At 65.3% G+C, this 56,267-nt stretch carries 62 protein-coding genes and 1 riboswitch (2 of these 63 cut by a window edge); of the genes, 40 read left to right on the forward strand and 22 right to left on the reverse strand.

All coding sequences use genetic code 11. The annotated features are described in order from the left end of the window. From cysC to fgd, 9 genes are all read left to right on the forward strand, one after another. Positions 1-1,030: the 3' portion of an adenylyl-sulfate kinase gene (cysC, locus tag CH289_RS13695; protein ID WP_094728059.1), read on the forward strand. Its footprint begins 824 nt before the window's first position; only the last 1,030 of its 1,854 coding nucleotides appear in the window; the start codon falls outside the window, past its left edge; it ends in the stop codon at positions 1,028-1,030. Continuing rightward, positions 1,027-1,557: a P-loop nucleotide/nucleoside kinase family protein gene (locus tag CH289_RS13700; RefSeq protein ID WP_019663260.1), complete on the forward strand. Its 531-nt coding sequence runs from the start codon at positions 1,027-1,029 to the stop codon at positions 1,555-1,557. The genes cysC and CH289_RS13700 overlap by 4 nt, the downstream gene beginning before the upstream one ends. Next, positions 1,554-2,267, forward strand: a complete 714-nt coding sequence (locus CH289_RS13705) for a GNAT family N-acetyltransferase (RefSeq protein ID WP_019663261.1) — start codon at positions 1,554-1,556, stop codon at positions 2,265-2,267. The genes CH289_RS13700 and CH289_RS13705 overlap by 4 nt, the downstream gene beginning before the upstream one ends. A 110-nt stretch (positions 2,268-2,377) precedes the next feature. Further along, the gene (locus tag CH289_RS13710) at positions 2,378-2,698 is read left to right on the forward strand and encodes a rhodanese-like domain-containing protein (RefSeq protein ID WP_019663262.1); all 321 of its coding nucleotides are present in this window, start codon (positions 2,378-2,380) and stop codon (positions 2,696-2,698) included. Between the two features lie 29 nt (positions 2,699-2,727). Then, complete coding sequence (locus CH289_RS13715) at positions 2,728-3,624, forward strand: LLM class flavin-dependent oxidoreductase (RefSeq protein WP_019663263.1); 897 nt, start codon at positions 2,728-2,730, stop codon at positions 3,622-3,624. An 8-nt stretch (positions 3,625-3,632) separates the two neighbouring features. Then, positions 3,633-4,979 (forward strand): LLM class flavin-dependent oxidoreductase, encoded by a 1,347-nt coding sequence (locus CH289_RS13720; RefSeq protein WP_019663264.1) that lies wholly within the window; start codon positions 3,633-3,635, stop codon positions 4,977-4,979. Beyond that, on the forward strand, positions 4,976-5,995 hold the full coding sequence (locus tag CH289_RS13725) for an aldo/keto reductase (protein ID WP_019663265.1): 1,020 nt from the start codon (positions 4,976-4,978) through the stop codon (positions 5,993-5,995). Before CH289_RS13720 ends, CH289_RS13725 begins: the two co-directional genes overlap by 4 nt. A 22-nt stretch (positions 5,996-6,017) precedes the next feature. After that, complete coding sequence (locus CH289_RS13730) at positions 6,018-6,386, forward strand: YidH family protein (RefSeq protein ID WP_019663266.1); 369 nt, start codon at positions 6,018-6,020, stop codon at positions 6,384-6,386. Positions 6,387-6,449: 63 nt separating this feature from the next. Next, a complete protein-coding gene (fgd, locus tag CH289_RS13735; RefSeq protein WP_019663267.1) occupies positions 6,450-7,463 on the forward strand; it encodes a glucose-6-phosphate dehydrogenase (coenzyme-F420) in 1,014 nt (337 codons plus the stop codon). 69 nt (positions 7,464-7,532) lie between these two features. Here the strand turns inward: fgd and CH289_RS13740 are convergent, their stop codons facing one another. Further along, on the reverse strand, positions 7,533-8,048 hold the full coding sequence (locus tag CH289_RS13740) for a nitroreductase/quinone reductase family protein (protein ID WP_019663268.1): 516 nt from the start codon (positions 8,046-8,048) through the stop codon (positions 7,533-7,535). 60 nt (positions 8,049-8,108) lie between these two features. Between CH289_RS13740 and pta the strand changes: the two genes are divergently transcribed. Both pta and CH289_RS13750 read left to right on the forward strand, forming a co-directional pair. Continuing rightward, positions 8,109-10,184, forward strand: coding sequence for a phosphate acetyltransferase (gene pta / locus CH289_RS13745; protein ID WP_019663269.1), 2,076 nt, complete (start codon positions 8,109-8,111; stop codon positions 10,182-10,184). Beyond that, a complete protein-coding gene (locus tag CH289_RS13750) occupies positions 10,181-11,377 on the forward strand; it encodes an acetate kinase (RefSeq protein ID WP_094709939.1) in 1,197 nt (398 codons plus the stop codon). The genes pta and CH289_RS13750 overlap by 4 nt, the downstream gene beginning before the upstream one ends. Here CH289_RS13750 and CH289_RS13755 read toward each other — a convergent pair. Genes CH289_RS13755 through CH289_RS13765 form a run of 3 tightly spaced genes read right to left on the reverse strand, consistent with a single transcriptional unit; the run spans position 11,366 to position 16,039 of the window. Next, positions 11,366-13,744, reverse strand: coding sequence for a serine/threonine-protein kinase (locus tag CH289_RS13755; RefSeq protein WP_256977204.1), 2,379 nt, complete (start codon positions 13,742-13,744; stop codon positions 11,366-11,368). The genes CH289_RS13750 and CH289_RS13755 overlap by 12 nt on opposite strands. Before the next feature lies 1 nt (position 13,745). Further along, on the reverse strand, positions 13,746-14,744 hold the full coding sequence (locus CH289_RS13760; RefSeq protein WP_094728060.1) for a transporter substrate-binding domain-containing protein: 999 nt from the start codon (positions 14,742-14,744) through the stop codon (positions 13,746-13,748). Next, complete coding sequence (locus CH289_RS13765) at positions 14,741-16,039, reverse strand: hypothetical protein (protein WP_256977205.1); 1,299 nt, start codon at positions 16,037-16,039, stop codon at positions 14,741-14,743. The genes CH289_RS13760 and CH289_RS13765 overlap by 4 nt, the downstream gene beginning before the upstream one ends. A 90-nt stretch (positions 16,040-16,129) precedes the next feature. Between CH289_RS13765 and CH289_RS13770 the strand changes: the two genes are divergently transcribed. Continuing rightward, positions 16,130-16,969, forward strand: a complete 840-nt coding sequence (locus CH289_RS13770) for an NUDIX hydrolase (protein WP_019663275.1) — start codon at positions 16,130-16,132, stop codon at positions 16,967-16,969. Here the strand turns inward: CH289_RS13770 and thiE are convergent. Further along, positions 16,966-17,646: a thiamine phosphate synthase gene (gene thiE / locus CH289_RS13775; protein ID WP_019663276.1), complete on the reverse strand. Its 681-nt coding sequence runs from the start codon at positions 17,644-17,646 to the stop codon at positions 16,966-16,968. The two genes, CH289_RS13770 and thiE, sit on opposite strands and share 4 nt — an antisense overlap. 29 nt (positions 17,647-17,675) lie before the next feature. After that, a riboswitch (TPP riboswitch) is annotated at positions 17,676-17,788 on the forward strand. Between thiE and thiO the strand changes: the two genes are divergently transcribed. From thiO to CH289_RS13820, 9 genes are all read left to right on the forward strand, one after another. After that, positions 17,788-18,888, forward strand: coding sequence for a glycine oxidase ThiO (gene thiO, locus CH289_RS13780; RefSeq protein WP_037143572.1), 1,101 nt, complete (start codon positions 17,788-17,790; stop codon positions 18,886-18,888). Its footprint overlaps the riboswitch before it by 1 nt. Further along, positions 18,885-19,082 (forward strand): sulfur carrier protein ThiS, encoded by a 198-nt coding sequence (gene thiS / locus CH289_RS13785; RefSeq protein WP_019663278.1) that lies wholly within the window; start codon positions 18,885-18,887, stop codon positions 19,080-19,082. Before thiO ends, thiS begins: the two co-directional genes overlap by 4 nt. Beyond that, positions 19,075-19,827: a thiazole synthase gene (gene thiG / locus CH289_RS13790; protein ID WP_019663279.1), complete on the forward strand. Its 753-nt coding sequence runs from the start codon at positions 19,075-19,077 to the stop codon at positions 19,825-19,827. The genes thiS and thiG overlap by 8 nt, the downstream gene beginning before the upstream one ends. A gap of 124 nt (positions 19,828-19,951) precedes the next feature. Next, complete coding sequence (locus tag CH289_RS13795) at positions 19,952-20,926, forward strand: ABC transporter ATP-binding protein (protein ID WP_033188694.1); 975 nt, start codon at positions 19,952-19,954, stop codon at positions 20,924-20,926. Then, complete coding sequence (locus tag CH289_RS13800) at positions 20,926-21,723, forward strand: ABC transporter permease (RefSeq protein WP_019668066.1); 798 nt, start codon at positions 20,926-20,928, stop codon at positions 21,721-21,723. Before CH289_RS13795 ends, CH289_RS13800 begins: the two co-directional genes overlap by 1 nt. Before the next feature lie 170 nt (positions 21,724-21,893). Beyond that, positions 21,894-22,868, forward strand: coding sequence for an ABC transporter ATP-binding protein (locus CH289_RS13805; protein ID WP_037162284.1), 975 nt, complete (start codon positions 21,894-21,896; stop codon positions 22,866-22,868). Then, positions 22,868-23,665, forward strand: a complete 798-nt coding sequence (locus CH289_RS13810) for an ABC transporter permease (RefSeq protein WP_020112594.1) — start codon at positions 22,868-22,870, stop codon at positions 23,663-23,665. The genes CH289_RS13805 and CH289_RS13810 overlap by 1 nt, the downstream gene beginning before the upstream one ends. A 25-nt stretch (positions 23,666-23,690) precedes the next feature. After that, a complete protein-coding gene (locus CH289_RS13815; protein ID WP_037143578.1) occupies positions 23,691-25,181 on the forward strand; it encodes a M28 family peptidase in 1,491 nt (496 codons plus the stop codon). A 76-nt stretch (positions 25,182-25,257) separates the two neighbouring features. Next, complete coding sequence (locus CH289_RS13820; protein WP_230594355.1) at positions 25,258-26,037, forward strand: adenylate/guanylate cyclase domain-containing protein; 780 nt, start codon at positions 25,258-25,260, stop codon at positions 26,035-26,037. A 17-nt stretch (positions 26,038-26,054) separates the two neighbouring features. On the opposite strand, the gene thiD is transcribed toward CH289_RS13820, so the two are convergent. Continuing rightward, positions 26,055-26,906: a bifunctional hydroxymethylpyrimidine kinase/phosphomethylpyrimidine kinase gene (thiD, locus tag CH289_RS13825; RefSeq protein ID WP_019666651.1), complete on the reverse strand. Its 852-nt coding sequence runs from the start codon at positions 26,904-26,906 to the stop codon at positions 26,055-26,057. 278 nt (positions 26,907-27,184) lie between these two features. Here thiD and CH289_RS13830 point away from each other — a divergent pair, with 278 nt between their 5' ends. From CH289_RS13830 to CH289_RS13840, 3 genes are all read left to right on the forward strand, one after another. Then, a complete protein-coding gene (locus tag CH289_RS13830; RefSeq protein WP_037163886.1) occupies positions 27,185-27,511 on the forward strand; it encodes a GNAT family N-acetyltransferase in 327 nt (108 codons plus the stop codon). Between the two features lie 97 nt (positions 27,512-27,608). Next, a complete protein-coding gene (locus CH289_RS13835) occupies positions 27,609-27,926 on the forward strand; it encodes a GNAT family N-acetyltransferase (protein ID WP_037163882.1) in 318 nt (105 codons plus the stop codon). An 87-nt stretch (positions 27,927-28,013) separates the two neighbouring features. Continuing rightward, a complete protein-coding gene (locus CH289_RS13840) occupies positions 28,014-28,613 on the forward strand; it encodes a hypothetical protein (RefSeq protein ID WP_037163880.1) in 600 nt (199 codons plus the stop codon). On the opposite strand, the gene CH289_RS13845 is transcribed toward CH289_RS13840, so the two are convergent. The 3 genes from CH289_RS13845 to CH289_RS13855 are packed head-to-tail and all read right to left on the reverse strand — an operon-like array spanning position 28,583 to position 30,914. After that, entirely contained in the window at positions 28,583-29,383 is an 801-nt protein-coding gene (locus CH289_RS13845) for an exodeoxyribonuclease III (protein WP_026348066.1), read from the reverse strand. The genes CH289_RS13840 and CH289_RS13845 overlap by 31 nt on opposite strands. 21 nt (positions 29,384-29,404) lie before the next feature. After that, positions 29,405-30,319 (reverse strand): N-acetylglutamate synthase, CG3035 family, encoded by a 915-nt coding sequence (locus CH289_RS13850; RefSeq protein ID WP_019666646.1) that lies wholly within the window; start codon positions 30,317-30,319, stop codon positions 29,405-29,407. 4 nt (positions 30,320-30,323) lie between these two features. Further along, positions 30,324-30,914, reverse strand: a complete 591-nt coding sequence (locus CH289_RS13855; protein WP_019666645.1) for a peptide deformylase — start codon at positions 30,912-30,914, stop codon at positions 30,324-30,326. A 279-nt stretch (positions 30,915-31,193) separates the two neighbouring features. Between CH289_RS13855 and CH289_RS13860 the strand changes: the two genes are divergently transcribed. The 5 genes from CH289_RS13860 (at position 31,194) to CH289_RS13880 (ending at position 35,397) form a co-directional block, all read left to right on the forward strand. Then, a complete protein-coding gene (locus CH289_RS13860; protein WP_019666644.1) occupies positions 31,194-31,523 on the forward strand; it encodes a DUF3263 domain-containing protein in 330 nt (109 codons plus the stop codon). 73 nt (positions 31,524-31,596) lie between these two features. Continuing rightward, positions 31,597-32,052 carry a LytR C-terminal domain-containing protein gene (locus CH289_RS13865; RefSeq protein ID WP_019666643.1) on the forward strand — a complete coding sequence of 152 codons (456 nt, stop codon included), beginning with the start codon at positions 31,597-31,599 and terminating at the stop codon, positions 32,050-32,052. A gap of 106 nt (positions 32,053-32,158) precedes the next feature. Next, complete coding sequence (gene sodC / locus CH289_RS13870; RefSeq protein ID WP_027498950.1) at positions 32,159-32,854, forward strand: superoxide dismutase[Cu-Zn]; 696 nt, start codon at positions 32,159-32,161, stop codon at positions 32,852-32,854. A 13-nt stretch (positions 32,855-32,867) separates the two neighbouring features. After that, positions 32,868-34,022 (forward strand): glutamate--cysteine ligase, encoded by a 1,155-nt coding sequence (locus CH289_RS13875; protein ID WP_179276801.1) that lies wholly within the window; start codon positions 32,868-32,870, stop codon positions 34,020-34,022. A 55-nt stretch (positions 34,023-34,077) separates the two neighbouring features. Further along, positions 34,078-35,397, forward strand: coding sequence for a phosphatase PAP2 family protein (locus CH289_RS13880; protein ID WP_020112588.1), 1,320 nt, complete (start codon positions 34,078-34,080; stop codon positions 35,395-35,397). Here the strand turns inward: CH289_RS13880 and mnhG are convergent. From mnhG to CH289_RS13910, 6 genes are read right to left on the reverse strand one after another with little or no spacing between them, the layout of a single operon-like run. Then, on the reverse strand, positions 35,360-35,704 hold the full coding sequence (gene mnhG, locus CH289_RS13885) for a monovalent cation/H(+) antiporter subunit G (protein WP_019666639.1): 345 nt from the start codon (positions 35,702-35,704) through the stop codon (positions 35,360-35,362). The genes CH289_RS13880 and mnhG overlap by 38 nt on opposite strands. After that, positions 35,701-35,958: a monovalent cation/H+ antiporter complex subunit F gene (locus CH289_RS13890; RefSeq protein WP_019666638.1), complete on the reverse strand. Its 258-nt coding sequence runs from the start codon at positions 35,956-35,958 to the stop codon at positions 35,701-35,703. Before CH289_RS13890 ends, mnhG begins: the two co-directional genes overlap by 4 nt. Next, complete coding sequence (locus CH289_RS13895) at positions 35,955-36,602, reverse strand: Na+/H+ antiporter subunit E (protein WP_230594354.1); 648 nt, start codon at positions 36,600-36,602, stop codon at positions 35,955-35,957. Before CH289_RS13895 ends, CH289_RS13890 begins: the two co-directional genes overlap by 4 nt. 5 nt (positions 36,603-36,607) lie before the next feature. Continuing rightward, entirely contained in the window at positions 36,608-38,248 is a 1,641-nt protein-coding gene (locus CH289_RS13900; RefSeq protein ID WP_037163876.1) for a Na+/H+ antiporter subunit D, read from the reverse strand. Then, positions 38,245-38,877 (reverse strand): Na(+)/H(+) antiporter subunit C, encoded by a 633-nt coding sequence (locus CH289_RS13905; protein WP_019666635.1) that lies wholly within the window; start codon positions 38,875-38,877, stop codon positions 38,245-38,247. The genes CH289_RS13900 and CH289_RS13905 overlap by 4 nt, the downstream gene beginning before the upstream one ends. After that, complete coding sequence (locus tag CH289_RS13910) at positions 38,874-41,717, reverse strand: Na+/H+ antiporter subunit A (RefSeq protein WP_037163874.1); 2,844 nt, start codon at positions 41,715-41,717, stop codon at positions 38,874-38,876. The genes CH289_RS13905 and CH289_RS13910 overlap by 4 nt, the downstream gene beginning before the upstream one ends. A gap of 255 nt (positions 41,718-41,972) precedes the next feature. Here CH289_RS13910 and CH289_RS13915 point away from each other — a divergent pair, with 255 nt between their 5' ends. The 5 genes from CH289_RS13915 to CH289_RS13935 all read left to right on the forward strand — a co-directional run bounded on the left by CH289_RS13915 (position 41,973) and on the right by CH289_RS13935 (position 44,469). Continuing rightward, positions 41,973-42,302, forward strand: coding sequence for an ArsR/SmtB family transcription factor (locus CH289_RS13915; RefSeq protein WP_019666633.1), 330 nt, complete (start codon positions 41,973-41,975; stop codon positions 42,300-42,302). 68 nt (positions 42,303-42,370) lie between these two features. Continuing rightward, complete coding sequence (locus CH289_RS13920; protein WP_020112586.1) at positions 42,371-42,847, forward strand: SRPBCC family protein; 477 nt, start codon at positions 42,371-42,373, stop codon at positions 42,845-42,847. 5 nt (positions 42,848-42,852) lie between these two features. Then, positions 42,853-43,263: a VOC family protein gene (locus CH289_RS13925; protein ID WP_094728061.1), complete on the forward strand. Its 411-nt coding sequence runs from the start codon at positions 42,853-42,855 to the stop codon at positions 43,261-43,263. 38 nt (positions 43,264-43,301) lie between these two features. Continuing rightward, a complete protein-coding gene (locus tag CH289_RS13930; protein ID WP_033188689.1) occupies positions 43,302-43,655 on the forward strand; it encodes an NUDIX hydrolase in 354 nt (117 codons plus the stop codon). A gap of 61 nt (positions 43,656-43,716) precedes the next feature. Continuing rightward, on the forward strand, positions 43,717-44,469 hold the full coding sequence (locus CH289_RS13935; RefSeq protein WP_019666629.1) for an isocitrate lyase/PEP mutase family protein: 753 nt from the start codon (positions 43,717-43,719) through the stop codon (positions 44,467-44,469). Between the two features lie 4 nt (positions 44,470-44,473). Here CH289_RS13935 and CH289_RS13940 read toward each other — a convergent pair whose 3' ends face one another. The 6 genes from CH289_RS13940 to CH289_RS13965 all read right to left on the reverse strand — a co-directional run bounded on the left by CH289_RS13940 (position 44,474) and on the right by CH289_RS13965 (position 49,670). Then, a complete protein-coding gene (locus CH289_RS13940; RefSeq protein ID WP_019666628.1) occupies positions 44,474-46,645 on the reverse strand; it encodes an AAA family ATPase in 2,172 nt (723 codons plus the stop codon). A gap of 13 nt (positions 46,646-46,658) precedes the next feature. Then, positions 46,659-47,519 carry a CDP-diacylglycerol--serine O-phosphatidyltransferase gene (gene pssA, locus CH289_RS13945; RefSeq protein WP_019666627.1) on the reverse strand — a complete coding sequence of 287 codons (861 nt, stop codon included), beginning with the start codon at positions 47,517-47,519 and terminating at the stop codon, positions 46,659-46,661. Positions 47,520-47,525: 6 nt separating this feature from the next. Further along, the gene (locus CH289_RS13950) at positions 47,526-48,242 is read right to left on the reverse strand and encodes a phosphatidylserine decarboxylase (protein WP_179276802.1); all 717 of its coding nucleotides are present in this window, start codon (positions 48,240-48,242) and stop codon (positions 47,526-47,528) included. Positions 48,243-48,345: 103 nt separating this feature from the next. Then, entirely contained in the window at positions 48,346-48,618 is a 273-nt protein-coding gene (locus CH289_RS13955) for a GlsB/YeaQ/YmgE family stress response membrane protein (RefSeq protein ID WP_019666625.1), read from the reverse strand. 69 nt (positions 48,619-48,687) lie between these two features. After that, the gene (locus tag CH289_RS13960) at positions 48,688-49,146 is read right to left on the reverse strand and encodes an SRPBCC family protein (RefSeq protein ID WP_020112583.1); all 459 of its coding nucleotides are present in this window, start codon (positions 49,144-49,146) and stop codon (positions 48,688-48,690) included. Between the two features lie 119 nt (positions 49,147-49,265). Then, positions 49,266-49,670: a VOC family protein gene (locus CH289_RS13965; RefSeq protein ID WP_020112582.1), complete on the reverse strand. Its 405-nt coding sequence runs from the start codon at positions 49,668-49,670 to the stop codon at positions 49,266-49,268. Between the two features lie 88 nt (positions 49,671-49,758). Here CH289_RS13965 and CH289_RS13970 point away from each other — a divergent pair, with 88 nt between their 5' ends. Further along, positions 49,759-50,700, forward strand: coding sequence for a helix-turn-helix transcriptional regulator (locus CH289_RS13970; protein ID WP_019666622.1), 942 nt, complete (start codon positions 49,759-49,761; stop codon positions 50,698-50,700). Between the two features lie 6 nt (positions 50,701-50,706). On the opposite strand, the gene CH289_RS13975 is transcribed toward CH289_RS13970, so the two are convergent. After that, positions 50,707-51,498, reverse strand: coding sequence for a DUF1206 domain-containing protein (locus tag CH289_RS13975; protein ID WP_019666621.1), 792 nt, complete (start codon positions 51,496-51,498; stop codon positions 50,707-50,709). A gap of 430 nt (positions 51,499-51,928) precedes the next feature. Between CH289_RS13975 and CH289_RS13980 the strand changes: the two genes are divergently transcribed. The 5 genes in view from CH289_RS13980 to CH289_RS14000 are tightly spaced (at most 1 nt apart) and all read left to right on the forward strand, a layout consistent with a single transcriptional unit that may run on beyond the window. Next, positions 51,929-53,584, forward strand: coding sequence for an NAD(P)/FAD-dependent oxidoreductase (locus CH289_RS13980; RefSeq protein ID WP_019666619.1), 1,656 nt, complete (start codon positions 51,929-51,931; stop codon positions 53,582-53,584). After that, positions 53,581-55,059, forward strand: a complete 1,479-nt coding sequence (locus CH289_RS13985; protein ID WP_019666618.1) for an ATP-binding protein — start codon at positions 53,581-53,583, stop codon at positions 55,057-55,059. Before CH289_RS13980 ends, CH289_RS13985 begins: the two co-directional genes overlap by 4 nt. After that, positions 55,056-55,406, forward strand: coding sequence for a UBP-type zinc finger domain-containing protein (locus CH289_RS13990; RefSeq protein ID WP_019666617.1), 351 nt, complete (start codon positions 55,056-55,058; stop codon positions 55,404-55,406). The genes CH289_RS13985 and CH289_RS13990 overlap by 4 nt, the downstream gene beginning before the upstream one ends. A 1-nt stretch (position 55,407) precedes the next feature. Then, positions 55,408-55,827, forward strand: a complete 420-nt coding sequence (locus tag CH289_RS13995) for a DUF1801 domain-containing protein (protein ID WP_019666616.1) — start codon at positions 55,408-55,410, stop codon at positions 55,825-55,827. After that, on the forward strand, positions 55,824-56,267 hold the 5' portion of the coding sequence (locus CH289_RS14000; protein ID WP_037143600.1) for a GOLPH3/VPS74 family protein. It continues 231 nt past the right edge of the window; 444 of the gene's 675 nt are visible here — the first part of the coding sequence; its start codon is at positions 55,824-55,826; its stop codon lies beyond the right edge, outside the window. Before CH289_RS13995 ends, CH289_RS14000 begins: the two co-directional genes overlap by 4 nt.

A 56,267-nucleotide genomic window follows, 5' to 3' on the forward strand; every position in this document is an offset into this window, starting at 1 on the left:
GGCACCGCTTTCGGTGTCCATCTCCCTCGCCGACGACATCGACATCGGTCGCGGCGACGTCGTCGTCAGCGGCGCCGAGGCCGCACACGTTCCGGTCCTCGCCCGCGAGATCGAGGCAACCGTCTGCTGGTTCGGCGACACCCCGCTGCGCGCCGGTGATCGCGTCGCGCTCAAGCACACGGCGTCGACCGTGCGTGCGACCGTGCAGGCACTGCACTCCCGGCTCGATCCAGAAACTCTCGACGAGCAGGATCAACCGGTCGAACTGACGCTCAACGACATCGGCACCGTGACACTGCGAACGTCCTCGGTGATCCTCGCCGACCCGTACACGGACAACCGCGACGCCGGTGCCTTCATCCTCATCGACGAGACGTCGAACGACACCGTCGGCGCAGGCACGATCTTCGAGGCCCGCGAGGTCAAACCCGGCGAACAGACCCGCAACGACATCAAATGGCACCCGTCGGCTCTCGACCGCGCCCACCGATGGTCGTCCACCGGTCAACACGGAGCGACGGTGTGGTTCACCGGGTTGCCGGCGTCGGGCAAATCGACCGTCGCCGTCGCACTGGAGCGCGCGCTCGTCGAATCGGGCCGCGCTGCATATCTTCTCGACGGCGACAACGTCCGGCACGGACTGTCCGACGACCTCGGATTCACCCCGGGCGACCGAGCCGAGAACATCCGACGCGTCGGGCATCTGACGAGGCTGCTCGCCGACGCAGGCGTCGTGGCCATCGCATCCCTCGTCTCGCCTCTCGAATCCGACCGTGCCATCGCGCGCGCCCTCAACGACGCTGCAGGACTCACCTTCGTCGAGGTCGCCGTCAGCACGCCGCTCGAAGAATGCGAGCGCCGCGACCCCAAGGGTCTGTACAAGCGTGCCCGCGCCGGCGAACTCAAGGGACTCACCGGCATCGACGCGCCCTACGAGCCGCCGTCGTCGCCCGACCTGACCATCGACACCACCGGCGCCGACATCGACGACCTCGTGGCCCAGGTCCTGGCCGTGCTCGACCGGGGGTGAGCACACTCGTCGTCCTCGCCGGACTTCCGGCCACCGGGAAGACGACGGTGGCGCGGGAAGTCGCGTCCCGTCTTCAGTGGCCGTACCTGCGACTCGACACGATCGAGCACCGCATCACCACCGCGGGAATCGTCCCGGGGACGGTGGGGTACTCGGTGCTGTACGCGCTGGCGGCCGATCAGCTCGCCGTGGGGGTGCCCGTTATGGTCGACAGCGTGTCGCCGGTGGCCGCGTCGCGCGACGCATGGCGGAAGGTGGCGTCGGAAACCGGAGCCGAGATCGTCCTGATCGAGGTGGCCTGCTCCGACGTCGACGAGCATCGCCGACGCGTTCGGACGCGCGACGTCGGCATTCCTGGGCTGGCGGTGCCGACGTGGGCCGACATCCAGGACCGCGACTACGAGCCGTGGACATCCCCGCATCACGTCCTCGACACCGCAGGCCAGTCGGTGGAGGAATCGGTGGAGCAGGTGCTGCGTTGGATCGATGTGAATCCGGCCAGAGAGTTCTCGAAAGGCACACGGTGAGCATCAACTTCCTCGACGAGCAGGCGGGTCACCCGCTCGACGATCCGATTCGCAGTTCACTGCTGGGGGCGCACGCCAGGTTCGCGCGCACGGTGGGCCGCAGTTTTCGCTTCGACCCGGAGGTCGCGCCGTTTCTCGGCCACCCGCCCGTACTCGAGCAGTCCGATTGGAACGACATCGTCGAACTGTTCGGACACGGTGAGATCGTGTCGCTGCGCGGCACCGGGCACGTGATTCCCGACGGCTGGGAGCTGATCGACCAGTTCGGCCTCGTCCAGCTCGTCGGGACTCATCTCGAGACCCGGCCGTACGCGGATGCCGTCGTACTCGGCGCACCCGACGTTCCGGAGATGCTGGATCTCGTCGACCGCACCAAGCCGGGACCGTTCCTGCCAAGGACGTTCGAGCTCGGAACCTACCTCGGGATCCGCGACGCCGACGCCGGGGGTGCGCTGGTCGCGATGGCGGGGGAGCGGATGCACCCGCAGGGGTGGACCGAGATCAGCGCGGTGTGCACCGATCCGGCCTACCGCGGTCGTGGCCTGGCCACCGAACTCGTGCGTGCCGTCGGGCACGGTATCCGGGAACGCGGCGAGAAGCCGTTCCTTCACGCGTCGGCGTCGAACGAGAACGCCATTCGGTTGTACCTGTCCATCGGATTCGAGCTGCGCCAGCGTTCGGAACTGACGTTGGTACGCACTCCGGCCTGAGGTGTCCATTCGACTCAGGCTGATCCCAATCCTTTTTCCTACCCGGTCCGTGGGGAAAGATGGTTGGTTGATTCAGGCAAGTAACGCCACCTTTTCGTGAAAGAAGGACCATGAGCTCGAACGACGCATCACTGATCTCTCCCGCCGAGGCAGCTTCCGCCACCGCGACATTGATCGACGTCCGAAGTGAGAAGTCGCGAATCGAGTTCGGCACCGTCGCCGGAGCCGTCGTCGTCGACAAGGCTGCCGTCGAGGCCGAGTTCGGCGCCGCCGACCGTGATCGCGACGAGCCGATCGTCGTGTTCTGCGGATCCGTCAAGGGCTCGGGCCCGGTCGTCGACGAACTGAAGGGGCTCGGCTACACCAACGTCTCGCACGTGGACGGTGGGTTTCCTGCACTGAAAGAGCACGGCGTCCCCACGGTCGACTGAGTCCATCAGCAGAGAAGGGTGCACACGCAGTGAGCACAGGAAACGGACTACTTCTGGCTGTCGAACTGGACGGCCGCAACGAATCGCCCAGGGCACTGAAGGAAGCGGTGACGGCCGCCGAACGCGCCGGGTTCACCCTCGTGACGTTCGGGGATGCGCTCGTTCCCGAAGCCGACGAGGAATACCGCATCGACGCAGGCACTCGTGCCGCGTTCGTCTCGTCCACGACGTCGACGATCGGACTGGGGCCGACGGTCCACACGCTCACCACCGAGCCGTTCTTCCTCGCCACCCAGCTGGCGAGCCTCGATCACACCTCGCACGGACGCGGTGCCTGGGTCGTCGGCGCCGACAATCGCAGCGCAGCCCACGATGCAGTGGGGACCGACGTGCGCGACGCCGACGCGATCACGCGGGAAGTACGCGACGTCGTCGATCTCGCACGGCGACTGTGGGATTCGTGGGAGGACGACGCTGTCATCCGCGACACCGCGACCGGCAGGTACCTCGACCCGGACAAGGTTCACCACGTTCGATTCGAAGGAGAGTTCTTCGACGTCGTCGGACCACTCATCACTCCGCGCTCGCCGCAGGGTCAGATCGTCGTCATCGGTCGCGCGGACCTCGGTATCGCCGATCTGCTCGACATCGTCCTCGTCGACGATCCGACCTCGGCCGCCGAGCACGACCGGCTGGTGTTCGCGGATGTGTCCGTGACGGACGATGTTTCGCCACTCGTCGGTGTCGTCGACGGAGTGCGGTTCACGCCGGCATCCGCCGAGGAGCTCGGTGACCTGATCGACAGGGTCGCGCCCGCACTGGCCGAGGCAGGGGTACTGCGCCGCCCGGAACCGGGCCGCACACTCCGAGAGAACCTCGGACTCGACCGTCCCGTCAGCCGCTACGCCGTGACGGCACAGAACTAGGAGAACTCTTGTCGACCATCGACAGCCATCCCGACACCGGTGCCGCCTACGACGAGAACGCGCAGATCCACCTCGGAGTCTTCTACCCCGGCATCGGTGCCCAGACCGTGTGGGAGGACCCGAACGCCCCCGACCAGGTCGCCACGGACACGTTCGTCGAGGTCGCGCAGAAGCTCGAACGCGGACTGTTCGACGCCTTCTTCCTCGGTGACGGCCAGCGCGTTCGCGAGAACCGCGGCGCCATCCTGTCCACCGACATCGCGGGCCGGCCCGACGCCATCACCCAACTCGCGGCACTCGCGAGCGTCACCGAGCGCATCGGGCTCGTCGCAACGCAGAACACCACGTACAGCCTGCCGGTCGAACTTGCTCGGCGCCTCGCGAGCCTCGACGCGCTCTCCGAGGGGCGCGCAGGCTGGAACATCGTCACCACCGACAATGCCTGGACCGGTGAGAACTTCCGGCGTGGCGGGTGGCTCGCCCACGAACGTCGATACGAGCGCGCAACACAGGTCGTCGAACTCGCCAAGCAGTACTGGGCCGGTGAGAAGATCGGCTCGGACACCGACCTTCTGACAGCGCACGCGACGCCGAACGTCCCAGCCAGCGCGCAAGGTCGACCGATACTGTTCCAGGCCGGCGACTCGACGGGCGGCCGCGATCTCGCTGCGCGTCACGCCGACGTCGTGTTCTCGGCCAACAACGCCTACGACGACGCCGTCGCCTACGCACGCGATCTCCGCACCAGGACCGCGGCGTTCGGGCGGGCGGCGGATGCCGTGAAGATTCTGCCCGGCGTGACCGTCGTCCTCGGGGACACGCCCGACGAGGCCGAGGAGAAGGTCCGCTGGCTGCGATCCAACGCGCACAACGGTGTTCGCGCCATCGCGTTCCTGGAACACTACTGGGGCAAGGACCTGTCGGCGTACGACCCGGAGGGTCCGCTCCCGGACATCGATCCGGTGGACTCCGAGCTCGATCCATCCAGGGGCACGCTGTCGATCGACGCGCGCACCGGAAAGTTGGATCAGATCGAGCGGTGGCGAAAGCTGGCGTCGGACAAGGGGTTGTCCATCAGAGAGCTCGTTCTCGAAGTGTCGCCCGCGTCGCGTTTCCACTCGGGTACGCCGGCCCAGGTTGCCGACCGCTGGACCGAGCTGGTGCGCCACCGCGTCGTCGACGGATTCAACATCAATCCCTATCACCTGCGCGACGGTATCGACGACCTCGTCGACAAACTCGTTCCTGCCCTTCAGGAACGTGGGGTCCACCGCACGGAATACACATCCACCACACTGCGTGGCCACCTCGGTCTGGACGACGAGCACGCCGCATCGGACCGGAAAGCATCATGACCTACTCAGCAGCAGAGAACCGTTACGACAACGCGCAGTTCCGCCGCAGCGGCAGAAGCGGATTGAAGCTTCCCGAGTTCTCCCTCGGTCTGTGGCAGAACTTCGGCGACAACCGACACTTCGAGACTCAGCGCGAGATCATCCTCCGCGCATTCGATCTGGGCATCACGCATTTCGATCTCGCCAACCGCTACGGTCCGCCGTTCCGTGCCGCGGAGAAGGTGTTCGGTCGCGTACTCGGCAGCGATCTCGGGCGGTACCGCGACGAGATCGTCATCGCATCGAAGGCAGGCAACCCCATCGGCGCGAGCCCGTACCTGGGCGGTGGCGGACGGAAGACCCTGCTCGATTCCATCGACATCACCCTGCGTGACCTGGGAGTCGATCACGTCGACATCTTCTACTCGCACAGCCCGGATCTCGACACACCTCTGGAAGAGACCATCGGAGCCTTGGCCTCCATCGTGGCGCAGGGCAAAGCGCACTACATCGGCATCTCCAACTACACCGCCGAGCGCGCTCACGACGCGGCGATCATCGCGCAGAAGCTGGGCACACCTCTGCTCGTGCACCAATCCAGGTACTCCATCTTCGATCGGACCGTCGAACGGAGCGGTCACCTGGACACTGCAGCTCAGGACGGCACCGGTGTGGTCGCCTACTCGCCGCTGGCACAGGGACTGCTCACCGACAAGTACCTGCAGGGCACCGTGCCCGCGGATTCACGCGCCGCCGACAGTGCTTTCCTGAACGCCGACGACATCTCCGACGTCTACGTCGAGCGAGCCGCGGCGCTGAACAAGATCGCGCAGGCACGTGGTCAGTCGTTACCTCAGCTGGCGTTGCAGTGGGTTCTTCGCCGTCCGGAGGTCACCACTGCGCTCGTCGGTGCGAGCTCGACCGCTCAACTCGAACACAACCTGGCAGCAACCACTTTCGCCGATCTGGACGACGCCGAGCTCGCCGCCATCGACGAGCACGGAGTGCACGGAACGGTGCTGCGCCCGAAGAAATAGCGGTTCCAGCCGATGGTGCATCATGTGGAGTGTGACCGACGAGCCGCCTGTTGGACCGACCGCCCGCCCGGACGAACGATTCACCCTGGCCAGCGAACGCACCTTCCTGGCGTGGATGCGCACGTCGCTCGGTTTGCTCGCGGGCGGCATCGCCATCGTCCACCTCGTTCCCGATTTCAGTACCGGATGGGTTCGCACGACGCTCGGACTGGTCCTGATCGGCATGGCGGCGTCGGCTGCCGTCGTCGGATTGCGACGCTGGTTGCAGGTCCGTCGGGCACTCGAAGCCGGAGCGCCGATGCCCGACGCCAAAGACCTCTGGATGTTCGCCGTCGGAATCGGTGCAGTTGCCGTATTGGCCGGAATTGTCACGGTGCTGGGGATCCACTAGCCCACAGTTTCCGTCGGGAGTGCACAATCGAAGGATTAGTGACATTCGACAAGGGAGCAGCGCGTGGCACAGGCTTTGAAACTGGGATACAAGGCGTCGGCGGAGCAGTTCGGACCGCGCGAGCTCGTCGAACTCGGTGTTCTCGCCGAGCAGCACGGCATGGACTCGGCGACGGTCAGCGACCACTTCCAGCCCTGGCGGCACGAAGGCGGACACGCACCGTTCTCGTTGGCATGGATGACGGCCGTCGGTGAACGAACCAAGACCATCCAGCTCGGCACCTCGGTCCTCACCCCGACCTTCCGCTACAACCCCTCCGTCATCGCCCAGGCATTCGCCACGATGGGCTGCCTGTACCCGGGGCGCATCATGCTCGGCGTCGGCACCGGCGAAGCACTCAACGAAATCGCCACCGGATTCACCGGAGAATGGCCCGAATTCAAGGAACGCTTCGCGCGCCTCCGCGAATCCGTGCGCCTGATGCGAGAACTGTGGCTCGGTGACCGCGTCGACTTCGACGGCGAGTACTACACCACCAAGGGTGCATCGATCTACGACGTCCCCGAAGGCGGAATCCCCGTCTACATCGCCGCGGGCGGACCCGTCGTCGCCCGGTACGCAGGCCGCGCAGGCGACGGCTTCATCTGCACTTCCGGCAAGGGCATGGAGCTCTACACCGACAAGCTGCTTCCCGCCGTCGAAGAGGGCGCAGGCAAAGCCGAACGCGACGCAGGCGACATCGACAAGATGATCGAAATCAAGATCTCCTACGACACCGACCCGGACCTCGCGCTGGAGAACACCCGATTCTGGGCGCCACTGTCACTGACCCCGGAGCAGAAGCACTCCATCGACGACCCGATCGAAATGGAGAAAGCAGCCGACGAACTGCCCATCGAGCAGGTCGCCAAGCGGTGGATCGTCGCCTCCGACCCCGACGAGGCCGTGGAGAAGGTCAAGCAGTACACCGACGCGGGCCTGAACCACCTCGTCTTCCACGCCCCCGGACACGACCAGAAGCGCTTCCTCGAACTCTTCGAGCGCGACCTGTCGCCGCGGCTGCGCAAGTTGGGTTAGTTCGACCGCTCCCCGCCGGCATGGATGTGCCACCGCAACGCGTAGGCGGTGGCACGTCCATGCGGGTGGTCAGGGCTGCACGGCCGCCAGTTCGAACATGCGCATGTCCCGGTCGGTGCGGTTCTTGTACTCCCCGTAGACGCGGACCATGTCGTTGAACGCCGCGTAGATGCGAGCTTTCTCCGCGCCGACGACGGGGGTGGCGGTGACGGGGATCTTCTTGCCCCCGATGGCGACGGTGGCGTTGGGGTCGGCGAGGAGGTTCGACGTCCATGCCGGGTGGTGCTGTTGCCCGAAGTTGCTGCCGACGACGTACAGCTTGTCGCTCTCGCGGTAGTACAGCAGCGGGGACGTTCTGGGTCGACCGGATTTGCGGCCGGTCGTCGTCAGAAGCACCACCGGCGCGGCGATGGGACCGAGGATCGTGAACCGGCCGTTCGTTCGCTCGAGCAGCCTGCGGTCGACGCCTGCGAGGTTCCGGATCACCCACGATCCTGGTTTGGTCGCGGCGAACGCGACGGCGGGTGTGCGGATGAAGCTCGTTTCGCTGCCCCAGCGCACATCGGGAAACGGTGATTCGGCCATGACCGATCTGACTACCGCAGGTCACCTTCTGTCAACAGCGGAACCAGTACGCTGACTCCCATGGCCGAGCCTGCATCGAGCATCTACATCGCCTCACCCGAGGGCGACACCGGTAAGTCGACCATTGCACTCGGAGTGCTCCAGATGCTGTGTGCGTCTGCGGCCCGGGTCGGTGTCTTCCGGCCCATCGCGAGGTCGACGACGGAAACCGACTACATTCTGGAACTTCTCGTCGACCACACGACGGCGGATCTGTCCTACGAGCAGTCACTCGGCGTCACCTACGAGGCCGTGCACGCCGATCCCGACGCCGCGCTCGGCGAGATCGTCTCACGCTTCCACGACGTCGCCGCGCAGTGCGACGCAGTGGTGATCGTCGGCAGCGATTTCACGGACGTCGGCAGCCCGTCGGAACTGAGTTTCAACGCCCGTGTCGCAGCGAACCTCGGCGCGCCTGTGCTGCTTGCACTTCGAGGCTCGGAACGGTCGACGAGCGAGATCGTCCAATTGGCGCAGCTGTGTCAGGCCGAGCTTCGTCAGCACCACGCGCACCTCGCCGCGATCGTCGCCAACCGATGCGACCCCGACAAGCTCGACGAGGTCACCGAGGCACTGACACCGCTCGGAGTGCCGGCGTGGAGCCTGCCGGAGATCCCACTGCTGATCGCTCCGACGATGGCCGAGCTGCTCGAGGCCGTCGACGGAAAGCTCTACAGCGGAGACCCCGAGCTCATGCAACGCGAAGCGCTTCGGGTCATGGTCGGCGGGATGACGGCCGAGCACATCCTCGAGCGTCTGACGGATTCGGTGGTGGTCATCGCCCCGGCCGACCGCTCGGACGTGCTGCTGGCACTGGTCAACGCCCATGAAGCAGAGGGCTTTCCCTCGCTCGCCGGCATCATCATGAACGGGGGCATCGCGCCGCACCCCGCGATCGCCAGGCTCGTGTCCGGTCTCGGTCCCAAACTGCCGATCCTGACGACAGACCTCGGTACGTTCGACACCGCCTCCGCGGCCGCGAGAGCACGTGGCCGGGTGGCCGTCGGCTCGCAGCGCAAGGTGGACACCGCACTGAGCCTGATGGAACAGCGGGTCGACGCACGGGCCCTGCTGGATCGGCTGGAGCTGAGCATTCCGTCGATCACCACCCCGCAGATGTTCGAGTACCAGCTGATCCACCGCGCTCGCGCCGATCAGAAACACATCGTCCTCCCCGAGGGCGGTGACGACCGAATCCTTCGTGCGGCGGGCAGGCTGCTGCAGCGGCAGGTGGCCACGCTGACGATCCTCGGCGAGGAAGGCCCCATCCGGCGTCGCGCAGCGGAACTCGGGGTCGACCTCGGCGACGCGCAGGTGCTCGACCCCAAGACCTCGGACCACGCCGAGGACTTCGCCGCCGAGTACACCGAACTACGCAAGCACAAGGGCATGCGCATCGAGCGGGCACGCGAGATCATGACCGACATCTCGTACTTCGGAACCATGATGGTGTACAAGGGAATTGCCGACGGCATGGTGTCCGGCGCCGCCCACACCACAGCCCACACGATCCGTCCGTCGTTCGAGATCATCAAGACGGCCGACGGCGTCGACACCGTCTCGAGCATCTTCTTGATGTGCCTGTCCGACCGCGTTCTCGCCTACGGCGACTGCGCTATCGTGCCGGACCCGACGGCGGAGCAACTGGCCGACATCGCGATCTCGTCGGCGACCACGTCCGCTCAGTTCGGCATCGAACCCCGCATCGCGATGCTGTCCTATTCCACCGGCGACTCGGGAACCGGCGCCGACGTCGACAAGGTACGCGAGGCCACGCGGCTCGTGCGGGAACGAAACCCGGAACTGCTCGTGGAGGGCCCGATTCAGTACGACGCAGCGATAGAGCCGTCCGTCGCGAAGTCCAAGCTGCCCGATTCCGATGTCGCCGGCCGCGCAACGGTGTTCATCTTTCCGGACCTCAACACGGGCAACAACACGTACAAGGCGGTGCAGCGCAGCGCAGGTGCCGTCGCGGTCGGGCCGGTTCTGCAGGGTCTTCGCAAGCCCGTCAACGACCTCTCTCGCGGTGCACTGGTGGAGGACATCGTCAACACCGTTGCCATCACGGCCATCCAGGCACAGGGGCACCAGGCATGAGCGTCCTCGTCGTCAACTCCGGTTCGTCGTCGGTGAAGTTCCAACTGGTGGAACCCGAGACCGGCCGGTCCGTCGCCTCCGGGCTGGTCGAGCAGATCGGGGAGCCGGAAGGTCGCGTCGTCCTCGAGTTCCACGGTGAGGAGATCGAGAACCGCCGGGAGATAGCCGATCACGGTGTCGGTCTCGCCGTCGCGTTCGAGATGCTGGAGAACGCGGGAGTGGAGCTGGGTTCCGACGTGACGGCGGTGGGCCACCGCGTCGTACACGGCGGGGAGATCTTCTACCGACCGACGCTGATCGACGACGCGGTCGTCAAGCAGATCTCCGACCTCAGTGCGCTTGCGCCGCTGCACAATCCACCCAACGTACTCGGCATCGACGTTGCGCGCGAACAATTGCCGTCCATCCCGCACGTCGCCGTGTTCGACACTGCGTTCTTCCATTCGCTGCCCGCCGCCGCGGCCACGTACGCGATCGACCGAGACGTGGCCCGCCGGAACGGGATCAGGCGCTACGGCTTCCACGGCACGTCGCACGAGTACGTGTCCGGTCGGGTGTCGGAGTTCCTCGGCCGAGACGACCTGAACCAGATCGTGTTGCACCTGGGCAACGGAGCGTCTGCATCCGCGATCCGCAGCGGCGTTCCGATCGACACCTCGATGGGCCTGACGCCCTTGGAAGGCCTGGTCATGGGCACCCGCAGCGGTGACATCGACCCGGGCGTCGTCATGCATCTACGGCGCAACGCGGACATGGACGTCGACGAGATCGACAAGTTGCTGAACCGGAATTCCGGGCTCAAAGGACTCGCAGGTGTCAACGACTTCCGAGTGCTCGCCCAGAAGATCGACGACGGTGACGACGACGCCGCACTCGCCTACGACGTCTACATCCACCGTCTCCGCAAGTACATCGGTGCCTACATGGTGAACCTGGGCCGACTCGACGCCATCACGTTCACCGCCGGCGTCGGCGAGAACGCCTCCGCGGTACGCGCCGACGCCCTGGCGTCGCTGGAAGGGTTCGGTATCGTCGTCGACTCCGAGCGAAATGCCGTACGCAGCAAGGATGCTCGTGTGATCTCGACCGACGACTCGGCGGTGACCGTCCTCGTCGTCCCGACCGACGAAGAACTCGCCATCGCCCGCGCCACCGAACAGGTCGTGTCGGAGCAGAACGGGTCAGAAGAGTGACTGTGGCCTGATGGCGTTGGCGAGGTCGACGAGCGTGTAGCGGTGCGCGCGGTCGGTCGCGTTACGGGCAAGGGCGCGTAACCCGGTCTCGGTGCCCGAGCGCAGGCCCGTCTCGGTGAACGGGGCACCGAGAATCGGCTCACGTTCGGTCTCGACAGCATGACCGGACCGAACCCAGTCCATTGCCATCGCCAGAACCAACGTGCGCATCTGCAACGCTCGAGGTTCGCGCCGGGGGAGCATGGCGACACGTCTCGCGGCCTCGCGGAAGTCGTCCTCCTCGAGGTCGGGGGACGGCCGATCCATCAACAGCGTCAGCACACTCGTCATACGAGCGACGGCGTAGTGCCGCGAGCTGATGGGAACCTGATCCAGCACTCCGACGGCCGCGGTGGGGTCGCTGCGATACATCATCTGGCGCGCAAGGCCGAAGGCGGAGCTGACGACGGCGCGATTGGTGCGCCACACCGAGAGATAGTACGACTCGGCGCAGGCCCGCCACTTCTCGCGCTCTTCCGGCTCCTGGACGGAGGTGCCCTCCATGATCAGCTCGGCGCTCGCGGCCAAGGCGATCTTGGGGGCCAGCTCACCCGGCATCGCATCGAGAACGTTCTCGAAATGCGTCGATGCGTCGGAGAACTCGTTGCGCAACAGGTCCAGAAGGCCGGAGTACCACTCGACCCGCCACGGATCGGGGCCGTCGGTGATCACCTGGTTCAGCACCGATTGCGCGGTCCCGGTATCTCCGAGGTCGATGTGCGCCTTCACCTCCGCGAGGGTGATCTCGAGTCCGCCCGGCGATCCGTCGGCGAACCTCTCGATACCGTTGCGGCGGGCGTGCGCAAGGGAATCGAGCGTCTGCTGCGGTTCGCTGTGCACCGCCGCCGCCAGTAGAGGTGCGCTCGGATCGAGTGGATCGACCAAGGGAACAGGAAGCGCGGAGACGACGTCGCGAGCACTGATTCTGTCGCCGCGCACCTTGCCGTCGACGTACGTGTCCGTGCGCCCGACGGATTCTTCGGTGCCGAACGTGGTGCGCGGCGGACTGAACGCCGTCGACAGGCCGGGACGTTCCGTTCCGGTCTGCAGCGACAGAATCTCGCGGAGTACACCGGTGGCCTGGCTGGCCAGCACGTCGGCGGTGGAGAACCGCTGTGCCGGATCGGGATTGGTGGCGCGCAGCAGCAATCGATGGAACGAGGGGTAACGGCGGAGCAGTTCGTGATCCTCCGGCGACGGAATGCCCGGGTCGTACTTTCCCTTCGTCTGCGGCATGTCCAGAGTGAGAACCGCCAACGTGCGCCCGACGGTGTAGATGTCCGACGCCACCGTCGGGCCGGTCTCGACGATCTCCGGGGCTTGATATCCGGCAGTGCCGTAGAGGTATCCGAAATCCTCGATACCCGCGACCGCGCCGAGATCGATGAGCTTGATCTGATCGTCGGTGACCATGATGTTCTCGGGCTTGAGATCGTTGTACACCAACCCGATGGAGTGCAGGTAGGACAACGCGGGAAGAACCTCCAGCACGTAGGCGATGGCCTGCTCCACCGGCATCCGAACCCGCGCACCCGACTCGGCGTCCTTGCGAGAGGACAGAATGTCCCGCAACGAACGCCCACCCACGTACTCCATGACGATGAACCCGATGCGGGTGCCGTCGGTACGTGGCTGCTCGACGAAGTTGTAGATCTTCACGACGCTCGGGTGCGCCACCTCCGCGAGGAACTGACGCTCGGCGACGGCGACCGCGTGGGCCTCGTCGTCACCGAAGTGCAGCAGACCCTTCAACACCACCCAGCGATCGCTGACGTTGCGGTCGATGGCCAGGTAGATCCAACCGAGACCGCCGTGCGCGATGCACCCCTGCACCTCGTACTGCCCGACGACGAGATCGCCCGGCTCGAGCAGCGGCGTGAAATCGTACGTCGAGCCGCAATGAGGACAGATGCCCGACGGCTTGTCCGGCTCACCGTCTGCACTCCGGCCGACCGGTGAGTTGCATTTCCAGCAGAACCGTTTGCGTTGCGGAACAGTGGGATCCGACATCACCGCCGTCGCAGGATCGACAGGATCGACACGAGGAATGTCCACCAGGCCCGCGCCGAGGCGTCGGCGAGGATCCGTTCGATTCGACCGAGTCGGCCTCGTCCTCCCGGACGTACGCGACGAACGAACCTGCGACACAGGAGAAGCCTGAGTCCTGTCGGCGGCCTGGGTGCGCTCGGACGCTTCGGTTCTGGCGACGGCTTCGGTACGGGACACGGCCTCGGTACGGGACACGGCCTCGGTACGGGACACGGCTTCGGTGCGCTGTGAGGGCGCGGTGGATCGACCGGTCGGAGTCTCGGGGTCTCGGGCGCTCATGTCAGTCCACGTACTGGGGGAACGGCGGGCCGGGCGAGCTGCCCAGGACCGACAGCCAGCGGGAGTACAGGCGGTTCCAGGTTCCGTCACCGCGGATTCGCTCCAGGGTGCCGTTGACGAACCGCACCAGATCCTCACTCTCCTTCTTGATTCCGACACCGTACGGCTCGGGGCTCAGGCTGTCGCCGACGAGTTCCAGGTACGGATCCTGCGCGGCGAGACCGGCGAGGATCGTGTCGTCGGTGCTGATTGCGTCGACCTGACGTTGTTGGAGGACGACGAGGCAGTCGGACCACATCGCGGCCGTGGTGATCTGCGCAGTCGGGACGATGCGCTGCAGCCGCCGCAGCGACGTCGTGCCGTCGACCGCGCAGACGCGTCGATTCGCCAGGTCCGCAACACCGTTGATGCCGGAGTTCTTGACCGCGAGCACCCGGTGCTGCGCCTGGAAGTACACCGTGGAGAACGACACTTCCTCCTTGCGCGCACAGGTGATGGTCATGGTCTTGACCACCACGTCGACCGTCGAGTTCTGCAAGGCCTCGATACGTTCCGCGGAGGTCAGGATGCGGAAGTCCACTCGATCCGGGTCACCGAAGAGGTCGCGTGAGATCTCGCGCGCGATGTCGACGTCGAACCCGACGAGCTTGCCGGTCATCGGATCACGGAAGCTGAAAAGGTTGCTGCCGGTGTCCAGCCCGACGATCAGTCGACCGCGCTCTCGGATCTGGTCGACGGTCGGAGACGGTGGCGTGTTCTCCGGGGCAAGACCGGCCTGTCCCGGTCCGAACTGCAGGGGACGAAGACTGGCCGTCGGGCGCGCGCACTGCGGGTCGGGGGAGTCGACTTCCGGTGCACCCGTTGCCGGGCCCGCACCGTCGGGCATGGGTGGTTCGGTGTAACTGATGTCCGGCTCGGGCGGCAACGCCTCCGGTGCAACGCAACTGGTGGTGAGCAGACCCACGAGGATCGCGGCGACGACGAGAAGAATTCGGTTCACAGGTACTCACGCAACCTTGGAACGAGACCGCCTGCGACGCCCGCCGCAGCGGCGATCGTGAGGACGATGGCTCCGGAGCTCAACGCGACGAGGGAGGTCTTGGCTCGCTCGACGTTGCCCCGAAGCTCGTTGCGGCCCTGTTCGATGCCGGCGATCAGCATGTCGTCGAGAGCCTTGAACTGAACCGCCGAATCTGCGACGCCGCTTCCCGTCGCGATGGTGACGGCGGTGTTGAAATCGCCGACGGCCAACGCGTCGTCGATCCGCTGATGCGCGGTCTTCCACTTGGCCAACGACTCCGTCATCGCCGCATCACCGTCGAACAGATCGGCCAGTTTCTGCGTGTTGTCGTTGAATTCGGCGTCGTACTCGCGGGTGCTGCCGCGGCGCACGAGGTTGAGAGTCTCGTCGGACCTGGCCTGCTGAGCGAGGATGAACCCCGTGGTGAGCTTCTGCAGCGGGGTGACACCGCGGTCCAGCGCACGGTCGGTCGCGGTCGCGGAGATGAGCCCGGCCACCAGCATCCACCCGAGGAGCACCGTGACCAGACCCGACGCCGTCAGAAACCCCCAGTTCAGGGTCCGGTGCGTGCGCCGCGACAAGTACAGCTGAGCCAACACCAGCAGTCCGAGGACGACGACGATGGTCGCGATAGCGAACACCGGTGGGTGGACGAACCTTTCCTGATCCGTCGACACCCGCGATGCCTGCGCCGTGTACAGGCCCTCGGCGCGGGGAAGCAGCGAGGTCTGCATCAGCGTGGACGCCTCACCGAGGTACGACGATCCGACGGGATTGCCACTCCGATTGTTGGAACGGGCGGTCTCGACGAGGCCCGTGTACACCGGCAGTGCCGCACCGATCTCCGTGAGAGCGTCCCTGGCCTCGGTGTCGGACTCGCCGAGCCCGCCGGACGCCCGGATCAGCTCGGTGCCCGCGTCGCCGATGGCCTGCGCGTACCGATCACGCACCGCCTGAGGTTCCAGGCCACCGGAGATGAACGCCGTCGACGCCGCGGCATCCGCGACCGACAGGGCGCCGTACAGATTCTGCGCGGAATTGGCCAGAGGCTCGGTGCGCACCAACAACGAATCGAGCGTGGACTCGCGATCGGACACAGCCTCGCTCGTCACGAACCCCGTCGCGACCAGCAACACGATCAGCAGACCGCCCAGGGCGATCATGCGCGCAGGCGTCGACCGTGCCAGGCGCCGCAACTCACGCCGCGAGTCGCTCTCCGAGGCCGTGGCGGCCGTCGTGGGAGGTACGGCAGCAGTGGGTGTAGTGCCGACCACGTTCACAGGTTCGAGCATATAAGTTTCCGCCCGCGGTGCGTACGTGGACGGCGAACACTCCGAAGGTGCAGTCCCCTAAGGTGTGGAGGTATGCGCGGCGACGGTGACGGGTGGGTAGTCGGGGAGAACGGCACGCGACACTGGGGAAGGTACGGAGCCGCAGGTCTGCTCCTGCGTGCACCGTCCGCAGACGGTGAGCCGACGGTACTGCTGCAACACCGCGCCCTCTGGAGTCACCAGGGCGGAACCTGGGCGCTTCCGGGCGGCGCGAAGGACTCGCACGAGAGCGCAGTGACGGCCGCCGTCCGTGAAGCCGACGAAGAAGCAGGAATCGGCGCGGCCCGGCTCAACGTCCGAGGAGAAAAGCTCACCGCGACGGCCCCGAGCGGTTGGACGTACACCACCGTCGTCGCCGACGCCGACACTCAGCTTCCCACCACCCCGAACGGTGAAAGCACCGAACTGCGTTGGGTTCCCGAAAGCATGGTCGACGCCCTGCCTCTGCACCCCGGCTTCGCGGCGAGCTGGCCCACCTTGCGGACCGAACCTCTCCGCGTACTGCTCGACACCGCCAACGTGCTCGGCTCCCGCCCCAACGGCTGGTGGAAGGACCGCAGCGGCGCAACCGGCGAGCTGCTGACCTCCCTCGCCGACGTCCTGCCGCGCACCGTCGAACTGCCCGGCGGCACCTACGGGTGGCTCACCACCATCGAAGCCGTCCTCGAAGGCGACGCCCGCGCAGCCCGATTCGACGACGCCCGAGTCCCCGTCATCCATGCGTCGGGCAGCGGCGACGACGAACTCGCTCGGCGCGCACACGACGGCAGCGCGCTGACCGCGCTCGTCACCGCGGACCGCGGCCTGAAGGAACGGTTGCCGACGGCGGTGCAGGTGCTCCCACCATCGACCGTCCTCGCCTGGCTGAGCTAGTTGCCTTTCAGCTTCTCCGCCAGCGCCTGAGCTGCGGCCTGAGGGTCGCGGGCCTGCGTGATGGCACGCACGACCACAACACGGTCCGCGCCGGCCGCAAGGACCTCGTCGACGTTGTCGGCGTCGACACCGCCGATGGCGAACCACGGCCGTGTCGGAGCCGAGTCGGCCGTGCTGCGCACCAGTTCGAGGCCCGCGGCCTTGCGATTCGGCTTCGTCGGCGTCGCCCACACCGGCCCGGTCGCGAAGTAGTCCACACCGTCCTCGATCGCCGCCAGACTCGCCTGGCTACGGTTCTGCGTCGAACGTCCGATCACCACATCCGGTCCGAGGATCTGCCGCGCGTAATGCACCGGCAGATCGCCCTGGCCCAGATGCAACACATCGGCGTTCGACGCCAACGCCAGGTCCGCGCGGTCGTTGACGGCCAGCAGCGCGCCGTGACGCCTGGTGGCCGCGGACAGAACGGCCAGCGCAGCCAGTTCGTCCTTGGCCTCCAGCGGACCGAACTCACGCTCACCTGCGGAGTTCTTGTCGCGAAGCTGAATGATGTCGACGCCGCCGGACAGTGCCGCCTCGGCGAACTGGGCTAGATCGCCGAGCTCGCGCCTGGCGTCGGTGCACAGGTACAGGCGGGCAGAGTTCAAGCGTTCACGGGAGCTCTGAGTGGGATGCACGTCTCCAGACGGTAGTCTTCTCGTCGGAAAGACAGATACACGGGAGTCCTGGGGTACGCGGGGCTGAGAGTGGACACGCCCGTCCTTACCGTCAATACCTGAACCGGATCATGCCGGCGCAGGGAGTGAGGGTGGTTCTCGGTGAAGTTCGAAAAGTCGCAGTTCGACGGGCCGCAGTTCGAAAAGTCGGGGCTCGGAACGCTTGCCGTCGTCGGAGGCGGCGTCATCGGCCTCGCCGTCGCAGCCAGGGCGCAGCGCGACGGATGGTCGGTCCAGCTGTACGACCCGAACATCGGGTCGGGCGCGTCCTGGGTGGCCGGCGGAATGCTCGCACCGCTGTCCGAGGGATGGCCGGGCGAACACGAACTACTGAAGCTGGGGGCGCGCTCGCTGGACCGCTGGCCCGAGTTCGCACGCGAGCTCGGAGTCGACGTGTTCACCGCATCGGGCTCGTTGACCGTCGCACTCGACGCCGCCGACGCCCAGGACCTGCGGACCATCGCAGAATTCGTCGGCGAACACGGGCACCAGCTGGACATCCTGAACCGGGCGCAGATCCGCGAACTCGAACCTTCGCTCGCGCAGAACATCCGCCTCGGACTTCTCGCGCCGACGGAACAGGCCGTCGACAACCGCGCCCTCGTCGACGCACTGACAGCGTCCGCAGCCGGCGTCGACTTCGTCGCCGAACAGGTGACCGACCTCGACGCCCTGACTGCCGACCGAATCGTCGTCGCCGCCGGAGCGCAGGTCTCCGCCCTTCTCCCGGACATCCCCGTCCGACCAGTCAAAGGCGAAATACTCCGACTCCGACGACGACCCAGCGCGACGGCTCCGCCCAGCCGAACCATCCGAGGCAGCGTCCACGGCCGCCCCATCTACCTCGTGCCACGCGGCGACGGCCTCGTCGTCGGCGCCACCCAGTACGAATCCGGCCACGACACCCAGGTCACCGTCGCCGGAGTCCGCGACCTCATCGCCGACGCCGAACGACTGATGCCCAGCATCGGCGAATACGAACTACACGAAGCCGCCGCCGGATTGCGCCCCATGAGCCCCGACGGCCTACCACTCATCGGCCGCGTCTCCGAACGCGTCATCGTCGCCGCCGGACACGGACGCAACGGAATCCTGCTGACACCCATCACCACAGACGCTGTCGCCGCACTACTCACCGGCGACACACTCCCCGAAGCCAAGGCTGCAGATCCAGCCCGATTCGAGACAGGAAGGCACCGATGATCACCGTCAACGGCGAAGAACACGCACTCTCCGAGGGGCTGACGATGCGTCGACTCCTCGCCGATCTGTCCATGCCGGACACGGGCATCGCCGTCGCCGTCGACGGAACAGTCCTGCCGAAGAGCCGATGGGACGCCACCACCGTCGAACCCGGCTGGACCATCGAAATCCTCACCGCGGTGCAGGGTGGCTGACGTGCTGACTATCGCGGACAGAACCTTCGAATCCCGACTCATCATGGGCACCGGAGGAGCAGCGAACCTGACCGTCCTGGAAGAGGCGCTGGTGGCGTCGGGCACCGAGCTGACCACCGTGGCCATGCGACGCGTCGACGCCGCAGGCGGCACCGGTGTCCTCGATCTACTGCGCAAGCTCGACATCGCACCCCTGCCCAACACCGCCGGCTGTCGCGGCGCCTCCGAAGCCGTTCTCACTGCACAGCTCGGACGCGAAGCACTCGAAACCGACTGGGTGAAGCTCGAAGTCATCGCCGACGAGCGAACACTGCTGCCCGATGCCATCGAACTGGTCAAGGCCGCAGAGCAACTCGTCGACGACGGGTTCAACGTACTCCCGTACACCACCGACGACCCCGTCCTGGCACGCAGACTCGAAGACATCGGCTGCGTCGCCGTCATGCCACTCGGTGCGCCGATCGGCACCGGACTCGGCATCTCCAACCCACACAACATCGAGATGATCGTCGACGCGGCAGGCGTTCCTGTCATCCTCGACGCAGGCATCGGCACCGCCAGCGACGCAGCCGTGGCGATGGAACTCGGGTGCGACGCAGTTCTTCTCGCCACCGCCGTGACCCGCGCCAAAGACCCCGCACTGATGGCGTCGGCGATGCGGCACGCGGTGAGCGCCGGATTCGAGGCCCGCCGCGCGGGCCGCATTCCCAAACGTTTCTGGGCCCAGGCCAGTTCTCCTATGTGAGTGGTTGTGTAGGCCAGGGCCTACACAACCACTCACCTAGGTACGGGTGTCATCCGAAAGGATGAGTCGAATCGCGACTCGCGGGCGATGTGCGAGCACCCGTCGATCGGGCACAGTGGACCCCATGATTCAAGTGACGGGGTTGACGAAGCAGTACGGTGCGGTGAAGGCGGTCGATGATCTGTCTTTTTCCGTGAAGCCGGGGATTGTGACGGGTTTTCTCGGGCCGAATGGTGCGGGGAAGTCGACGACGATGCGGATGATTTTGGGTCTGGATCGTCCGACGAGTGGTCAGGCGTTGATCGAGGGTAAGCCGTATGGCGAGTTGAAGCAGCCGTTGCGGAGTGTGGGTGCGTTGTTGGATGCGAAGTGGGTGCATCCGAATCGTTCTGCGCGTGCGCATTTGGAGTGGATGGCTGCGTCGAACGGTATTCCGAGGTCTCGTGTGGACGAGGTGCTTCGGTTGGTGGGGCTGAGTGAGGTTGCGAAGAAGAATGCGGGTGGTTTCTCGCTCGGTATGTCGCAGCGGTTGGGTCTGGCGGGGGCGTTGTTGGGGGATCCGAAGGTGTTGTTGTTCGATGAGCCGGTGAATGGTCTCGATCCTGAGGGCATTGTGTGGATTCGTAAGTTCATGCAGCGTTTGGCGGCGGAGGGTCGGACGGTGTTGGTGTCGAGTCATCTGTTGTCGGAGATGGCGCAGACGGCGGAGCATCTGGTGGTGATCGGTCGGGGTCGGTTGGTGTCGGATACGTCGGTGCAGGATTTCATCGATCATGCGTCGGAGGCGTCGGTGAAGGTGCGTAGTCCTCAGTTGGATGCGTTGCGGAGTGCGTTGACGTCGGCGGGGTTGACGGTGCGTGAGCCTGCGGGGGTGGATCAGTTGCAGCCGGCGATCGTGGTTACGGATTCGACGACCGAGGTGATCGGTGATATCGCTGCTCGGCATCAGATCGTGTTGCATGAGTTGTCCTCGCAGCGTGGGTCTTTGGAGGAGGCGTTCATGAAGCTGACGGGTGAGGATGTTCAGTATCACGGTGCGGGTGCTGATGGTGTGGACGGTCAGGGGTCGGATTACAAGGCGATGGGTGGTGCTCTCTGATGGGTGTGTTGGCTGCGGAACGTATCAAGATCACCTCGACGAAGTCACCCTGGTGGTGCACGATCGCCATCATCGCCCTCGGGTTGGGGCTTGCCTTCGCGGTGGGACTGGCGGCCAAACTGGGTCTGCAGTCCTACAACAACCAGATCGCCGAGGGCAACAAACCCGAATTCGAGCCCTACCTACCGTCGGTCTTCGAAGTGGTCGGCAGTGGCGTCGGCGGCATGGGGCTCATGGTCCTCATGATCCTGGCTGCGCTGACGGTGACCAGCGAATACCGCTTCGGCATCATCAGAACCACGTTCCAGGCGGTCCCGAACCGCGCCGCAGTGCTGGTCGCGAAAGCGTCGCTCATCGGTGTGTTCGGTTTCGTGCTGACGTTCGTTCTCGGACTGCTGGCGTTCTACATCGGTAAGGCAGTCGCCGGACCGGATGCAGGCGCTCTGCTGAGCTTCGACATCGACGGCACCTGGCGAGCGATCTACGGAACCGCGATCCTGGCCTTCCTGCAGGTGTTCATCGCCGTCGGAGTCGGTGCGCTTCTTCGCCAGTCCGCAGGCGCCATCGCACTGCTGCTGCTCTGGCCGCTACTGGTCGAGTCGCTGTTCGGACTGTTCGGATCCTTCGGCCGCGCGATCCAGCCGTTCCTGCCCTTCGGAAACGCCAGCCACTTCCTCGGTGAAGCCGGAGGCGTCGACTATCACTGGGGACCGTGGGGAAGCCTGGTCTACTTCGCGATCTTCACCGCCGTCGTGTTCGGTGCAGCATTGCTGGTCGTCAACCGCCGGGACGCGTGAGTGTAAAGTAATATAAACCGCAAAGAACCTCCGAAGGAATACCTTCGGAGGTTCTTTGCATCTCAGGGAAAACCCTGACGAAATTCCGCTTTCCGTCATCCGTGAGAACGACTCGAAAGAATACTTCCGAGCGATGCGGTACGAACCGGAACAGGGCAGTATTTCCGTTCATGATCGAAGTGACGGGGTTGACGAAGCAGTACGGTGCGGTGAAGGCGGTCGATGATCTGTCTTTTTCCGTGAAGCCGGGGATTGTGACGGGTTTTCTCGGGCCGAATGGTGCGGGGAAGTCGACGACGATGCGGATGATTTTGGGTCTGGATCGTCCGACGAGTGGTCAGGCGTTGATCGAGGGTAAGCCGTATGGCGAGTTGAAGCAGCCGTTGCGGAGTGTGGGTGCGTTGTTGGATGCGAAGTGGGTGCATCCGAATCGTTCTGCGCGTGCGCATTTGGAGTGGATGGCTGCGTCGAACGGTATTCCGAGGTCTCGTGTGGACGAGGTGCTTCGGTTGGTGGGGCTGAGTGAGGTTGCGAAGAAGAATGCGGGTGGTTTCTCGCTCGGTATGTCGCAGCGGTTGGGTCTGGCGGGGGCGTTGTTGGGGGATCCGAAGGTGTTGTTGTTCGATGAGCCGGTGAATGGTCTCGATCCTGAGGGCATTGTGTGGATTCGTAAGTTCATGCAGCGTTTGGCGGCGGAGGGTCGGACGGTGTTGGTGTCGAGTCATCTGTTGTCGGAGATGGCGCAGACGGCGGAGCATCTGGTGGTGATCGGTCGGGGTCGGTTGGTGTCGGATACGTCGGTGCAGGATTTCATCGATCATGCGTCGGAGGCGTCGGTGAAGGTGCGTAGTCCTCAGTTGGATGCGTTGCGGAGTGCGTTGACGTCGGCGGGGTTGACGGTGCGTGAGCCTGCGGGGGTGGATCAGTTGCAGCCGGCGATCGTGGTTACGGATTCGACGACCGAGGTGATCGGTGATATCGCTGCTCGGCATCAGATCGTGTTGCATGAGTTGTCCTCGCAGCGTGGGTCTTTGGAGGAGGCGTTCATGAAGCTGACGGGTGAGGATGTTCAGTATCACGGTGCGGGTGCTGATGGTGTGGACGGTCAGGGGTCGGATTACAAGGCGATGGGTGGTGCTCTCTGATGGGTGTGTTGGCTGCGGAACGTATCAAGATCACCTCGACGAAGTCACCCTGGTGGTGCACGATCGCGGTGATCGTCCTCGGATTGGGCCTCGCGGGAATCGTCGGATTCACCTCCGAACTCGGCCTCGAATCCTACAAAGATCAAGTGGCTCAGGGTGACACACCGGACTACGATCCGTACCTCCCCACCGTCTACGACGCGGTCGGCAGCGGCGTCGGAGGTTTCGGAGTCATGGTGTTGATGATCCTGGCCGCCTTGACGGTGACCAGCGAGTATCGCTTCGGCGTCATCCGTACGACGTTCCAGGCGATGCCCAATCGCGCATCGGTTCTCGTCGCCAAGGCATTTCTGATCGGTGTTCTGGGGCTGGTGCTGAGCTTCGTCCTCGGTCTCGGCGCGTTCTACATCGCCAAGGTGTTCGCAGGCGCCGAGGCAGGCGAACTGCTGAGCTTCGACATCGACGGCACGTGGCGCGTCATCTACGGGACCGCGATCCTCGCCTTCCTGCAGATCGTCGTCGCCGTCGGAGTCGGTGCCCTTCTTCGCCAGTCCGCAGGCGCCATCGCACTGCTGTTGCTGTGGCCGCTGGTGGTCGAGAACCTCTTCGGCCTGTTCGGATCCTTCGGTCGCGCGGTGCAACCGTTCCTGCCCTGGCTCAATGCCTCTCACTTCCTCGGATCCGACGGCGGAGTCGACTTCCACTGGGGACCGTGGGGGAGCCTGGTCTACTTCGTGGTCTTCACCGCCATCGTGTTCGGCGCCGCAGTGTTCGTCACCGATCATCGAGACGCCTGACGGCCGGAGAAGCTAGGGTGCTTCCATGCCACGGAAGACCTTGCTTGCAAGTTTCGCAGTCGGCGCGCTCGTCCTGGCCGGTTGCTCCACGTCCTCGGACAACTCCGGGGCCGAGGAGCAGCCGGCCGTGTCGGTTCCGACGCCGATCTCCAGTCCCGACGGCCCAGGGCTCGCGGACGCCGTCACCGGCGACGCCGTGGTCGCTCACCTCGAGGAGCTCGAACGGATCGCGTCGGAGAACAACGGCAACCGCGCCGCCGGCACCTCCGGATACGACGCCAGCGTCGACTACGTGAGCGGAAAACTGCAGGCAGCCGGATTCGACGTCGAGACACCGGAATTCGACTTCGACCAGTTCACGGTGGACACCGAGTTGCTGTCGGCCGGAGACGAGCAGATCTCGGTCAAAGCCCTCGGATACTCTCCAGCCACCCCCGAGGACGGCATCACCGCACGCGTCGTCGCAGCTCCCGCCGACGAGTCACCCGGTTGCGAGGCAACCGATTACGACGGACTCGACGTCAGCGGTGCCATCGTTGTCGTGAACCGGGGTCTGTGTCCCTTCGTCGCCAAACAAACCGTCGCGGCGGACCTCGGCGCCGTCGCGGTCGTCGTGGTCAACAACGTCCCCGGGCCCGTGGACAACGGCACTCTCGGCAGCAAGGACGACGCCAAGATCCCGACGGGCGGCGTCTCGCAGGAGGACGGCGCGGCCGTCGCGTCGGCGCCGGAACTGACGCTCACGCTGGACACGGTCACCACAACGACCAAGAGCCGCAACATCATCGCGCAGACCTCGACGGGAGACACCTCGAACGTCGTGGTCGCGGGCGCCCACCTGGACAGCGTCGAGGAAGGCCCGGGCATCAACGACAACGGCAGCGGCACCGCGGCGGTGTTGGAATCCGCGCTGCAACTCGGCAGCGAGCCGGACGTGACCAACGCCGTCCGGTTCACGTTCTGGGGCGCGGAAGAGAACGGACTCGTCGGATCGACTGCCTACGTCGAGGGCCTGAGCGACGAGGACAAGGCCGACATCGCGTTGTACCTCAACTTCGACATGATCGGCTCGCACAACGCCGGATACCTCGCGTACGACGGAGACGACTCCGACAAAGTCGGCGAACCGGCTGGACCGGCAGGGTCCGACGCCATCGAGCGTGTGTTCGTCGACTACCTCGGCGGAGAAGGAATCGCCGTCGACGGAACCGATTTCGACGGCCGATCCGACTACGGCCCGTTCATTGCCGCCGGCATCCCGGCAGGCGGAGTGTTCAGCGGCGCCGACGACGAGAAGACCCCCGAACAAGCAGAGAAGTGGGGCGGCACGGCCGGGGAGACCTACGACGAGAACTACCACACCGCCGAGGACACACTCGCGAACGTCGATCGCGAGGCACTCGCGAAGAACGCGTCGGCGATCGGTTTCGGAATCGGCACGTACGCGCAGTCGGTCGAAGGACCCAACGGCGTTCCGGTCGGGGACGCCCGCACCCAGGCGCGTTCGGGCCAGTGACCCACGAACCGGGGATCTTCGGGCTACGAAGTGTCTGTAACCCTCGGTTACGCTTCGTGTCGTGAAACTGTCGTCGATGGTCGGCTGGGTGCAGGATGTCAACCGCAGCCCAGGGGTCGTCGACGTGGTGCGGAGATTCCGACGGGTTCTGCCGGGCGACCCCACGTTCGGTGATCCGCTGTCCCTGGCAGGCGAAGGGTCGGCACTCGCCGTGGCCCGCGTAGCCGACAAGTTCCGAGGTGACGAGCCTGGTGCCACCCGAGAAATCGGACTCGGAGCACTTCAGGTGTGGCAGGCAGTGCTCGAGAGAACCGGCCGAGGCCGGGGAGAACGCGACGTGACCATCGTCTTCACCGATCTGGTGGGATTCTCGTCGTGGTCCCTCGTCGCAGGCGACGCCGCGACTCTGACCCTGCTGAGGAAGGTGTCCCAGGCAGTCGAGCCGGCCGTCGCCGCGGGCGGTGGACACGTCGTCAAGAGGCTGGGCGACGGCATCATGGCGGTCTTCTACCGACCCGACCAGGCGCTCGAAGCGGTGGTCGCGGCACGGACGGCGCTGTCGGAGGTCGACGTCGACGGATACGCACCGACCATGAGGGTCGGGATTCACACCGGAAATCCGCGACAGATCGGATCCGACTGGCTCGGCGTCGACGTCACCATCGCCGCCCGCGTCATGCAAACCGGCGGTAACGGCAACCTGATGATCTCCCGGAACGCGTTCGACGCAGTACACCCCGACACGGTCGACGCACTCGGATTGGTTCCGCGGCCCTACCGTCGCGGATTCTTCGCCCCCAAACTCACCGGCGTACCCGAGGACCTGAAGATTCTCCGGCTGGTACGCCACCGCTGACCGGGGTCCAGCGCGCCCTACGAGCTTTGGACGTGCAGCCTCCACAGCGGAGAGACGGGACCGTGGCCTGCGCCCAGGTCGTACGACGCCGCGAGGCACTCGGTGACCCAGTCCTTGCCGAACGCGACCGCGTCCGGCACCGAATACCCGTTGGCCAGCGCGCTGGCGATGGCGGCAGCCAACGTGTCTCCACCTCCGTGATCGTTGCCCGTGTCGATTCGCGGCCGGGAGAATTCGGTGAAGGTATCGCCGTCGAACAGGATGTCCGTGCTGGTCGTCGACGTGCGTAAGTGACCGCCCTTCACTATCGCCCACCCCGCGCCCAACGCATGCAGCGCTTCGGCCGCCCGGCGGGCGGTGGCGTCGTCGATCACGTCGATGCCGGTGATGAGGCGAACCTCGTCGAGATTGGGGGTGACGACAGTGGCGATGGGGATCAGAACGTTCCGAATGGCGTCCAACGCCTCCGCGTGCAGAAGCGGATCACCGTGCATCGACGCGCACACCGGATCGACGACGAGCGGGATCGTGCCGTTCTTACCGATGCCGACCTCGGTGCAGACATCGGTGACGGCTTCGATGATGGCTGTCGACGCCAGCATGCCGGTCTTGGCGGCGCTGATTCCGATGTCGCCGACGACGGTGCGGACCTGGTCTGCGACGACGGCCGGCGGGATTTCGTGGAAGCCACTGACGCCGACGGTGTTCTGCACGGTCACCGCGGCGACGGCGACGCACGCGTGCACCCCGCACATCGCCATGGTGCGGCTGTCCGCTTGAATGCCCGCACCGCCGCCGGAATCGGTCCCGGCAATGGTCAGAGCGCGAACCGGCGTGGAGCCGTTGGGGGGCAGCGGTAGGAACTTCACATCGCGACAGTACCGGCACGGCCGGTGTGGAGGACGCCCGGTTTTACCGCACCTTCGGGAGATGCACAGTAGTGCATGAATGTTGTTGCATCACAACGGTGATGGAAACTCTGTATGACCGATACCAGGGTCTGTGTTGCATGGAGGTTGCATACCTACGGAACCGAAGGTTTGTTGCTACAAACGGGTGACAAGCTATCTGATCGCATGTTTAATAGTGGTGCACGTCACATGTAACTGCTTCACTGCACATCCCGGAAATGCAAAGGAGGTGACCCATGCTTGCCAGTACTCCCAGTGCTGATGTCTCCATCAACACCGACCAGAATCGTTTCGAGTTGCGGCTCAACGGTGATCTGGTGGGAATCGTCGGCTACTTCGAAGTCGAGAACACGCAGAGGCGCGGAGCCCGTACGCACGTCGTGTCGTTCATGCACACCGTCGTCACCGAGGACTTCGGCCATCAAGGCCTCGCGGCTATCCTCGTCCGCCGATCCCTCGACAGTGCGCGCTCGTATGGATGGAAGGTGAAGCCGGTGTGTACGTACGTACAGCGGTTCCTCGCCGCCAATCCGGATTACTCCGACGTGGTCGTTCCGCTCTGAGTCGTCCGGTAACGGTCCGGGTTCGGTGCGACGTCGAATTGCTATCCAAGTAGCCGACTGTCCCTCGTGACGGGCCGACCTCCGCTCTACTCGGGGGATGGATCACACGTCGAGCACGCTGGCAGCGTCGGTTCGCATAGTGGACAACGCCGAGCATCACCGATTCGACCTCTTCGTCGGGGGCGAGCTCATCGGTATCCTCGGATACCGCCGTTCAGGCAGTGACGCCGCTGTCGCGTTCATGCACACGGTCGTCACGGAAGACTTCGGTGACCGCGGCTGGGCGGGTGTACTCGTCAGGGGTGCACTCAACACCGCACGCGACCGGGGCTGGTCCATTCTTCCGGTATGCACGTACGTCCAGCGCTATCTGGCCCGGAACCCGGAATTCCTCGATCTCGTCGCACCGGACTGAGAGCAGTGCTCTTGTTTTCTCCGTGTGCCTGGTGAATACTCACTTCAGAACGAGAGCACCGCTCTCGCATCCTGAAGGAGGGCACGCATGCGATCGACTGTCGGGCTTCTGGTCGCCACGGGCGTTCTGTTCGCCGTCTATCCCGTTCTGAGGCCCTACTCCTCCGAGTCAGGGCAGGCAGGCGCCGACGCGTTCGCGTCCGGACTGTGGGTAGGGGCGCACGTCAGCGCGATGCTCGGCTTCATCACGCTCGCTCTCGCAGTACGCACGATGAACGTCGGCGCCGTCGCCGAAGTGACGACGTGGGTCGGCGTCGGACTGACACTGCCGTACTACGGCGCCGAGACGTTCGCACTCCACGTGCTGGGATCCGACGCGCTGAGCACCGGCGATCTTCGGCTGATCGACCTCGCCGAACCCATCCGATACGGCCCCACACAAACGGTGATGTTCGGTGCCGGACTGATCCTCGTGGCCATCGGCACCGTTGCACTTGCGCGGCGCGTGCCCGGCTGGCAGTCCGCGCTCTTCGCGTCGGGTTTCGTCCTGTTTCTTCCGCAGTTCTTCGCGCCCCCGTGGTTGCGTGTTGCGCACGGACTGCTCGTTCTCGCCGGCGTAGCAGCGCTGGCGGTCCACGTCGCTGCGGGGCGTGATCGTCAGGAAATATCGACGACGACGGGTGCGTGATCGCTGGCACCCTTGCCCTTGCGCTCCTCACGATCGATCGAGGCGCCCGTCACCCGGGACGCAAGAGCCGGGGAAGCCAGAGCCATGTCGATACGAAGTCCCTGCTTCTTCGGGAAGCGAAGCTGCGTGTAGTCCCAGTAGGTGAACGTCCGCGGCTCGGGCGTGAACTGCCGAGTCACCTCGGTGAATCCGACCTCCGCGAACGACTCGAACGCATCCCGCTCCGGCTGCGACGTGTGGGTCTTGCCCTCGAACAACGCCGGATCCCAGACATCGTCGTCGGTAGGCGCGATGTTCCAGTCCCCGACGAGCGCGATCTGCGCGTCCGGGTCCGCCGACACCCAGGCCTGAGCGTCGGCCCGCAGCTTGGCGAGCCACTCGAGCTTGTACGTGTAATGCGGATCCGCCAGCTCGCGCCCGTTGGGTACGTACAGGCTCCACACGCGAACCCCGCCGCACGTGGCTCCGATGGCCCGCGCCTCGCGCACCGCCTCGACCTCCGGGTCCTTGCTGAACCCGGGCTGATCCTCGAAGCCGATCTGCACGTCGTCCAACCCGACCCGCGACAGCAAGGCGACACCGTTCCACTGGCTGAGGCCGACATGGGCGACCTCGTACCCGATCTCGGTGAACCGCTCGTACGGAAACTGCGCGTCCTTGCACTTGGTTTCCTGCATCGCCAGCACGTCGACGTCGGATCGCTGCAGCCAATCCACGATCCGATCCTGACGAGAGCGGACGGAGTTCACATTCCAGGTAGCCAATCGCACGGCGATCAGACTAACGGGTGCTCACATGAGGTCGGCGTAGCGATAGCGATGATGCTCGGTGAAGCCGAGGCCCTCGTACATGGCCACGGCGCCTGCATTGGCCGCCGAGACCTGCAGGTACGCGTGCGTCGCACCCTGCGTGCGACCCCAGGCGACCAGTTCGCCGCAGATCCTCGTTCCGAGGCCGTTCCGTCGATGCGCCTCCGCGACCTCGATGGCCGTCAGACCGACCCAGCGTCGACCGTCGGGCGCGTCCGTCACCGCTGCACGCCCGATCGCCAGCATCTCGCTGGACGCCGAGCCGATCCGGCCGAACGCCGCCACACCGTCACGCACCGACGAGATGACCTCGAGCGCACCGTCGGGCAGGGGTCGACCGCGGTAGCGGTACACGCCGAGCCAGTCGGCGTCGGGCACGTCGGAGAAGACCGACAGAGTTTCGACGGGCAGCTCCAACCGGGAGATGTCCGCGGCCATGACCAGTGTTTCGTCCCGCGTCACCCACCCGGCGGGCGGTGAACCCAGTCGGTCGGGCAGCAGGAGCACGGCAGGTAGGCCGCGCTCGGAGAACCATCGGACGATGTCGTCGAGGGACACATGACCGGCCGACGGTTCCACCGGCAACGCGGAGTTCGCCCGGCCGGTGAACCCGTGCCCGGCGCGCAGGAGCCAGCCGTCGATCCAGGCCTGTTCGACGCCGGGCCAGCCGTCGGCGGCAGCACGTTCCAGCGATCGAATCTCCGACGTGCGAATCGGACGCGGCCCGAGCTCCTTCAGCGCGACGACACGATCGGGCGCGACTCTCACTTCGCGACCGTCCGCGGACTGCACCGCGACCACCGACCGGCTGTGCTCGATCAGTTCGCCGATGACGTCCGTCATCGGGTGGCTGTGGCCGGGTGGCAGCCGGTAGCGCAGCATGACCCGCGGTCCCACCGCGTCAGTCCTCGTGGCCGAACGGATCTTCGACGGTGCCGGGGACCCAGGACAGACCCGGCTTGCCCCAACCGGCGCGTTTGATCGCCTTCTTCGCGGCACGCGCATTGCGGCCGATGAGGACGTCGACGTACAGGAAACCGTCGAGGTGCCCGACCTCGTGCTGCAGCATGCGAGCGAAGAAACCCGTTCCTTCGATGTCGACGGGCTCGCCCGCGGCGTCGGTGCCCGTGACGCGTGCCCAGTCCGCACGTCCGGTGGGGTACTGCTCGCCGGGAACCGAAAGGCAGCCCTCGTCGTCGTCCTCGGGATCCGGCATCGTCTCGGGGATCTCCGACGTCTCCAGAACCGGGTTGATCACCTCGCCGCGGCGACGGACGACCTTGCCGTCCTCGCCCTCGTCGGGGCAGTCGTAGATGAACAGCCGAAGGGGTTCGCCGACCTGGTTGGCGGCGAGTCCGACGCCGTTGGCGGCGGCGAGCGTGTCGTACATGTTCGCGATAAGGTCGGCGAGTTCGGCGGGCGTCTCGGTGACGGGCCGGGTGGGGGTGTGCAGTACCGGGTCGCCGACTATCCGGATCGGGAGAATTGCCATGGTCGACAAGAATACTGGCGTGAAGCCCCTCTCCGTGCACACGGTGAGGGGGCGCGACTCGCCGCACGTCCTGCGAGCTGTGCCCAAGCACTGCGCACCGTGGTTCAATAACAACCGAAACACACGTGTGTAATTTCGTGCCGACTGCCCGCCCCTCGGGTGCGTCGACGCGGGTCTGGGGCTCGTGGCAAAAGGTGGGGACCGGCATGACGGCACAGGACAGCATCACGGCACAGGATGGGGATCCGTCGACACGGATCCGCGAAGTCGAGGAGTGAGATGGACGGCGCAGCAGCGCGTGACTCGAACCAGTCTCAGCAACCGGGAAACACGGGGGACATCAACGAGGTCGGAGCAGACGGCCTGACCCGTCGTGAACACGACATCCTGTCCTTCGAGCGCCAGTGGTGGAAGTACGCAGGCGCAAAGGAAGAAGCCATCAAGGAACTCTTCTCGATGTCCGCGACTCGCTACTACCAGGTGTTGAACGCACTCGTCGACCGCCCGGAATCACTGGCAGCCGATCCCATGCTGGTGAAGCGTCTGCGCAGGCTCCGCGCGAGCCGCCAGAAGGCAAGGGCTGCGAGGCGACTCGGCTTCGAGGTCTAGCCGTCAACTAGTGTCTTCCAGTGTGAGCAGTCCCAACCCGGAATCGTCCGGCCCTCCGCTCCGCGCCTTGGCAATGGTTCTCATTTCGCTCGCGATTCTGTTCGCAGCGATCGGTGCACTGTCGTTGACCGGTTCCGGAGACAGTGAAGAAGCGGCCGCCCCCGAGGCCACCAGCGAAGTCGCGGAAGCGACCTCCCCGGCAGCTCAGGCGCCGGCGGCCTCGACCACCAGCGCCCCGACGACGTCCGTCGCACCGGCCGAGGTCGAGGTACGCGTGCTGAACAACAGCGACGTCTCCGGTCTGGCAGCCACCACTGCGGACACGCTCACCGCCCAGGGCTGGACGATCGCCGAAACGGGCAACTACGCCCAGACCCAGGTCCCCGCCACCACGGTGTACTACGGAGATGCCTCCGGCGCGGAGGCCGCGGCGCAGGAGATAGCCCAACAACTGGGCGCCACCGCCGAAGCCATGCCGGCCACACTGACCGGGTTCGGAGACAGCGTCGTCGTGATGGTCACCCAGTAGAGCCCCGACCGACCACGTGTCGACCGGGCTACTGCCGACTGGACTACTACCGGGGATAGTTATGATCTACGCAACGCCCAGCCTGTCCGACGAAGGAGCATTTTCCATGGCATCGACCAGCACAGCCCGATCCCGGACGATCAGGTCGTGGCGCATCGCTACTCCCGTCGTCGCTGTCGCCGCATTCGGACTGGTCGCTTGCACGGCCCCGGAAACCCCGTCCGACGTAGCGGGCACGACGCCTCCCGTCTGGACCGGCCACGAGGATCCCTCCGGTCACGGCGTCGCCGCCGACAGCCCTGAGGGCACCGTCGAAGCCGAGTTCGAGAACGCCGCAGGCACCACCGTCGGCACCGTCTCGTTCGTCGAAGAGGGCGACCACCTCGTCGTCACCGTCGAAGCAGAAGGCCTCACTCCCGGATTCCACGGTCTGCACATCCACACCGCGGGCGTCTGCGAGCCCAACTCCGTGGCACCTGCAGGCGGCGAGCCCGGCAACTTCCTGTCCGCCGGCGGGCACCTGCAGGTCGACGGCCGCACCGAACACCCCTCCAGCGGTGACCTGACATCGCTGCAGGTCGGCGAGGACGGAACGGCCATGCTGGTCACCACGACCGACGCCGTCACCCTCGACGACCTCCGCGCCGACGGCGGACGATCCGTCATCATCCACGAGGGCCCGGACAACTTCGCCAACATCCCGCCGCGCTACACCCTGCCCGACGGCGGCGCCGTTCCCGACATGAACACCCTCATGACCGGCGACGCGGGTGGCCGCGCCGCCTGCGCGGTCCTGGAATAAGCGGTTCCCGCACATGCCGGGCCGCCCCACCCACTCCGACGCTCCTGCCATAGCGTTCAATTCCTCCCCGCGCCCGACCCTCGGCGTGGAGTGGGAGATCGCGCTGGTGGACAAGGATTCGCTGGATCTCGTCAACTCGGCCGCCGACGTCATGGACGGCGTGACCGAGCTGGCGGGCGCGGAGACTCCGCGCGTGACGAAGGAGCTGCTGCGCAACACCGTCGAGCTCGTCACCGGAGTGTGCGAGAACGTCGGTGAAGCGATGGACGACCTGGGCGAGTCGCTCGATCTGGTCAGGCGCGCTGCGGCCCCGCTGAACATCGACCTGTTCAGTGCCGGCACGCATCCCTTCGCGGAATGGTCGACGCAGGTACTCACCAGCACCCCGAGCTACGACGAGTTGATCGCTCGCACGCAGTGGTGGGGGAGGCAGATGCTGATCTGGGGCGTGCACGTCCACGTCGGCGTGTCCTCGCCGGACAAGGTGTTTCCGATTCTCAACTCGCTGCTGCTGCAGTATCCGCACCTGCTGGCACTGTCGGCGTCGTCGCCGATCTGGTCCGGAAACGACACCGGATACGCCAGCAACCGGGCGCTGATGTTCCAGCAGCTCCCCACGGCGGGCCTGCCGTTTCAGTTCGAGGACTGGGGTCAGTTCGAAGGCTTCGTTCGAGACCAGATGAAGACCGGCGTCATCGAACAGCTCGGCGGAATGCACTGGGACATCCGGCCGGCGCCGAAGTGGGGAACCATCGAGGTGCGAGTGTGCGACGGCGCGTCCACCAAGCGTGAGCTCGCCGCGCTGGTCGCACTGACGCATTGCCTGATCGTCGACCTCGACCAGCGTCTCGAAGCAGGCGAGACACTGCCGAGCATGCCCCCGTGGCACGTTCAGGAAAACAAGTGGCGTGCGGCCCGGTACGGGCTCGACGCCGAGATCATCCTCGACGCGGACAGCAACGAGCGCCTCGTCACCGACGACCTTGACGATCTCCTCGAACGACTCGCGCCCACCGCGGTGCGCCTCGGATGCGCCGACGAGTTGGCGTCGGTCGCCGACATTCCCCGGCGGGGCGCGTCGTATCAACGTCAACGCAAGGTCGCGGCAGATTCCGACGGAAACCTTCGCACCGTGGTGCAGTCGCTGGTGGACGAACTGCGCCGGTGATCGACCTTCGATCGTGACCTTCTGGATGTAATTCTTCGTTCATGCTCCGTTTACTATGAACGACGTGCTTCAGGGGGAAGAGCGAACGTCACACGTCGAGAGAGCGGCGCCGGGCGCACTACGCGTCTACGGTGTCGGCGCTGTCGTCGTTCTAATTTTCCTCGCATCGCTGCAGGTCGTCGCGTTCTGGAAGGGTTTCCCCGGCCCGCTTCCGAGTATCTGGAACGACTTCTTCGGCACCCCCAAGTCGATGGCCGTGCCGTGGGGCGGTCTGGCGTTGGCCCTCGTCGGCGTACGCATGCCGATTCGGCTGTGGGCACTCGGAATCGCCGTACTGATCGATGCCGTGGGCGCGCTCGCTCGGTTGGAAGCCGGTCACCCGTTCGTCGTCGGCAACGGAGCCGTGATCGCACTGGCCGGATTGGCCGTGTTCACCATCTGGCGCCGCGACGCCGGCGGCATCCGAGCAGTCTGCCTCGGCGGACTGCTCATCCTCGCCACCAAGGGCGGCGACGCATGGTTGCAGATCACCACCATCGTCCGGCCCTACGTCCTGGACGAGTACGCGCAACTAGCCGACCACGCGCTCGGCAACCCGTCGTGGATCGTCGGAAGCTGGCTCGATGCGCTCGGCCCGATCGTCTACGCGGTGCTGCACTGGGTCTACATCCAGCTCCCGGTCGCCGCCATCGCCATCGCGATCTACCAACTACGTGGCGTCTCGCGCACCGGACTGTGGCCGTCGCACTACCTGGTCAGAACATTTCTTCTCATCGGCCTCGTCGGACCTGTCTTCTACGTGCTGTTCCCCGTCGTCGGCCCGGTCTTCGCATTCGGTTCGGCCGGCGAGGGGTTCCAGCTCGGAAACTACTGGCCGACGCTGGTCCCGTTCGACGCATCGCCGTCGGCCATCGGTTTCGACGAACTGACTCCCCGTAACTGCATGCCGTCGCTGCACACCGCCTGGGCGCTCAGCTTGTTCATCCACTCGAGGCGTGGTCCGTGGTGGCTCCGATGGGGTGGAACGGTGTGGCTGGTGTGCACCCTGGCCGCCACGCTCGGCTTCGGCTATCACTACGGTATCGACCTGGTCGCAGGCGTCGTACTGTGCCTGACCCTCGAATCGGTGCTGCGCGACCCCGAGCGCGGGCTGAAAGATCCTGCCCGCATCCGGATGGTCGCGTTCGGCGTCGCGACGATGGTGGGGTTGTTGCTCTGTTACCGCTACCTCGCCGTCCCCATGGGAACGTATCCGGAGCTGTTCGGGCCGCTGATCCTGATCGCGATGGGATCGGTGATCGGGATGTTCTACGCGACGTTCTTCGCGAACAGCACCGTCAGCGATCGTCCCCTTCGTTCGTCTCCATCTCGTTGACGATCAGCAGTCCGTCGCGACCACGCTGCTCGCGGTAGGCGACACGTCCGACGGTGTGCGCGATGACCGGAGCCGTCACCAGGGTGAACACCCCGACGAGCACCAGCATCCAGATGTCGACGTTGCCTCGCAGTTGGATCACGGCGCCCGCCAGCACCAGTAGCAGGCCGACGACCTGAGGCTTCGTCGCGGCGTGCATGCGTGACAGCGTGTCCGGGAAGCGCACGATCCCGACGGCCGCGGTGAACGCGAGGATCGCGCCCAGCAGAATCAGAATGCCCGAGATTACTTCCAATACCGTGTTCATTCGTCCCTCACCCTGAACCTCGCGACACTGACGGATCCGATGAAACTCACCAGCGACAGTGCAACGATCGCGGGCACGATGGTGGTGTCGGCGCTGTAGACAGCCCACACCGCCAGCCCGCACATCGACACCGCGAGGATGGTGTCCATGGCGACGAGGCGGTCGAGTGTGCTCGGCCCGTCGAGCAGACGGTAGGCAGTCACGACGGCTGCAGCGATGAGCAGGATGCCGGAAACGGCAAGTACGACGGTCACTTCCACTCACCCTTTCGTTCGTCGTCGGTCTTCTTGTCGTCCCGGAAAGTGCCGTCCGTACCCGGTGCCGACGCGATGTCGTCGCCCAGGACTCCGTGGTACCGCTCGTACTCCTGGAAGTGAAGCGGGCTCGGCTTCCAGTCGGAATCACGCTCGAACGCGGCGATGAACAGTTTCTCCAGGTGACGTACGTAGGCGTAGAACGAATCGACTGCCTTCTGGCTGCCCATGTCCAGCACGTGTACGTAGAGCAGGCGCCTGGTCTGATCGATCTCCAGAACCATGGTTCCCGGAACGAGATTCATGGCGTCGACGAACAACGTGAGAACCAGATCGGACTTGATGGCGATGCGGCAGCGGAGAACACCGGTGACCGGCGGAGCCTTGGGGCGGACCGCAAGCCAGGCGACGTTCACCGACGACTCGGCGGCGTAGTAGAAGAACCAGAAGGTCAGCTTCAGCAAGGACCACAGGTGAATTCGACCTTCGACGGGCACCTTCGGCAACGGAAGCAGGATCATGATCCCGAGGCCGACGACGATTCCGCCCAGGACGTTGGCGGCACTGACGTTGCCCCACAACAACACCCACACGGCGGTGAGCCAGCCGAGAATCCACAGGCGCAGCAGGACGAAGCGGTTCAGATATTTCATCGTCCAGCCTCTTCTCCGGCGACCTGGTCCATGGATTTGTCTCCGAGGAACTCGGCACCTCGTACGGCGTCGATGTAGACCGAGCGATCGCGAAGGTCGGCGGCGGCGCGGTCGCTGATGTCGATGATGCGGCCCGCGAAGACCGTCAGCGCCAATCCGACTGCGACGAGCCCTACCGTCGGGATGAGCATGAACGCGGGCATACGGCCGACGTCCTCGCGGTCCGCGAGTTGGATGTCGCTGGAATCGTCGAGCAGAGCGGACGGGCTGTTGTCCGCGAGGTCTCCCTCGGGAGCGTCGGCGCGCGCACGCCAGAACGCCTTCGTCCACACGCGGGCCATCACGTACAGCGTCAGCAAGCTGGTGATGGTGCCGCCGGCAACGAGGATCCACGCGAGGACGCTGCCCTCGGCGCTACCGGCCTGCAACAGCGCCACCTTCCCGATGAAGCCCGAGAACGGCGGAATACCACCGAGATTCAACGCGGGCACGAGGAAGATGATCGCCAACACGGGGCTCGCGGCGGCCAGACCGCCGAGACGTCGCAGCGAGGACGACCCGGCCTGACGCTCGATGAGTCCGACGACCAGGAACAGCGTCGTCTGCACGATGATGTGGTGCGCCACGTAGTAGATCGCTCCCGACAGTCCGGACTGCGTGGACAGTGCGACGCCGAACACCATGTACCCGATGTGGCTGACGAGAGTGAACGACAGCAGTCGTTTGATGTCGCTCTGTGCGATGGAACCGAAGATACCGACGAGCATCGTGAGCAGACCGCACACGAGCAGGACGTTGTCCAGGCCTCCGTCGGGGAACAGCAGCGTGTGTGCACGGATGATCGCGTACACACCGACCTTGGTGAGCAAACCGGCGAACACCGCGGTGACGGGGGCCGGGGCGGTGGGGTAGGAGTCCGGAAGCCACGTGGACAGCGGGAACACCGCAGCCTTGATGCCGAAGGCGACGAGCAGGACCGCGAAGATCGCCGTCCTGGTGCCCGACGGTACGTCGTCCAGGCGGGTGGCGATGTGCGCCAGATTCAGTGTGCCGGTCGCGGCGTAGACCAGCGCGATGCCGAACAGGAAGATCAGCGACGAGACCATCGACACCATGACGTACGAGACGCCTGCACGCACGCGGTCGGCGCTGGCTCCGAGAGTGAGCAGCACGAACGACGCGGCGAGCAGAACCTCGAATCCGACGAACAGATTGAACAGGTCGCCGGCGAGGAACGCGTTGCACACGCCTGCGCTCAACGCCAGATACGTCGGAAGGAAGATCGAGACGGGCTGGTTCTCGTTGCCGTCGCGAATGCCCTGACCGATGGAATACACCATGACCGCCAGCAGCACGATCGCGCTGACCAGCAGCATCAGTGCGGAGAGGCGGTCGACGACCAGTGAGATGCCGATCGGGGAGTCCCAACCACCGACCTGCAGCGCGAACGTTCCGTCGCGGTCGGCAAGGTACAGCAGGAATGCCGACACGGCGACGATGGCCGTCAGCGAGACCATCGTTATGACGCGTTGGGCCCGTGGCCTCCTGCCCGCCACGAGTGTCAACGCTGCGGCGAACAAGGGGATCAGGACCGGTAGCGGGGTGAGAGCGCTGATGGTGCTTGCGGGGATGCTCATTCGGAGCCTCCCTTCTTGCGCTTCTTGGCGCTGGGTTTGGATGTGTCCTTCACTGCGCTGTCGATGCCGTCGAGGCCCTTCAAGTCCGGTTCGTCGTCGTCGTCGAAGTCACCCTCGTGCAAGTCTTCGTAGCACTCGAGGTCCTCGATGTTCTTGAGTTCCTCGATCGGAATCGGGTTGCCCTGGCTGTCGAAGGCGTCGCCACTGAAACTCGGCTCACCGGTGACCGGGTCGTCGGACCGGTCGCGGTCCGGCATGTCGGCCATGGATCGGCGCTTGGAGACCTTGGTGTCCTCCGGGTCGTTCTCGACGTCGTCCTTGGTGTTGAGCGTGAACGAGCGGTACGCGAGTGCCAGCACGAACGCCGCGATACCCATCGTGATGACGATGGCGGTCAGAATCATGGCCTGCGCCAACGGATCCGCCATGGTCTCGTGGATCGACGTCGTTCTGCCGACGATCGGGGGATTGCCCGTCGGGCCACCGACGGTCAGCAGCAGGATGTTGATTCCGTTGCCGAACAACAGGAGTCCGAGCAGCATCTTCGTGATCGAGCGTTCCAGAAGCAGGTACACCCCCGTCGCGACGAGGATGCCGACGACTATCAGCATGCCGAGGTTCGCGGTCATCGGGCCTTCACCTGGCTCTGCATCTCCACCTGTGCGTCGAGACGTGCACCGAGGCTTCGGAGGACGTCGAGTACGAGACCGACCACGATGAGGTAGACACCGAGATCGAAGAACAATGCGGTGACCAACTTGATGTCACCGAGTATCGGCAGGGTCACCTCGAGGGTCGCCGACGACAACGCCGGGGCGCCGAGGAACATCGACGCGATCGCGGTGCCCGACGCGAGTATCAGGCCGAGGCCGAGGATCTTGCCTGCGTCGATCGGAACGGCTTCGCCGAGTTCGTATCGGCCGCCTGCGAGGTACCTCAGTACGAGCGCGAGACCCGCGGTCAGTCCACCGGCGAATCCGCCGCCCGGCGCATTGTGTCCGGAGAAGAAGAAGTACACCGACAGCACCATGATCGTCGGGAAGATCAGGCGAGTCGTGACCTCGAGGATCAACGACCGATGCCGAGGATCGATCAGGTCTCCGCCCAGCAACCACGTCGTGTCGGTGCCGGAGGGGCTGTCGGAATCGGTTGCCGGCGCATCCGAGACGCGGGGTGCGCTGCCGAAGCGTCGGTTGCGGAACACCAGCGATGCGACGCCGGTGGCCGCGACGAGCAGCACCGAGATCTCACCGAGCGTGTCCCACGCACGGATGTCCACCAGGAGAACGTTGACGATGTTCTTGCCGTCGCCCAGCAGGTAGGCGGCGTCGGGAAGTTGCAGAGAGATCGGGTCGGTGCTGCGCGCGTTCATCGCGAACGCTCCGAGGACGGTGACCGTCGCGCCGACGGCGATCGCGAGGGCTGCGCGAGGCAACCTCGACCCGGCTGCGCCCCGGTCGTCGACCTCGGCGGGCAGTTTCCGCAGCACGAGCACGAAGACGACCAGAGTCAACGTCTCCACCAGGAACTGGGTCAACGCCAGATCCGGTGCACCGTGCACCGCGAAGATGACGCCGCAGCCGTAGCCGGTGAGGCCGACGAGGATGACGCTGGCGAGGCGGTTGCGCATCACCGTCGCGCCGAGCGCCCCGGAGATCATGATGAGCGAGACGATGACCTGAAGTGGAGTGTCGAACAGGACGAAATCCAGTCCGGGTTCGCGTCCGAACGCCAGCACCGCCATCGGAAGCAGCACCAGCGTCAGCAGGATCGTTCCCTGCGTCAGAGGCAGCGATCCTCGCTGGGTGGTGCCGGTCAGACGGAGCGAGATGGTGTCCATCGACTTGAGCACCGCGTCGTAGACCCGGTCTGCGTTGCCGAGCGGCGGATGCTCGAACTTGAGGCGGTTGACCATGCGGTGCGCGATGAACAGACCGACACCGCCGGTGACGACGACGACCGTCAACCCGAGCGGCAGGTTGACGCCGTGCCACAGGGCGAGGTGGTACGGAGCCTGCCCGTAGGAATCGACGGTGGCCGCGTACGGACTGACGATGGCGTCGACGACGGGCGAGAAGATTCCTGCGGCTGCACCCAGAAGAGCGAGGAAGGCCGGTGCTGCGAGGAAGAGCGCCGTGGGCTCGTGCATGTTCTTCACCGCGGGGCTCGGTCGCTTGAGTTGCTTGCGCCCGAACGCTCCCCACACGAACCTGATGCTGTAGGTGACGGTCAGGATGGACCCGACGACCATGCCCGCCACGACGATCCAGGCGACGGCAGGATTGAGCGCCGGAGTGTCGATGACCGCCGACAGTGCGGTTTCCTTGCCGACGAACCCGAGGAACGGGGGCAGCCCCGCCATGCTGGCCGCGGCAAGTGCGGCGACGGCGCCCAACAGCGGTGCCTTCTTGCCCAGGTGCGCGAGCTTGCGGATGTCGCGAGTGTGCGTCGTGTGGTCAATGATGCCGACCACCATGAACAGTGCGGCCTTGAACATCGCATGGGCGATGACCATGGTCAGACCGGCGAGCATCGCCTTCTCGGAACCGATGCCCACCAGCACCATCAGGAAGCCGAGCTGACTGACCGTGCCGAACGCGAGGATCAGCTTGAGATCGAATGCGCGCAGCGCACGCCATCCCGCCAGGATCATCGACAACAGACCGAGGGTGATCACCGTCGCGCGCCAGGGGCCGGAATCGGCGAATCCCGGGGCGAGGCGAGCGACGAGGTAGATGCCCGCCTTCACCATCGCCGCCGCGTGCAGATACCCACTGACGGGTGTCGGTGCGGCCATGGCACCCGGCAGCCAGAAATGCAGTGGCACGATGGCGGACTTCGACAGCGCACCGATGAGGATCAGCACGATGGCAACGCCGGCAAGCCATCCCGACGGCGCGTCGGCGACCACGTCGGACAGGTTGTAACTGCCGGCCACCTGACCGAGGACGATGATTCCGACGAGCATCGCGAGACCGCCCGCGGTGGTGACCAACAGCGCCTGGGTGGCGGCGCGTCTCGAGGATGCGCGCTCGGCGTAATGCCCGACGAGCAGGAACGACAGAACTGTCGTTATCTCCCAGAAGATGTAGAGCACCAACATGTTGTCGGCGGTGATGAGTCCGAACATGGCGCCGGCGAACGCGACCATCTCGGCGGCGAAGATGCCGAGTCGTGGTTCGTCGTCCTCGAAGTACCGGGCGCAGTAGACGAGGATCAGCGCGCCGATACCGAGCACGAGCAGCGACATGATCGCGGCCAGTGAATCGAACCGCATGTCCAGGTCCATCGACAGGCCGGGGACCCACTCGATGTTCAGAGACTGTTCGGTGTTCCAATTGGCGAACACCCACACCAGGCTGACGAGTGGCACCAGTGCAAGCGGAAAGAATGCGTTACGGCCCCACCAGCGGACCAACAAGGGCGCGAACACGGCCGCAACCGTGTGCGCGAGCAAAATAGCGAGCAAAAACGTACTCCGTCGTCTCGGGTCGCGTGATCCTGGCGCGGATCACGCGGTGGTCGTGGGGCGGCGTCGAGTAGGCGAACAAACGGAAAATATGCTCGCGAGCCGTGTGCTCGGCCGGCGAGTATAAGTTCACTCCATCCTACTTTGCGTGGTCGACGCGCTGCCATTCGGTACTGTTTGCACCTTTTCGTTGACTCGGAGGCGTTCGCGTCGTACTGTAATCAACAGTTCAGTTGATAAAGGAAGTGGTTGACAATGGGCGCTCGAGCCGCCGACGACGATCGACTCGACGAAGCCTTCACGGCCCTCGCCGACCCGGTCCGTCGAGCACTCGTCGCCCGCTTGAGCCGCGGCCCGCAGACGGTCAACGATCTCGCCGAGCCGTTCGAAATCAGCAAGCAAGCGGTGTCCAGGCACATCCAGGTCCTCGAGAATGCGGGCCTGGTGACAAGGACCCGAGACGCACAGCGTCGGCCGGTCCACCTGAATCCCGACCGGCTCGAACAGCTCACCGCGTGGATCGACAAGTACCGCATCATCCACGAACAGCAGTTCCGCAAGCTCGACAAGCTGCTCGCAGAGTGAGTGGGGCCTGCGGAACGAATTTAGGCAAGAGGCGAGTCGAAACGCCGTTCGTTCGAGAAGGAGAAGTCATGACGAATCCAGTTGCCATCACCGTCCCCGACGGCCTGCCGTTCATCACCATCACCCGGGAATTCGACGCTCCCGTCGAGGCGGTGTTCCGGGCGCACAAGGAACCCGAGCTGATCGAGCAGTGGCTCGGGCCCAACGGATACGACATGGCGATCGAGCGCTACGAGTTCGTGACCGGCGGCAGTTACCGATACGTGCACACTAACCCCGAAGGAGCGACATTCGCATTCCGCGGCGTCTTCCATGTGGTGCGGGAGAACGAGTTCGCCATCCAGACGTTCGAGTACGAGGATTTCCCCGACGTCGTCAGCCTGGAGGCGTTGACCTTCGTCGACCTCGGTGACGGTCGGACTCGGCTCGAGATCGCGTCGGCCTATCCGTCCGTCGAATCGCGCGACGGAATGGCACAGAGCGGAATGGAGAGAGGCGTCTCCGAGGGGTACGAGCGTCTCGACGCGATCCTCGGAAGGAGCTGACCGTCGTGGACTGGACTTTGGAAGTGGTCGTCGTACCCGTGTCGGACCTCGATCGGTCGATCGAGTTCTACCGGGACAAGGTCGGGTTCGATCTCGACCACGACACCCGCAACGAGCACATGCACATTGCGCAGCTGACGCCGCGAGGGTCGGGATGCTCGATCGTCGTCGGGTCGCTGGCGTCGCAGCGTGGGATGGAACCGGGTTCGTTGAAGGGGCTGCAACTCGTCGTGTCCGACGCGCACGCCGCCCGTGAGGAGTTGCTGTCCCGCGGTGTCGAGGCCGGTGAGATCACCGTGTTCGACGACAGGGACGGGGGCACCTTCTTCGGGTTCGCCGATCCCGACGGCAACACCTGGGCGGTGCAGCAGTTGAAGGTGCGGGCGGACAAGCCGCTGATCCCGCGGAACCAGTGATCAGGACTGCTGGGCTGGCGTTCGTCCGGGGTCGACGAATGATTCAGGCTCGTTCGGTGGGGAAGTCGGCGTTCTACATGGCGGGAGGCAAGATCGATCCGGGCGAGACGCCTCTCGAGGCGCTGCACCGTGAGATTCGCGAGGAGCTCGACGCGGCGGTGGTCGACGCTCGGCTGCTGGATGTGTTCGAGTGCGAGGCGTGGGGGCATCCCGCGGGAACCGAGCTCGAGATCCATTGCTTCATCGCGGGATTGGCGTCGGAACCGACGCCGACCAGCGAGATCGCGGAAATTCGCTTCTTCACTCGCGACGAGTACGCGTCGATGCCGGATGTCGCTCCGGGGTCGCTCATGGTGTTCGACCGGATGCAAGCGCTCGATTTGATCGACTGATGCGGGTACGTTGTCGGTAGGAGAACGCACGTTCTCCCGCCTCGACGCATTAGGAGTCTCCATGACGAGCTTGTCCCAGAAGGCAACAACCCTCCTCGAACTCCACCAGCCCGGAAACCCCGTCGTGCTGCCGACGGTGTGGGACGCATGGTCGGCCAACCTCGCGGTCTCGGCTGGATTCACAGCACTCACCGTCGGAAGCCACCCGGTGTCCGACTCCATCGGTAAGCCCGACAACGAGGGCATCACCTTCGACGAGCTGCTCACACGCATCTCCCAGATCACCTCCGCCGTCGACGTCCCGCTGTCCGTCGACATCGAGTCCGGATACGGCGAGGACCCCAAGCGTCTCATCGAGGGCCTCGTCTCCGCGGGCGCCGTCGGCCTCAACGTGGAGGACACGGTGCACAGCGAAGGTGGACGTCTGCGTGAAGCTCAGGAGCACGCCGACTTCGTGGGCGCGCTGCGTGCAGCATCGGACGCCACCGACGTTCACGTCGTCCTCAACGCCCGAACCGACCTGTTCGTCAAGCAGATCGGTGACGAGAACGACCGCGTCGACCGCGCGATCGCCCGGTTGAAGCTCGCCGCCGACGCCGGCGCCGACTCGCTCTACCCTGTCGGCTTCCACAACGACGCGGACTACAAGCGTCTGGCCGAGGAGCTTCCGCTGCCCATCAATGCCATCGCCAACCCCGCGGACGGCGATCTGAAGCACTTCGCCTCGCTCGGAGTCGGCCGGATCAGCTTCGGACCGCTCTTCCAGGGTGCGCTGGCCGGAGAGGCAAGCAAGATCCTCGCGCGCTGGAACTAGGCACTCACGGCGAAGTGCGCGAGCCGTAGGCCTCGAGGTGCGCCACTTGCTCGGGATCGAGCGAGGGGCGCACCGTCGCGCGTGCGGTCGCCACGTCTGCTGCGGTGACGTCGGCCGCATCCATCGACCGGCGCATGGCCGTCAGAGCGGCCTCGCGCAGGAGTGCCGCGCAGTCCGCCGCCGAGTATCCGTCCAGATCCTCGGCGAGGGCATCGAGATCGACGTCGTCGGCGAGGGGGACTGCTTTGCCGGTGGCACGCAGAATGTCCTTGCGCGCGTCGGCATCCGGGGGCGGCACGAACACGAGACGCTCCAGTCGGCCCGGTCGCAGCAGCGCCGGGTCGATCAGATCCGGTCGGTTGGTTGCGCCGAGTACGACGACGTCACGCAGAGGTTCGACGCCGTCGAGTTCGGTGAGCAGTGCCGCGACGACGCGATCTCCGACGCCGGAGTCCGACGATTGTCCGCGTCGGGGTGCGAGCGCGTCTACCTCGTCGAGAAAAATCAACGACGGCGCCGAGTCGCGGGCGCGCTGAAACAGCTCTCGCACCGCCTTCTCCGAGGATCCGACCCACTTGTCCATCAGCTCGGCACCCTTGACGGCGTGCACGCTCAGCTGGCCGGAACTGGCGAGAGCGCGAACCAGGAACGTCTTTCCGCATCCCGGAGGCCCGTAGAGGAGAACCCCGCGGGGAGGTTCGATTCCCAGCCGCGAGAACGAGTCCGGATGCCGAAGGGGCCACAGTACGGCTTCGGTGAGGGCTTGCTTGGTTTCCACCATGTCGCCGACGTCGTCCAGCGTGATGCTGCCGATCGCCAGTTCTTCGGAACCCGAACGAGACAGTGGGCGGATGACGTCGAGGGCGCCGAGCAGATCGCTCTGCAGGATCTTCGGATCCGCCTTGTCGGCGCTGGCTCGCGATGCTGCACGCAGAGCTGCCTCGCGCACCAGCGCCGCCAGATCTGCGACGACGAATCCCGGTGTGCGCAGAGCGATGTCACCCAGGATCAGACCCTCGGTGGGGGAGGCGCGCAGCAGATGTTCCAGTAGAGCGGTTCGGCCTGCGCCGTCGGGAAGCGAGAGCGTCAGTTCTCGATCGCACAGGTCCTGCGACCTCAGGCGTGCGTCGGTCGCCTCGGGGTGAGCGGTGGTGGCCACCAAGGCAATTCCGGGCGTGTCGACACCCCGTTTCAGTTTCTCGAGCACCAGAGTGGACACCGGTTCCGCAGTCGCAGGCAGCAACGCGTCGATGTCGGTGACGAGCAGAACCCCGCCGGCGCGCAACCGCTCGAACGCGGACGCCACGGCGTCGACGCGCGCGGAGGCTTCCAGTGCCCCGATCGACGGACCGTCCAGTTCGACGACCGGCCGGCCGGCGAGAACCGCACGTGCGAGCGTCGACTTTCCGACTCCCGCCGGACCGGTGATCAGGACTCCCAGATGCGGCGACGCACCCAACGTGGCCAGCAGTTCCGATTCGTCGAGGGCCAACCGAAGCCACTCGGTCAACTTCGACTGCTGAGCGGCCACCCCGACCAGCTCCTTGACCTCGACCGGCGCGGGCTCGGCTGCGGCGGGTGGCTGTTCGTTCCTGTCCGACACAGGTGTTCGCGCTCCGGTGCCCCAGCTGACGGCCGAGTTGGGTTGCACGCTGACCGGACCTCCGCTCGGATCGGTGGCCGAGACCGTCAACAGCTCGCTGGTCCACGCAACCCCGAACGAACGTGACAATGCCTGGGTCGCGGCGCTCGTGCTGGTACCGGGACCGAGATCCCGTGGCAGCAGCGAGACGGTGTCGCCCGCAGTCAGAACCTTCCCGAGAAGGGCCTTGCGCAGCGTCGCGTCGGGAATGGATCCGACGGCCAGCGTCGAACCGGACAGCGTCACGGTCCTGGCCCCGTACACGGTGACGGGAGCGACGGCGATGGAGCCGTCCTCCTTGATGCCCGCGTTGGACAGCGTGACGTCGTCGAGCAGTGCTGTGCCCTGCGGGGTGCCGTCGGGTGCTGTGCCCACCACAGCCGAGGTCCGGCGCGCGCCGATCAGTGCAACAGCGTCCCACTCGCGAATACCGAGGGCCGCCAACACCTCCGGGTGCAGCCGGACGACTCCTCGGCGCGCATCCGCAGCCGACGTGTTGAGCCGCGCGGTCAGCACCAACTCCGGTGCGGTCACCGTGACGTCTCGCTCATCGGGGGCTCTTCGGGCGACGAAGGCCGAGCCTGGCTGCGGACCTACGGTTGTTGCCCGGCGCCCGGCGGATGGCCCGGCGCTCCGCTCGACGCTCCGCCGGCTTGGCGTCCCAGGTGTAGGGGCGGGCGGCGACCCAGCGCTGCGACCGAACGGCGAACGGAATGTGCGCCAGGTACATCGCGACGAGAACCATCAGCAGAACCAGCGGATACGTGATCAACGCGGCAGCGGCCAGCGCCACCAGAATCAGAAGCGCGGCTGCCATTCGCGGCGGAACCGAGACTGTTTTGAGGGCGAGAGTCGGGATGCGGCTGACTGCGAGGCCCGCGGTGAACACGGTCCAGCCGACGACGACGTAGAACGACGACCACCAGCCGTCACCCCATTCCTGGAACGCCGCGATCGGGGTGAGCACGATCAGCGCACCGGCGGGCGCCGGGACGCCGGTGAAGAACTCACTGGCGTAACCGGGTGAGTCGTCCTCGTCGAGAAGAGTGTTGAACCGTGCCAGACGCAGCACCATCGCCACCGCGTACACCAACGCGATGATCCATCCACTGCTCGAACCTTCCAACAGCGTCACGTACAGCACGAGAGCCGGTGCCACGCCGAAGGAGATGGCGTCGGCGAGTGAGTCGAGTTCGGCGCCGATGCGGCTGGTGGCGTCGAGCAACCGGGCGATTCTGCCGTCGAGTGCATCGAGAATCGCGGCCGCGCCGATCATCGCCAGCGAGGTTCCCAGCTGACCGTCCAGGGCGAACTTCACCGCGGACAAGCCGGCGCACAACGCCAGAATGGTGACGACGGACGGCAGCAATCGGACGGCTGCGGGCGGGCGGGCGCGTCTGGTGATCATCGCCGGCTATCGGGGAAGCTCGCCGAGCACCGTCTCGGCTCCGACTGCCCGCTGGCCCGGTTCGACCAGCAGAGTCGAACCGGAAGGGAAGTACGTGTCCACCCGGGAGCCGAACCGGATGAGGCCGTAGGTGTCACCGATGGTCAAGGCGTCGCCGACCTTCGCGTTGTTGACGATGCGTCGAGCGATCAACCCGGCGATCTGCACGACTCCGAGATCGTGTCCCGACGGGGTGCGGATGTGCATGCTGTTGCGTTCGTTGACCTCGCTCGCCTCGGCGAGGTCCGCGGATTTGAACTGGCCCTTGCGGTGCACGACCTCGACGACCTCGCCGGCGACGGGCACGCGTTGCACGTGCACGTCCAGGACCGAGAGGAAGATGCTGACGCGGGGAACGGCCTCGGTTCCGAGATCGAGCTCGGCGGGCGGCACCGCGGTGTCGACGAGTGTGATCAGCCCGTCCGCAGGTGCGACGACGACGCCCTGACGGTTCGGCGGAACGCGGCCGGGGTGGCGGAAGAACGTGGCGCACGCGCCGGCCGCGGTGAGTCCGGCCCGGCGGATCCACTTGTGCCTGCGGCCGAGTGCAGCGACCGCGAGCGGCCCGGCGACGAAGGGAAGGCCTGCTGGATGCAGCGGCGGAACGGTGTTTTTCACCAGCTCGGCGACATGCGCTATGCCGCTGCTGGGTGGTTGACCGATCGGGGCTGGACGGCGGGCCACTTCGCTCCTTAGAACATCTCTGGGGGCAGTGCCTGAAACGGACACTGCCGGGGCTTCACACAGTACGTGAGAAGCCCCGGCAGCCGGGAACGAGCAGTGACCGTCAGGTCCTCGAGCGACCCGTCACAGCCTTGACGATGAACAGCAGAATCACTGCGCCCAGCAGGCAGGTGAGGAAGCTGAAGATCAGGCCGCCGCCCTTGACATCGACTCCGAAGACGCTGAGCAACCAGCCGCCGAGGAATCCTCCGATGATGCCGACGACGATGTTCAAGATGATGCCCATCGATGCGTCCGTCTTCATGATCTTGCTACCGATCCATCCGGCCAAGCCGCCGATGACGATCCAACCGATGAAACCGAGTGCGGGTGTCATGTCATGCCCCTTTTTGTTTGTTGCCGTTTGACAACTGGGGCTGCCCAGAAACTTCACTCGTCAAACATTTTACCGAGCGCGCTCGCTTTCCGACTTGATGCGCTGCAGGGTCTTGTTCATTCCGTCGACGAGTTCGACGTCGAACTGCTCGATGCCGCCGAGAACGTTCTTGACGAGGAAGCCGGACACGGCGCTCGTGCCCGTCGGGGCCTCACGCTTCTCCACCACGGTGGTTCCCGTTGCCGACGGGGTGAGTGTGTAGGACCAGATCGTCTTGTTCTCCGCGATGCGGAACGCGATGGCCTTGTTCGGCTGGAATTCGACGACCTTCGCCGTGGTCGGCCAGACCAGCAGGCCCTTCCGATTGATGTTGAGCGTCGTCGTGCCCTTGCGGACATCGCCACCGAAGACCTTCATCTTCTTGCACTGAGGACTCCACTCACCCATGCGCTTCAGATCCGAGACGACCTTCCACACCTGCTCGGGACTGGCGTCGACGTCGATGCTGGCTTCGAGGGTCTTGCTCACGTGTTCCTCCGTAGATGCAACCGATAGTTACAGGTAAACGTAGTCGACAGGGTAGGTGTGGCGTGGCACTTCCGCCCGTTCCGGCGGGGATCCCCGACGATGATCGAGCACGGGGAACGTCACGCCCGCCCGAGCATCTCCAGGTAGTGAGGGTTGGTCATGATGCCGAGGACGTTGCCGAAAGGGTCGACCACGGATGCGGTGTCGAAGCCTTCGCCGCGGGCTCGGATCTCGTCGTGCAGTGTTGCGCCTGCGGCGAGGAGCTTCTCGAGCGATCCGGCGAGGTCGTCGACGTGCCAGAAGGTGATGGATTCGGACTTCGAGGTTCCCGGGATCGCGTACTTGCGGTCGACGATGCCCAGTTCGTGCTGGAAGTCGCCGACTCGGAACTCGATGTAGCCCGGTGTTCCGTCCGGGTTGTCGCGGCGAAAGTACGGAGCGATTCCGAGGATGTCGGTGTACCAGTGGCCTGCCGCGTCGACGTCGTCTGCGTAGAAGCTGATGTTGCTGAGTCCTCTGAGCATTGCGTTCTCCCTCTCTCGTGGTTGTGGAGTCGACTATGCACGCAAAAGTGCTCATCTTCTGAGCACTTTCGGAGGGATACTTTCCTGCATGCGCGCAGACCGGCTCGTGGCGACACTTCTCCTGATGCAGACCCGTGGGCGGATCACCGCAGCCGAGGTCGCCGAAGAACTGGAGGTGTCGGCCTCGACAGCACGCCGGGACCTGGAATCGCTGTCGTCCGCCGGTATCCCGGTCTATCCGCAACCGGGTCGGAACGGCGGATGGCAACTGATCGGTGGCGCACGCACGGACCTGACCGGACTGAGTTCCACGGAAGCGCAGGCGTTGTTCACTTTGGTCGGTCCGGGCGCCGCATTGTCGCCGGACGCCAAGGCCGCGGTGCGCAAGCTGGTGAAGGCGTTACCCGAACCCTTCAGGGTCGACGCGCAAGCCGCGGCCGATGCGACGACGATCGATCCGGCCAGGTGGGGGCAGGAGTTGTCCGCAGGCTCGGAGCATGTCGGACTGCTGCAGCGCGCGGTGGTTCGGCGAGTGAACGTGACGTTCGGTTACAAGACGTTCGGTCACACCGGGCCCGGGCACCGCGAGGTCGGTCCACTCGGGCTGGTGGACAAGAACGGGCACTGGTATCTGATCGCATCGACGGCTCACGGCCTGCGGACGTTCCGCCTCGACCGGATGTCCGAGGTCGCGCCCACCGACACGGTGTTCTCGCGTCCGGCGGATTTCGATCTCGCCGACGCGTGGGCGTCCGTCGTCGAGACCGTGGAAGACCGGCAGCGCGCGACGTCGGCGGTCGTCGAGATCCCGGAGAGGTTGCTGTCGGTGCTGCAGGCGCAGTTCGGCAAGCATTGTGTGGTGCAGAACGTCGTCGACGGACGGCTGAGGGCAACGGTCTCCGCGCCTGCGCCGGTGATGATCGCCCAGCACCTGGCGGGCTGGGGTGCCGAGCTCGAGGTCGTCGAATCCGATTCGGTGCGAGCCGAGCTCGCGCGAATCGGATCCGAACTCACCTCCCTCTACGGGTAGAGGCCCTCACATGCGTGCGTGACGAGCGAGGACGAAGGCGTACAGGCCGTAGAGCGCGATGCCGACGCCGGCGAGGACCAGGAGTATCTGGCCGAACGGTTGTTCACCGAGCGTCTTGACGGCGCCGTCGATGCCGGTGGCCTTACTGGGGTCGGAGGTGAACACCGCGACGACGACCAGTGCTCCGGCGCCGATCAATGCGGCACCCTTGGCGGCGTACCCGGCGATGCCGAGATACTCGACGCCTTTGCTCTGGTTGCCTTCCAGGTCGTCGAGGAAGTTCTTCGATACGCCCTTGTAGACGTGGTAGCCGCCGACACCGATCACGACGAGTCCGACGACGATCAGCACGATCTTGCCGAATCCGTTCTCCATCAATCGCGCGGTCATGCCTGCGTTCTGTTGACCGCTCGATTGTCCGGAGCCCTTGGCGAAGCCGAAGGTGGACCAGGCGAACGCCAGGTAGACGACGGCGAGGGCGGCGGCTTTGAGCCGGTCCATCGCGCTGCCTTCGTCCTGATCCGACTTCTTGCCGACGACGGCTTCCATGACTCGCCACAGTGCGAGTGCGACGAACGCGACGACGGCGACCCACAGTGCGATGGCACCTCCGGGTTTGCTGCCCAGTTCGGCGAGCGCACCGGACTGGTCGGCGTTGCCGCCCTGCCCGAAGGCGAGTCGAACGGCGATGTAGCCGATGAGGATGTGCAGCAGCCCGCTGACGAAGTGACCGGCCCGGGCTGCTCGTTCGAACCACGTGTTGTTCTGGACCGTTTCCGCGGCGCCTGTTGCGCTCATTTCGTGCCCCCGACTTGTCGATTGGTAATCCATCTCTTTACCCGGCTGCGAACCCGACGAAACGCACATGCGTCGAAACTTCTTCAGCGCGCCTCACCCGCGAACGGTAACGAGAGGCGAAGACTGGGCGATGCAACGAACGAGGAATCAGGCCAAAACGAATTTTGTTCGGAGTGATCGATCGTGAACCTTCATTCGATCTTGCGTCGTCCAGGCTCGGGCGTGCCGCTGCTCGAATCGGCGCGGATGAGCGGAAGTCCAAGGAAGTGGCCGAGCGAAAAGCTCGAGCGCTTGTTGACCGCCCAGGAAATCGACCTCATCCGGCGCGGGCAGGTCTGACACCCCCTGCCGGCACCCCTGCTGGCACCAAGGCGCGGTGACGTCCGGCGCGGCATACTTGTCTTCAAGTAGCTGCCCGACCGGGAGGGTCATGAAGCCTGCAATTCTCAGCGTCGACGACGATCCGGGTGTATCCAGATCCGTCGCACGCGATCTTCGTCGCCACTACGGCGAGAACTACCGCATCATCAGGGCCGAGTCCGGTGCTCAGGCGCTCGATGCGTTGAAAGAACTGAAACTGCGCGGCCAGCCGGTCGCGATCCTGCTGGCCGATTACCGGATGCCGCAGATGAACGGCATGGAATTTCTCGAGCAGGCGATGGACCTGTATCCGGCGGCTCGCCGGGTCCTGCTGACCGCGTACGCCGACACCGACGCGGCCATCGATGCCATCAACGTCATCGACCTCGATTATTACCTCCTCAAGCCGTGGGATCCGCCGGAGGAGAAGCTCTACCCGGTGCTCGACGCTCAGCTCGAGGCTTGGGCGTCCAGCGATCACCGGCCGGTGGAGGAAACCAAGGTGATCGGCCACCGCTGGTCCGCGAGGTCGTCGGAGGTTCGGGAATTCCTGGCTCGCAATCAGCTGCCGTATCGCTGGTACATGGCCGACGACCCCGAAGGGGTGCGGCTGCTGACGTCGGCCGGTGTCGACGACACCGTGTGCCCGGTGATCGTGACTGCGGACGGCACAGCACTGTGTGCGCCGTCCGACTCGGAACTCGGCAATCATCTCGGCCTCACGACGACACCGTCCGGTGAGTTCTACGACCTGGTCGTCATCGGTGGTGGACCGGCAGGTCTGGGTGCGGCGCTGTACGGCGCGTCGGAAGGACTGCGCACGACGCTCATCGAGCGCACCGCGACGGGTGGGCAGGCAGGACAGAGTTCCCGTATCGAGAACTACCTGGGATTTCCCGACGGCGTGTCCGGTGCTCAGTTGGCCGAGCGTGCGCGTCGGCAAGCGTTGAAGTTCGGCGCCGAGGTGGTGACGACGCAGGACGTCGTCGGGCTCGAGGCCAACGGTTCGGCCCGGACGATTCGGTTCGCGGACGGTCGGAGCATCGACGCTCAGACCGTGATCCTGTCGACGGGGGTGGCGTACCGGCAGTTGGCGACGCCCGGCATCGAGAAGTTCACCGGCCGCGGAGTGTTCTACGGATCGGCGATGACGGAGGCCGCGCGCTGCGCGGAGCAGGACGTCTACATCGTCGGCGGCGCCAACTCGGCCGGTCAGGCAGCGGTGTACCTGGCCCGCGGAGCGAAGTCGGTGACAATTCTGATCCGTGCGCAGTCGCTCGAAGCATCGATGTCGTACTACCTGATCAAGCAGATCGAGGATCATCCGCGAATCACGGTACGGACGTGCACCGAGGTCGTGGGCGTCGGCGGCGACGATCACCTGGAGTCCATCACCCTGCACAACCGGGTGACGGACACCGACGAGACGGTTCCCGGGCAGTACCTGTTCCTGTTCATCGGTGCGGCACCTCGGACGGAGTGGCTCGACGGTGTCGTGGTGCGCGACGAGCACGGCTTCGTCGTCACGGGACCAGATCTGGTGGTCGACGGCAAGGGACCGACGGGATGGGATCGCGACAGGCTGCCGCACCATCTCGAGACCAGTGTCCCCGGCGTGTTCGCGGCCGGCGACGTGCGATCCGACTCGGCGAAACGCGTCGCGTCGGCTGTGGGAGAGGGAGCGATGGCCGTGATGCTGGTGCACAGATACCTGGCGAACCCGTGAGCGTGCAGAGCGACCCCGGATCGCTGCGGTGTAGTCCGGAGGAGCTGAAGACGCTGTTCCTGTTCGAGAAGTTGTCGGACGAGCAGGTGGAGAAGCTGTGCCACGAGGGGCACATCGAGATCATCGAGCCAGGGCCCGTGTTCAGCGAGGGTGAACCTGCCACGTGCTTCTACGTGCTGATGGACGGTTCGTTGGTGCTGACGAAGAACTCCAGCGGCGAGGAGATGGTGATCAGCCGGACGTCTCAGCGCGGGGTGTACGCCGGTGCGTGGCAGGCGTATCTGCGTGATCGGGTGCCGCAGACGTACCCGAGTTCGATGCGTGTGACCGAGACATCGCGGTTCTTCGTGCTCGACGCGGCGTGTTTCGCGGAGATCGTCGAGGAATGGTTTCCGATGGCGCTGCATCTGCTCGAGGGCTTGTTCGTCGGTGCGCTCAACACCAAGCAGATCGTCGACCAGCGTGAGCGACTGCTGGCGCTCGGGTCGTTGTCCGCCGGCCTGACGCACGAGCTGAACAATCCGGCCGCGGCAGCGGTACGGGCGACGGATGCGCTGCGCGATCGGGTCGCCCACATGCGCCAGAAGCTGAAGATGATCGCGAACGGTTCGCTCGACCCGGCGTCGCTGACTTCCCTCGTCGGATTGCAGGAGGAAGCCGTCGAGCTGGTCGCGAAGGCTCCCAAGCTGTCGCCGCTCGAGGCGTCGGATGCGGAGGACGAACTGGGGGACTGGTTCGACGATCACGGCATCGCGGGTGGGTGGGATCTGGCTCCGACGTTCGTGCAGGCAGGCCTCGACATCGCGTGGCTGGACAAGGTCGCGGCCACCGTCGACGAGTCAAAGACGCTCGAAGGTGCGATCCGCTGGCTCAACTACACCGTCGAGACCGAATTGCTGATGAACGAGATCGCCGATTCGACGACCCGGGTGTCGACGCTCGTCGGTGCGGCCAAACAGTATTCGCAGATGGATCGAGCGCCGTACCAGACGATCGACTTACGTGAACTGCTCGACAGCACTCTGGTGATGCTCGCACGGAAGATCGGCGACGACATTTCGGTGGTCAAGGACTACGACCCGGCAGTGCCTCCGATTCCCGCCTACGCGGCGGAACTGAATCAGGTGTGGACCAACCTCGTCGACAACGCCGTGCAGGCGATGAACGGGGCCGGAACACTGACCGTGGCAACGAGACTCGATCACGACCACGTATTGGTCGAGATCGGCGACACCGGGCCCGGAGTGCCGGAGAACATCCGTTCACGAATCTTCGAGCCCTTCTTCACCACCAAACCGGTCGGTGAGGGAACCGGCCTCGGCCTCGACATCTCGTGGCGCATCGTCGTCAAGAAGCATCACGGCGACCTACGTGTCGAATCCGAGCCGGGAAACACGCGTTTCGTCGTCAGGCTTCCCATCGAGCCGGCAACCGAAGCAGAGCCCACAACCGAAGCGACAGAGGGGGAGTCATGACCGAGCCGATTCCTGGAATCGATGTCACCGCCGAGCCGTCGGGACCGGGGTGTCTCGAATGTTCGACCAGCGACGGTTGGTGGTTCCACCTTCGTCGGTGCGCGCAGTGCGGGCACGTCGGGTGTTGCGATTCGTCTCCGTCGCAGCATGCGAGCAAGCACGCCGAAAGCACCGGCCATCAGTTCATCAGAAGCTTCGAACCGGGGGAGAGCTGGTACTACAGCTACGCCGACGAGCAGATGTACGACGGGCCGGAACTTGCTCCGCCGCAGCATCATCCGCTCGATCAGTCGACGCCGGGGCCCGCGGACCGCGTGCCGTCGGGGTGGCAGAACTACCTCAACTGACATGAGCGAGAGCAAGACCGGGCCGACGGCGACGGACGTGGTCGCGTGGCTCGAGAGCGTCGAGCATCCGGTGCGCCGCGCCGACGGGTTGGCGTTGCACCGGCTGTTCACACGTGTCACCGGGGAACCTGCCGTCATGTGGGGTCCGTCGATGGTGGGTTACGGCCGGTACCACTACCGATACGACAGTGGCCGGGAAGGCGACGCACTCGCGGTCGGCTTCTCGCCCCGTAGGACCTCGCTCGTGCTGTACGGGTTGACGTACGCTCCCGAATCCCAGGCACTGCTGAACGAACTGGGCAAACACAAGCCCGGGGCCGGATGTCTGTACGTCAACAAGCTCGCCGACGTCGACTCGGCGGTGTTGGAGAAGATGATCGAGCTGTCGTATCCGTACGTGGTGGGTACGCTCGGCACATGACTCTGATCGCGGAGGATCTGTTTCTGGTTCTGGTCGACGACGTGACGGGTAAGCCGATCGTCGACAGTACGAAATTCCCGCGTGTGCTGGCGGGTGCGTTGGTGCTCGAGCTGGCCATGAACGGCGCCGTACGCATCACCGCGAAGGGTGAAGCGGTCAAGGACGGCAGGCTCGTGGTGTCGGGGCCGCCCCCGCAGGATCCGCTTCTCGCGCGGGTCCACGCGTTCATCGGAACCGAGAACAACCCGCCGAAACCGCAGAAAGTCATCGAGAAGCTCCACAAGAACCTGAAACAGGAGATCGGTCTCCGCCTGGCGCATCGAGGTGCGGTCTCGCAGCACGAGGACAGAATCCTCGGCCTGTTCCCGACGACGTCCTGGCCTGCCCGTGACACCACACGCACAGCATGGCTGATCCAGTGGATTCACAGCGCGATCGTC

The organism is Rhodococcus sp. RS1C4, from assembly GCF_002258225.1.
Taxonomy (GTDB): Bacteria; Actinomycetota; Actinomycetes; order Mycobacteriales; family Mycobacteriaceae; genus Rhodococcoides; species Rhodococcoides fascians_E.

Coding starts and splice junctions, on each gene's coding strand:
- CH289_RS13970 (WP_019666622.1), top strand. CDS start 49,759: ATGCGCGCAGACCGGCTCGTGGCGACACTTCTCCTGATGCAGACCCGT.
- CH289_RS13730 (WP_019663266.1), top strand. CDS start 6,018: ATGTGGAGTGTGACCGACGAGCCGCCTGTTGGACCGACCGCCCGCCCG.
- CH289_RS13965 (WP_020112582.1), bottom strand. CDS start 49,670: ATGCTCAGAGGACTCAGCAACATCAGCTTCTACGCAGACGACGTCGAC.
- CH289_RS13875 (WP_179276801.1), top strand. CDS start 32,868: ATGCCGGGCCGCCCCACCCACTCCGACGCTCCTGCCATAGCGTTCAAT.
- CH289_RS13855 (WP_019666645.1), bottom strand. CDS start 30,914: ATGGCAATTCTCCCGATCCGGATAGTCGGCGACCCGGTACTGCACACC.
- CH289_RS13740 (WP_019663268.1), bottom strand. CDS start 8,048: ATGGCCGAATCACCGTTTCCCGATGTGCGCTGGGGCAGCGAAACGAGC.
- CH289_RS13805 (WP_037162284.1), top strand. CDS start 21,894: ATGATCGAAGTGACGGGGTTGACGAAGCAGTACGGTGCGGTGAAGGCG.
- CH289_RS13800 (WP_019668066.1), top strand. CDS start 20,926: ATGGGTGTGTTGGCTGCGGAACGTATCAAGATCACCTCGACGAAGTCA.
- CH289_RS13810 (WP_020112594.1), top strand. CDS start 22,868: ATGGGTGTGTTGGCTGCGGAACGTATCAAGATCACCTCGACGAAGTCA.
- CH289_RS13930 (WP_033188689.1), top strand. CDS start 43,302: ATGATTCAGGCTCGTTCGGTGGGGAAGTCGGCGTTCTACATGGCGGGA.
- CH289_RS13980 (WP_019666619.1), top strand. CDS start 51,929: ATGAAGCCTGCAATTCTCAGCGTCGACGACGATCCGGGTGTATCCAGA.
- CH289_RS13755 (WP_256977204.1), bottom strand. CDS start 13,744: ATGAGCGCCCGAGACCCCGAGACTCCGACCGGTCGATCCACCGCGCCC.
- CH289_RS13905 (WP_019666635.1), bottom strand. CDS start 38,877: ATGACCGCGAACCTCGGCATGCTGATAGTCGTCGGCATCCTCGTCGCG.
- CH289_RS13860 (WP_019666644.1), top strand. CDS start 31,194: ATGGACGGCGCAGCAGCGCGTGACTCGAACCAGTCTCAGCAACCGGGA.
- CH289_RS13840 (WP_037163880.1), top strand. CDS start 28,014: ATGCGATCGACTGTCGGGCTTCTGGTCGCCACGGGCGTTCTGTTCGCC.
- CH289_RS13975 (WP_019666621.1), bottom strand. CDS start 51,498: ATGAGCGCAACAGGCGCCGCGGAAACGGTCCAGAACAACACGTGGTTC.
- CH289_RS13710 (WP_019663262.1), top strand. CDS start 2,378: ATGAGCTCGAACGACGCATCACTGATCTCTCCCGCCGAGGCAGCTTCC.
- CH289_RS13915 (WP_019666633.1), top strand. CDS start 41,973: ATGGGCGCTCGAGCCGCCGACGACGATCGACTCGACGAAGCCTTCACG.
- CH289_RS13865 (WP_019666643.1), top strand. CDS start 31,597: ATGGTTCTCATTTCGCTCGCGATTCTGTTCGCAGCGATCGGTGCACTG.
- pta (WP_019663269.1), top strand. CDS start 8,109: ATGGCCGAGCCTGCATCGAGCATCTACATCGCCTCACCCGAGGGCGAC.
- CH289_RS13990 (WP_019666617.1), top strand. CDS start 55,056: ATGACCGAGCCGATTCCTGGAATCGATGTCACCGCCGAGCCGTCGGGA.
- CH289_RS13935 (WP_019666629.1), top strand. CDS start 43,717: ATGACGAGCTTGTCCCAGAAGGCAACAACCCTCCTCGAACTCCACCAG.
- CH289_RS13920 (WP_020112586.1), top strand. CDS start 42,371: ATGACGAATCCAGTTGCCATCACCGTCCCCGACGGCCTGCCGTTCATC.
- CH289_RS13830 (WP_037163886.1), top strand. CDS start 27,185: ATGCTTGCCAGTACTCCCAGTGCTGATGTCTCCATCAACACCGACCAG.
- CH289_RS13795 (WP_033188694.1), top strand. CDS start 19,952: ATGATTCAAGTGACGGGGTTGACGAAGCAGTACGGTGCGGTGAAGGCG.
- CH289_RS13725 (WP_019663265.1), top strand. CDS start 4,976: ATGACCTACTCAGCAGCAGAGAACCGTTACGACAACGCGCAGTTCCGC.
- sodC (WP_027498950.1), top strand. CDS start 32,159: ATGGCATCGACCAGCACAGCCCGATCCCGGACGATCAGGTCGTGGCGC.
- mnhG (WP_019666639.1), bottom strand. CDS start 35,704: ATGAACACGGTATTGGAAGTAATCTCGGGCATTCTGATTCTGCTGGGC.
- CH289_RS13880 (WP_020112588.1), top strand. CDS start 34,078: ATGAACGACGTGCTTCAGGGGGAAGAGCGAACGTCACACGTCGAGAGA.
- CH289_RS13955 (WP_019666625.1), bottom strand. CDS start 48,618: ATGACACCCGCACTCGGTTTCATCGGTTGGATCGTCATCGGCGGCTTG.
- CH289_RS13820 (WP_230594355.1), top strand. CDS start 25,258: ATGGTCGGCTGGGTGCAGGATGTCAACCGCAGCCCAGGGGTCGTCGAC.
- CH289_RS13995 (WP_019666616.1), top strand. CDS start 55,408: ATGAGCGAGAGCAAGACCGGGCCGACGGCGACGGACGTGGTCGCGTGG.
- CH289_RS13835 (WP_037163882.1), top strand. CDS start 27,609: ATGGATCACACGTCGAGCACGCTGGCAGCGTCGGTTCGCATAGTGGAC.
- CH289_RS13750 (WP_094709939.1), top strand. CDS start 10,181: ATGAGCGTCCTCGTCGTCAACTCCGGTTCGTCGTCGGTGAAGTTCCAA.
- pssA (WP_019666627.1), bottom strand. CDS start 47,519: ATGATCACCAGACGCGCCCGCCCGCCCGCAGCCGTCCGATTGCTGCCG.
- thiS (WP_019663278.1), top strand. CDS start 18,885: ATGATCACCGTCAACGGCGAAGAACACGCACTCTCCGAGGGGCTGACG.
- CH289_RS13815 (WP_037143578.1), top strand. CDS start 23,691: ATGCCACGGAAGACCTTGCTTGCAAGTTTCGCAGTCGGCGCGCTCGTC.
- CH289_RS13900 (WP_037163876.1), bottom strand. CDS start 38,248: ATGAGCATCCCCGCAAGCACCATCAGCGCTCTCACCCCGCTACCGGTC.
- CH289_RS13770 (WP_019663275.1), top strand. CDS start 16,130: ATGCGCGGCGACGGTGACGGGTGGGTAGTCGGGGAGAACGGCACGCGA.